Genomic DNA, 47,961 nt, shown 5'->3' with positions numbered 1-47,961 from the left:
CCGCAACGATCTCCGGTGCTGGGCGGCACCGATGGCAGAGTTGTAGTGACACGGATTGTTCCCAGATCAAGGCAAAGCTTGGAGCATAACGGAGTCAAGGGTTCAGGCGTTTTTCAGGGATCTCGTTAGGGCGACAGAACCCATTGCGCCGCGATCTTGAAGGAGGCGCTCCACGCCGGGTTGAAACGCGCGTTCCTGAAGGTGGAGCCGGTGGGCGCTGAATCCGAAGCAGTGGCGTTGAGTGTCGGGGCTCGGATCATTTGGCGGTGAGTTGCTCACGTTTGATGGCAGTGCCGACATGGCCGTGGAGGATCGCGGTGTGAGCAGGGCGGCTTGAGAGCCGCCCCGCCTGGAGAGCTTCTTTGGGATTTTGGGCCGGATTACTGGTCAACAAGGTCGTTGACGGCCCGCTGGGCGTTGTCGGGTTCCACCAGGTTGCCTTCGTGGGCGCAGACGTCGAGCAGGGACGCGGTGTAGAGGTTGTTGATGACCCGGGGGATTCCCCGGAAGTAGTTGTGGATGAGCCTGATGGCGCCATCGGTGAAGATGGTCCTGGTGGTGCCCGCCATCTTGAGCCCGTGCTCGATGTATGCCTTGGTTTCCAGTTCATCCAGGCCGCCCAGGTGGAAGCGGATGGTGACTCTCTGGCGCAGAGCCTCGATAGTCCATGAGCGAGGCGTAGGAGCCGTCTGCCCGCGCGATGGCCAGTTCGGAAAGCAGCCTGGGTACCCGGTAGTACCTGGCGGTGAAACCCTGGCGGCAGGCGGCGTTGGCGAGCGCGCAGGCCAGGAACGTCTTCCCCGGTCGGTCCCACGATTATAACCCCTTGGTGAGCCCGGATCCAGTTGCCCGTGGCCAGGCTCGGCATGACCGCGCGGTCAAGGCCGCGGGGCACCTGGTAGTCGATGGCCTCCATGCACGCGGGCAGCCTGAGCTTGGCCGCCTTCAGCAGCCTACCACCACCGGCGGCGGTGTGTACTACGGACTGCTGGCGGCCGAGATTGCTTTGGAGGTGTTGGCCCGCGCTCTGGCGGAGGACGACCTGACTGCGGAGTCGCTGGCGGAATACGATCGCCGGTGGAGGTCCCTGCTCGGGCGTGAGATCGAGGTGGGCGTGCGCTTCCGGCAGCTTGCCCGCCGGGTCGACGACGCCACCCTCGCCTTCCTCTCGACCTCGCCAACCGCCACGGCATCAAGCGTGCCATCCAGTCCCACCGCCTCTTCGACTGGCACGCCCCCTGCTCTCCGCCCTCCTCGACGGCCTCCTCTCCCTCCTCCGCCCCCTCCTCAAATAGCCCCGGTGCCCCCGCCACCTCTCGCGCCCCCGCCACCCCCGCGCCTGCCCCGCGATGCCCGCCCAAACCGCGGCGCCCACGCCGCAGTCGCCGGCAAACCGCGGCACGCACGCCGCGATCCGCGCCGAATCGCGGGGCCCACGCCGCAGTCGCCGGCTGAGCCGCGGCGCCTGTGCCGGGGTGACCAGCAGGACTCGGGAGTATGCGCCGCGATCAGCAGCCAAACCCCGGCACCTATGCCGGAATCGGCGCCCGAACCCCGGAGTGTGCGCCTGGGTGGCCGCCCGAACCGCGGCGCCTGTGCTCCACTCAACGCCGGACGTCGGCGCCTGTGCCGGGATGGCGGGGCGGGCTCCGGCCGCTGCGCCCAGGCAGTCCTGCCGGGGGCTCCCAGTGTCGATCAGCGGCGGCAGAATGTGGAAGAATGTGACGCGGCGTGTCTGGTTGCGGTACCGCGTTGTCTTTGCCGCCCGAACTGCTGCGATTCTGGCAGAGGGTCCCTGCCACGGGGGGCGTTTCGACAACCCCCGCAGGGTGGTCACCTTCCCGAAGGGGCACGAGGGTGGAGAACGAGCGGTTTGCCCAGTTCCGTGCCCGCTGCGGCTTTGCCCCCAGCCTTTGCACCCCGGGCCGGGCGCATGAAAAGGGGCTCCGTAGAGGTCTTCGCCCGGCTTCGCGGAGAGAGGCATTTCCTCACGCCGGTGCCGCGGGTGAAAGACCCGGACGATCTGAACCAGTACCTGCACCCAAAGTGGGGGAGGCGCATCTCTAGACTTCTTCTTGCAGCCTGTCACATGGGTTGTGGGGCGGCGGTGCAGTTCTCGCGATTCGTCTTCTGGTGGGTTAGAATAGGTGAGGGGCGTGGTCTGTGGTATACCCGGTGATAATCGAGGAAGACGGGTGCGGCGGGTATGTCGTGGTGTGTCCTGCGTTTGAGGGATGTTACAGCCAGGGGGATACTGTGGAGGAAGCCCTGGCGAATATTCGCGATGCTATAGAGCTTTGCCTGGAGGAGCTGCGGGCCGAGGGCAAGGAAGCGCCGCCTCCGCGCCGGGTGCTGGTTGGGAGTGTGGCTGTTTGAGCCCCGCATGGCCTGTGGGAGATCGAGACCGCTGCCATGGGGAGGTCGGTCGGGTGGACGCCATCGACCAGCTTCCGGAGATCGTTGAACGGCTAGTCCGGCAGTTCCGGCCGCTACGGATAGTCCTTTTTGGGTCACAGGCGCGGCAGGATGCCGGGCCCGGCAGCGACATCGACCTTTTGGTGGTGCTTCCTGAGGTACAGGATAAACGCCGGACTCTGGTAGCCATGCTGCGTGCTCTGGGTGACCTGCCGGTGCCGGTGGACGTGATCCCCACGGATCCCGGGGAGATTAGCCGTCGTGGGCACCTGGTTGGCTCTGTGCTCCGCTCTGCTCTGCGTGAAGGAAGGGTGCTGTATGAGCGAACGGGATCCTGAGCACCTCGCCGAGGTACGCCGGTGGCTGAGATACGCGCAAGAGGATCTTACCGCCGCGCGTCGCCTGGCGCTTGATGAAGATGTGGCGCCACGCCAGGCATGCTGGCTTGCCCAGCAGGCGGCCGAGAAAGCCTTGAAGGCCGCCTTGTGCTTTGCGCAGGTTGACTTTCCGAGGACGCATAACCTGGATGCACTGCGAAATCTCCTCCCTGCGGGGTGGTCAGTCAAGGAACAGCATGGCGATCTAGCGCAGCTTACCAGTTGGGCGGTGGAGGCACGCTACCCGGGCGATTGGCCCGAAGCTACCGTAGAGGACAGTCGGCAGGCATTGGAGCTGGCAGAGGGAGTCCTCGAGTCAGTGCGGGGGGACCTGTCCCAGCGGGGACTGCAGTTGTGAGTGTTGGCAAGAGCCCACGGGGGCCCGATAGCACGGGAGGCACGTGCAACTCTGCCTGGGCAGGAAGCCTGCGGCACGCCGGCCGCAGTCCCACCCTTTTCCCGGTGTGGCCTGCGTCCTACCCCCACGCTTCCTCCTCTCCGCCTTCCTGGACGGCCCCCTCTCCCTCCTCCGCGTCCTGCTCAAATAGCCCCCGCGCCCCCCGGCACCTGCCCCGCGGTGCCCGCCCCAACTCGGCGCCCACGCCGCAATCGCCGGCTGAACCCCGGCCCCCGCGCCGCAATCCCGCCCGAATCGCGGCGCCCACGCCGCAATCGCCACCCAACCGCGGCGTCCGCCCCCCAACCGCCGGCCGAACCCCAGCACCCACGCCGCGATCCGCGCCGAATCGCGGCGCCCACGCCGCAGTCGCCGGCTGAGCCGCGGCGCCTGCGCCGGGATGGCTAGGAGGACTCGGGAGTATGCGCCGCGATCGCCAGCCAAACCCCGGCGCCTACGCCGCAATCGGCGCCCGACCCCCGGCGCGCACGCCGCAATCAACGCCGAACGCCGGCGCCTGCGCCGGGATGGCGGGGCGGGCTCCGGCCGCTGGGCCGTGTGCGGCCCCGCCGGGGCCTCCAAGCATCTACCATCTGAGGCAGAATGTGGTAGAATATGACGCGGGGGTGTCTGGTTGAGGTACCGCGTTGCTTTCCCGCCCGAACTGCTGCGACTGGAGCACATCGGTCCGACGGCAAAGTTCCTCTACCTGGTGGCGGAGGCGATCCAGCCGAAATCGGTCGTTGAGCTCGCCAGGATTGCGGGTGTGGACCCGCGGCACACCGCGAGGCTGTGCGCGGAGATGGCGCGCAGTGGTTGGATGAAGCTCATCCGTTCCGGGCGCGAAACGATGCCGGTTCCGGTGATTCCCGACGCGGTGCAGGAACAGTTGGCCAAGCACCTTGCCGAGCTGGTAGCCATGTCGCAGCACAAGGGCGAGTACCTCATGAAATGCTGGCTCGACCTCCTTGTGGCCAGCGACAACTACGTGGATAACGCCAGGCCAGGGTTTCTGAGCAACCCTCTCTCGGGGGAATCCCTTGAGTTCGACAGATATTACCTCGACGGTGTGGCGTTCGAATTCAACGGACCCCAGCACTATGGACCCACTGCATCGTACCCGGACGAGCAGGCGTTCAGGGAGCTGCGAGTCAGGGATCTCTTGAAGAAGGGGCTCAGTGGTGAGAAAGGCATCGAACTGGTTGTGATTACGGCGGACGACCTGTCCCTGGACGGCATGGTGGCCAGGCTCCCGGCCCTCCTCCCCAGGAGCGCCGTTGACAGGGACGGGCCGTACGTGAAGGCGCTTGAACGCCTCTGTCAGGAATACCGGGCGAAGATGACTGTACCGGGCCGGGGCAGGTTCACTCCTAACGTGTCCACGCCTGGCGTGCCCACCTCAGATTGACGGTTGGGGGAGGCAACCGGAGCGTTCAGCCGATCAACCAAGTCCTGAGGCACGGCCACGGTCTGCTGGGCCTCTCGCCCTTGGGTGCGCGGGCCTCTTGGGGGGTTTGACATTGAAGCGGTGATGGTATTCATCGACGGCAGCAACCTGTACCACGCCCTTAAGGACTTCGTGGGCCGCACGGACCTGGACCTGCAGCAGGACCGTAGTGGGGAATTAGTGGAAAAGGGAGTGGATGTATCCCTGGCCGTCGACATGCTGTCTCGGGATTATAGGATCACTACGACATAGCCGTGTTGGTCAGTGGTGACGGCGATTTTGCCAGGGTCGTCCAGGCAGTCAAGGACCTGGGCAAGAAGGTTGATCGAGTTGGGCGTGCGCTTCCGGTACTTTGCCCGTCGGATGGGTCTTATTGCTTACGGTAAGAATCCATGATAGATTATCTGCAGAACGCGGGAGCCCGGGAGTGTCGTCCATGGAACTTGTCTCTCCGACCCCTCGTGGCCAGGTGACCATCCCTAAGCGCATCAGGGACGCTCTGCGTCTCACGCCCAAGACCAAACTACGGGTGTACACGGACGGCGGCAGGGTGGTTTTTGAGCCGGTTTCTCCCCTGGACACCCTGCTGGACGTGCTGGAGACCGAAGCCCGCGAGAAGGGCTACACCAGGGAGGATATCGAGCGGGAAGTTGCTGCTGTACGGGAGCAGTTGATCAAGAGGCTTTACGGAGAATAGCCCATGCGGGTGATGCTGGATACCAACGTGCTGATCTCCGGCATGGTTTTCCGTGGGCCCGAGCGCCGGTTGTTGGAAGTTATTCGAACGAGCCATACTCTGGTGGTTAACGATTACCTGCTGGTGGAAGCGACGGAAGTACTGGCCCGCAAGTTCCCGGGCAGAGAAGGGCTTCTTGATGCCCTGTTCGAGACAGCCCCAGTTGCGTGGCAACTGCCTCTTGGATAAGCACCGGAACTCAGGGTGTTTCCCTCGCGTGTACCGAAGGAAAACCTGGGAGGGATGAAGCATAACACAACAGCCGATCAGCCAGGCCCTGCCCGGGCGGTACTACATCTGGCGGTATGTCCTCGCGGTGGGTCTCCTGGAGTTTTTCGCCTTCAAGATCCTCGATCCATACTACCTCCAGTTCATGACCACAGACCGGGGGCTCGACCTCGCCCCCACACAATTCGGCTTCTTTGTAGCCCTGGCCTCAGCAGTCACCTTCGCCGTCGACTACCTGTCTGGAGCCTTTGCAGACCGGCTGGGCCGGCGGCTTTCCTGGGCCCTGGCAATGTTCTCTTACGGGCTGGGCATGCTCTGGCTCAGCTCGGTCTCTGCCCTGGGCCCTGCGCTGCTCACTGCTGTGCTCATGGGGACTTCTTACGCCTTCGCCAGCGGGGCGCGCGAGGCCTGGCTGTACGATAACGTCGGCCAGGAGGGCATGCGGCAGGCTTTCGCTGGGCTCTACCTTTGCTCCGTCCCGCTCACCATGCTGGGTATGGCAGCGGCTTACGCTCTGGCCAGCCTGAGCAGCCTGCGCCTCCCCATCGCCTTGACCGGCCTTATCGTCCTGGCCAACGGTCTGTTTATCCTGAGCTTCCCAGAGAACTACGGCAGCCAGCGCCGCAGGGGATGGCTGGAGATCCTCAAGGTCGGGTTCCGCCAGTTTCTGGAGAGCCGCGTTCTCTGGATCACGGCAGCCCAGAGCTTCTTCATCACCCTTCCCATCTGGATTACCACCGCCTGGTGGATCACCTACCTCGTGCGGAAGTTCGGCGTAGACCTGAGGAACACGGCCCTGGCCTTCGGCGTTGCCTCACTGGCCGCGGCGATAGCCGGACTCTGCATCTCCAGGATGAAGGCCACCGACTATCGCAAGTTCATCCTCTATCCCACGCTCTTGTCCGCGCTGGCTTTCTTGCTGATGCCCTTGGCCCCCGGGGCCGGGGCCTTCGTGGCCCTGGTGATCGTGGCGGTGGCCTGCGGCTACTTCAGGGGCAGCGGCATCACCCTCCTGGAGAACGAGCAGATCAACGAGGAACGGGCCACCGCTCTCTCGTTCTTGAACACCCTCCGCAGCGCCTTCTGGGCGGTGGGTCCCCTGCTGTGGGGTGCCGTGATCTCCGCTGTGGGCCTTGAAGTCGCGTTCGTGCTGGCAGGGGCAGCCTCCCTGATCTCCCTGCTCCTCTTGATGCTGGCGCTGAGGCTGAGAGGTGGCTGACCATGAAAGGGGTTGCTGTACTACCGCACGCTGTCCAGCCCGTTCTCCGCCGGTACCCCCCTCCCGGACAGCCTGTCAGGAAGAACGGCGGACGCCGAGGTAAGCCTCCCGCACCCGGGGGTCATCCAGCAGCGCGCGGGCCGGTCCCGAAATAGTGGTGACCCCCGTGTCGAGCACGTAGCCCCGGTCCGCTATCTCCAGCGCACGCAGGGCATTTTGCTCCGCCAGCAGGACCGTGGTGCCCTGCTCCCGCACCCGGGCAATGGCGTCAAACAGGGTGTCCATCATGATGGGGGCCAGCCCGAGTGAGGGCTCGTCCAGCAAGAGCAGTTGGGGTCTGCTCATCAGCCCGCGCGCGATGGCGAGCATCTGCTGCTCTCCCCCGGAGAGGGTGCCGGCGTACTGGCGCCGCCGCTCCCTGAGGACGGGAAACAATTCGAACATCGCCTCCATGTCGCGGGATATGCCCGCCCGGTCGCGCCGCAGGAAAGCACCCATGAGCAGGTTCTCGCTCACCGTCAGGTTGGCGTACAGGCGCCGCCGCTCCGGTACCAGGCACACGCCGCGGCCGAGGACCTCGTGGGGGCACCCGGGCAGGGGCCGGCCCAGGAAGAGGACGCGGCCGGCCCTGGGCCTGAGCACTCCGGCGAGAGTCCACATCAGGGTGGACTTCCCCGCCCCGTTGGCCCCCAGCAGGCACACGATTTCTCCCCGCTCAACCCGCAGGGAAACTCCACGCAGGGCGCGGATCTCTCCATAGGAAACATGCAGGTCCTCAACCACCAGCACGTGCCCCTGCCTCCCCCAGATACGCCTTGAGTACGAGCGGATTCTGCTGGATGGCGTCCGGCGTCCCTTCCGCCAGCACCGCACCGAAGTTGAGCACCACTATACGGTCGCACAGGTCCGTGACCACGTCCATGTGGTGCTCGATCAGGATGGTGCTGAGGCCGAAGGACCTGTGGATGGACCGGACCGTGGCGACCAGCGTCCGGCTCTCTTCCGGGTTCATGCCGGCGGCCGGTTCGTCGAGGAGGAGTACGCGCGGCCGCAACGCCAGCGCCCGCGCAATCTCGAGCCGTCGCTGCAGGCCATAGGGCAGGCTGTCGGAACGCTGCTGCGCGTAACCTTCAAGTCCCACCCGGGCGAGCAGGGCCAGAGCATGCCGCCGCAACTCCGCCTCGCGTCTTAAGCAGCGCGGCGTCCGCAGGAGTGCGTCCAGCAGGGTGTAGCCCGGGGGGTGGCCGATGGGCATGAGCACGTTGTCCAGCACCGTGAGGTTGCGGAAGAGGCGGATGTTTTGGAATGTGCGTGCTATGCCGGCGCGGGCGATGCGGTCGGGCCGCAATCCCCCGATGCTCCGGCCTTCGAAAGCGATCTCCCCCTCCGACACCGGGTAGACCCCCGTGATCAGGTTGAACACCGTGGTCTTGCCCGCCCCATTGGGCCCGATCAATCCCAGGATCTCCCCCCGGCCCAATTCCATGTTGAGGCGGTCGCAGGCCACCACCCCGCCGAAGTGCTTGCTCACCCCCGTCAGCTTGAGAACGGGATCGGCGGACGCAGGCTGGTCTGGTCCCCCACCATATGCGGGCAGGACAGAGTCGGAAACGGGCTCCCGGCCGCCGGGTGGACCGCCCACGCGCAGGGGGATGCCGACGGTCTTCCAGGTGAGCTCACGGTATCCCAGCAGGCCCTGGGGGCGAAACACCATAATGGCGACCAGTAGGGCCCCGTATGCCACCAGCCTCCACATGCTGGCCACCCGCAGCAGCTCGGGGATGCCCACGAAGATGGCAGTGGCCAGCGCAGGACCGGTCAGGCTACCCATGCCTCCGCAGACCACGGCAGCCGTCAGCTGCGTGGAGAGCACCGAGGTGAACATGGCGGGCTGGATGAAATTGAAGTAGTGTGCGAAAAGCCCGCCCGAGAAACCGGCGGCGGCGGCACTGAACAGGAGCGACCTCATGCGGGCCCGCATGACGTCAACGCCCATGATCTCCGCGGCCACGTGATCCTCCCGCACCGCCACCGCTTCCCGCCCAAAGTGGGACGACAGCAGATTGCGCGCCATGAGGAGGACGAAGGCGGCGCTGGCGGCGGCCACCGGCAGGCTGGTGTAGTGGGCGATGCCGGGCAACCCGCGGGCCCCCTGGGTGATATCCAGGTTCTCCAGCAGCACCCGCACCGCCTCCCCGAACCCGAGGGTAGCGATGGCGAAGTAGTCGCTGCGCAGCTTGGCACGCAGGGTGGGGTAACCGATGAGCAGCCCCGCAGCAGCGGCGTTCAGGGCACCGGCCAGCAGGGCGAGCGGATAGGGACCGTGGTAGAAGTAGGTCAGGATGCCGGCCGTGTACGCGCCGATGGCGACGAAGGCGGCGTGTCCCAGGCTGAACAGACCGGTGAACCCGGTGAATACCGCCAGGCCGGTGGTGGCTACGACGTTGATACAGATGACGGTCAGCACCCCGGTCAAGTACTCGCTCATGGGCCCCCTACACCTTCTCCTCCAGCGACTTGCCCAGCAACCCGGTGGGCAGCACTAACAGCAGCACCACCAGCAGCGAAAAGCTGAACACGTCACGGATGATGGAAGACACATACACCGACACGAGCGTCTCGGTCAATCCCAGGACGAGCCCACCGATAACGGCACCGGGCAGGCTGCCCAGGCCTCCGATCACAGCAGCGATGTAAGCCTTGTTGGTGATCCATCCCATGGTGGGGTACACGATGTACTTAAACCCCATGAAGATGCCGGATAGCCCCGCCAGGGATCCCGCCAGCACAAACACCAGCTTCACCAGCCGGTTGATGTTCACTCCATTGATGCTGGCCACAGTCATGTCGTAGCTGGCAGCCCGGATAGCCGTGCCCAGCTTGCTGCGAGTGAGGAAGTAATGGAGCACGGTGATGGCCGCCGCCGAAAACCCCAACGCAAAGAGATCAAGCACGCCCAGGGAGCTGCCCAGGACGCTGATGGTCTGGTGGCGGAAGACCTCGGGATAGGCGTAAAAGTGCGACCCGATGGTCACATACACCATGTTCTCCAGGAAGATGGATGTCCCCATGGCGCTGATCATGAAATACAGGCTGGGGGCCCGCCGCGCCCGCAGCGGGGAGTAAGCCAGGCTCTCATTCAACACCGCCAGCCCTGCCGCCCCCACCACTGCCCCCAGGATAGCGACTGCCATGGGCTGATGGAAGGAGGTGAGGAGGTAGTAGCCGACGTAGGAGGCGAGCATGATCACCGTCCCGTGGGCGAAGTTGCTGAAGTTGAGTACGCTGAACACCAGGGAATAGCCCACTGCCATGAGCGCGTATATCCCGCCTATGGCCAGGCCTGTTACCAGGGTTTGCAGGAGCAACTCGAGCTCTCTCCCAGAGCCGCCGGGGGACCCCAAAGGGTCCCCCGGGGCACGAATTCCACACTACTTGGTGACGTACTTCTTCACGAAGACGAACTTGCCCTCCTTGACCCCCTGGATCACGGCGGGCTTGTTGACAGGATCGTGGGTGTTGGGGTCTATAGTGAGCAGGCCGCTGAGCACCTTCAGGTCCTTGGTCTGGGCCAGGGCCTCCGCGATCTTCACGGGGTCCGTACTCTGGGTGCGCTTGATCGCATCGACGATGGCGTACAGGGCGTCTACAGCCATGATCGGGTTGGGCATGACCGGGTCCGCCTTATAGCGCTGGCGGTACTCGGCGATGAAGTCCTGGATCTCGGGGTCCTCCAGGCTGGCGATGTTCACGAAGTAGGAGCCTTCCACGGCGCTCCCGCCCAGGGTAATCAGGTCCGGGCTGGCCCAGCCGTCGCCTCCCAGGAACGTGGCCTTGATTTTGAGATCGCGGGCCTGCTTCATGGCCAGGGCGGCTTCCTTTTGCATGGTCGGGATGAACAGCACGTCCGGATTCTTGGGTTTTATCTTACCCAGCATGGCCCGGAAGTCCAGTTCGCCTGACCGGAAGGCCTCGTTGGCCACGATCTCTCCACCCATCTTGGTAAATGCCTCGGCGAAGTACTTGCCCAGCCACGAGGAGTAGTCCGACCCCACGTCGTACAGAATGGCCGCCTTGCGGGCCCCCAGGTCGGTGTAAGCGAATTGGGCCGCCACCGTGCCCTGGAAGGGATCGATGAAACACGCCCGGAAGGCGTACTTCTTGAGAACGTTGTTGTCTACAGTTACCTTCGGGTTGGTGGCGGTGGTGGCCACGAAGGGAACCTGGGCAGGTTCCGTCACCGACGAAACGGCGATGGCCACTCCGCTCTGGGCCGGCCCTATAATGGCCACCACCTTGTCCTGGTGGATGAGGCGCCTGGCGACGTTGACACCCTCGGTGGCGTCGGCCCGGTTGTCATACGCGATCAGCTTGATCTGCTTCCCGAGTACACCACCCTCTTTATTGATCTTCTCGACTACCATCTCCAGGGCGTTCTTTTCCGACTGGCCCCACATGGAGGAGTCGCCGGTCAGGGCTACCTCGTGACCGATCTTGATGACCTGCTCTTCTGCCGGCTTGGCCTCCGGTTTGGTTTCGGGCTTGCCCCCCGCGCACCCCGCCAGAGTGCTCAGAACAAGCAGCCCGATTGTGGCGAGCATCGTCAGCTTGCGCACCATGGTTTTTCACCTCCATTCTATTCCGGACCGTGCGGCAACCAGGCCGGGCGAAACAGATGCCCGTACGCGATCGTCGCCACCGGCCCGCTCAGCCACACGCTCCGCTCGTCTTGCACCTCCCGGCTGACGACCAGGGTGCCCCCTCTGGTGCTGATCGTCACCGGGGAGGTGACCCATCCCAGGCTTTCCGCTACCAGCGCTGCCGCCACCGCTCCGCTGCCACACGCATAGGTCTCCCGCTCGACCCCCCTTTCGTAGGTCCTCACCCGCACCCGGTCTCCTCCCCTGGCCATGAAATCTACATTGGCACCCTGGGGGAAGCGATCCCAGGACCTGATCCTGCGACCCAGCCCCTCGACGTCCAGCCGGTCAAGGAGGTGACTGTCGGGCAGGGGTATTACCAGGTGGGGTACCCCCACCGGGACAAAGAAGCCCACGTCCGGCCAATCTCGCTCCTGCCCGCGGCCTGGCTGTTGCACCTCGCGCACGGCCTCGCCCAGGGGAACCAATTCCGCAGGCCCCACGGGCACGCGGATGGCCACGCTATCGGATCCCACCACCGCCTCCACCACGCCGGCACGGGTTTCGAAGGTCATGCGGCGCGGCGCCATGCCCTGGCGCCAGGCGACCAGAGCGGTGCAGCGGGCCCCGTTGCCGCACATCTCGCCCTCGGAGGCATCCGGGTTGAACAGGCGCATGCGCAGGTGACAGGCGCGCGACCTTTCGATGAACATAACTCCATCGGCCCCGAGGGAAAGGTGAGGCATGCACACGTTGCGGGCAAATACCCCCTTGGCTCCCTCCGGTATGAGGTCCTCCCGGTTGTCGATGATCACAAAGTCATTGCCACAGCCGCTCATCTTCCAAAAGGTTACCGGTTCGGTGATCGCCATCAATTCGTTCGCTGACACCGTGCCTCCCTGGCCTCCCGCCGATCCGCCCTTGCTCACCAGACGCGGTCGCTACTGCCAGGGAGTTTACGCAAGGGGCGTGCCAGCGTCTACTGCACGGGTCGTGCCCGTGTTATGTGCCGATCCGCCCTGCGCCGCAAAAGGTTCCTGCAAATCGGTCCTGGAACCCGGACTGCCACGGCCAAACTTGTCCACGATTTCGGACAGACCGCAACTCCTGACCTTTTCGTAGAAACTGCTGCGGCTCATGCCCAGCATGGTCATCGCCCGCCTGCGGTCCCCCCGCGCAGAATGCAGGGCCATGGCGATCACCTGCCGCTCCGCCTGCGCCACTACTTCGCGCAGCGGTGCTACCCGCGTCACCCTGACCGGTACCGACTCGGGGCCGCAGCCCCTGCGCACGTGGGCGGGTAGGTGCTCCGGATATATGACGCCGCCGTCGGCCAGGAGGGCGGCCGCCTCCAGGACGTTGCGCAACTCCCGCACGTTCCCCGGCCAGGAATAGTCCATGAGCACTTCTCCTGCCGCCTCGCTGACGCTGAGAGAAGGACGACCCACCCGCCGTGCAATATCCGGTAGCATCTGGTCTACCAGCACCGGGATGTCGCACCGGCGCTCGCGCAGGGGCGGGAGCCTGATGCACACCACGTTGAGCCGCCAGTAAAGATCAGGTCGGAAGGCACCGCATGCCACCAGCGTTTCCGGGTCGCGATTGGTAGCCGCTATGAGACGCACGTCCAGCCGCACGGGGGAGGATCCGCCCAGCCGGAATATTTCCCCTTCCTCTATGGCATGGAGGACTTTGGCCTGCAACGAGGCGTCCAGATCGGCAATCTCGTCCAGAAAGAGAGTTCCCCCCTGGGCCTGCTCGAACTTCCCCTTCATGCCTCCCCGACGCGCCCCGGTGAAGCTGCCCTCCTCGTAGCCGAACAACTCCGATTCCAGCAGGGTGGACGGGATGGCGGCGCAGTTGACCTGCACAAAAGGCCTCCCGCGCCTGCGGCTGGCTTCGTGGATAACCCGAGCCAGCAGGCCCTTTCCGGTGCCTGTCTCCCCAACCAGGAGCACGGTGAGGTCCGTCTCCGCTGCCCGCTCTGCCATCGCCCGCACCTCTTCGATCTCCTTGCTGATGCCGGCGAGGCGGGCCATCCCGCCCGGGACACCTGCCGGGGTCCCTGTCCCGGTCACGAGGGAGCGCAGCGATTCCAGTGCCCGTTCGTCGTCCCGGCGCGTCGTTTCCAGTTCCTCCAGGTCCTCAACGGTGAGCACCGCCCCCATCACCACTCCCCGGCGCGTAACGGGCGTCACGCGCATCCTTACGGGGATGCCGTTCAGAGTCCTGACCATGTCGCGCTGGCCTGCGCGCTCCCCCCGGGCTACGTGCAGCAGGTCGGCAATCTCGGCGGAGTCCGGGTGGATTTGGCTGATGGGCATCCCTTGCAGGCAGGGGACGGGGGCATCCTGTCCCTTGGCCGTGTATTCCTTGCCTTCGAGGATCTCGCGGGCGCTTTCTCCTCGTGCGGTGTAACCACGGGCCTGGTAGAATTTCACCCGGTAGTCCCGCCCGTCGAGGAGCACCAGGTGCCCGGCACAGCGGTCGTACGAGAAGGAATAGGTGGCCGCGCCCACCCGGATCTGCAGCACACGGTTGCGCGCATGCACGGAAACCCGCACCCACACCGTGCCTGCGAAACCGGCCACGGTGAGATCGGAGTTGGCGGGTGCGCTGCGGAAGCAGGCCGAACCCGGCGGGGATGGATACCTGCCGACGGCAACCAGGGTCCCCCCCGGCACCACCTGGCCGGGATCCACGCCAATCACCGCCAGGTGGTGGGGAGCAAGCCCTCCGTCGTCACCCCCCAGGAGGTTGTCCGCCAGCAGTACGACGTCACCCGCCTGCAGTCTGCCCGGGGGGTGTCCGGGCCCCGCCCGCGGGTCGATGCCGAACAGGGCCATGGCCTTGCGGTTGTACACCCGGATGGTGCCCCGCGCATCGATGGCGATGACCCCCCGCCCTACCAGGTCCAGCGCTTCCCGCATCCATTCCCAGGACCGCAACGAACTTTCGCCCCCCGCTGGTCTCTTTCTCGGGTTTTGACCCGTTCTCCTTTCGACGTAAATGCTGGCAAGTGCCTGCCTCTGGGAGGAGGGCCCGGCACTGTTGGAGAACTAATCCGGTCAGCCTGGCGGGCCTGGTGGGGGCCACGCGGCGGGGAGGGGAGCCGGTGGATAAGAAGAAGATCGAGGAAGCGGTGCGCATAATCATCGAAGCTATCGGTGAAGACCCATCGCGGGAGGGGTTGCGGGAGACCCCCCGCCGGGTGGCGGATATGTATGGCGAGATTTTGTCCGGTCTGGGCCGCGACCCGGGGGAGGAGCTGATCGTCCAATTCGACGAGAAGCACGAAGAATTGGTCCTGGTGAAGGACATCCCGTTTTACTCCCTGTGTGAGCATCACCTGCTGCCGTTTTTCGGCCGTGCCCACATTGCCTACATCCCCAAGGGCAAAATCACCGGTCTGAGCAAGCTGGCCCGGGTGGTGGAGGTAGCTTCGAGAAGGCTTCAGGTGCAAGAACGCCTCACCACGTGCATAGCGGACATGATCATGGACAAACTGGAGCCCCAAGGAGTGGTGGTTGTCCTGGAGGCTGAACACCTGTGCATGAGCATGAGGGGGGTTAACAAGCCCGGGACGCTTACCGTGACTTCAGCCGTAAGGGGTATTTTCCGGCGCAACCCAGCCTCGCGGGCGGAAGCTTTCGCCATCATACGCGGGCGGTGAGAGCCGATGCCGGGCGGTGAAAGCACCATGCGCAGCTACAACCCCAGGGTCATCGTTGTCGACAACCTGCGGCGAGCCGTGGCCGAGATGGATCTGGTGGGTGTGGACGAGGTGGGGAAAAAGTTGATGGCCCCCAAGGCCGTCCACCGGGTAGTCAAGGTGGAAGGACTCACCCCCAAGGCCGCCAACGTGTTGAAGCAGGAGATGCTGGCCCGGGGCGGTGAAGCGGCAGTGGCGCACGGTGCGGCGGACTGGTCGGTCCAGACCACTGACGTGCTGCTGATGGGCACCCTGCGCCAGTACCGCCTGCTGGCGAGCAAGTTGAGGATGCAACCCTTCGGCCTGGCCGAGCTGGGAAGGCAGCTGGAGGCGGTCCTGGCGTGCTGGGAAAGTGAGGGACGCTGGCAACTGGAGTGCGGACCCCACACCCTGGAGGTGGGGGCCAGAACGCTTGTCATGGGTATCCTGAACGTCACCCCGGATTCCTTTTCCGACGGCGGGCTTTATCTGGATGTGGAGGCCGCAGTTGCCAGGGCAAGGGAGATGGTCTCCGACGGGGCGGACATAGTGGACGTGGGAGGGGAGTCGACACGTCCCGGGTCTGCTCCCGTGTCGGAGGAAGAGGAGATGGACCGGGTACTGCCGGTTATCGAGCGCCTGGTGAGGGAGTTGCCCGTCCCCATATCGGTCGACACTTACAAGGCCAGGGTGGCCAGGGAAGCCCTGCGCCTGGGGGCCCAGATAGTCAACGACGTGGGGGGACTGCGGGCGGACCCCGAGATGGCCCGGGTGGTGGCCGAGTTCGGGGTACCCGTCGTAATCATGCACGGCCTCGCCGAGCACCGCCGAGAAGAATGGCCGGAGTACAGGTCGGTGATGGATGCCCTGGCCGGCTTCTTCCGGGAAAGCCTGGACCTGGCGGAACGGGCGGGCATATCCCGGGAACTCGTGATCATCGATCCCGGGATCGGCTTTGGGAAAAGGCTGGAGTACAACCTGGAGATAATAGCCCGCCTGCGCGAACTGAGGAGCTTCGGCCGGCCCATTCTGCTGGGCCCGTCGCGGAAAAGCCTCGTGGGCAAGGTGCTTGGCCTGCCGGTCGAGGAGCGGCTGGAGGGGACGGCAGCCACGGTGGCGCTGGGCATAGCCAACGGAGCCGATATTGTCCGGGTGCACGATGTGAAAGAGATGGTACGGGTAGCCCGGATGGCCGACGCCATCGCACGCCGCCCGGTCGGGGGGGAATAAGGTGGCTGACCGGATCATCCTCAAGGGTATGACCTTTTATGGCTACCACGGTGTCTTGCCCGGCGAGAAAGAGGCCGGGCGACCGTTTGTGGTTGACCTGGTCCTGTACCTTGATCTCGACCCGGCGGGACGGCGTGACGATCTCGACTGCACGGTCGATTACTCACGGGTGTTTGACGCGGTCAAACGGGTCGTAGAAGGTGAGCGCTTCAACCTGGTCGAGACCCTGGCCAGCACCATAGCCGAGCGAGTCCTGGCTGGCTTCCCGGTGGAGGGAGTGCGGGTTCGGGTCAAGAAGCCGGTGCCCCCTGTGGGGGGGATCATGGAGTACGCAGCAGCGGACGTGCGGAGGTGGAGGAAGAGTTGACCGTGGCTTACCTGGGGCTGGGGGGCAACATGGGAGAGCGAGAGGTGATGCTGGCCCGGGCGGCGGCCAGGCTGGACGCCCACCCTGGCATCCGGGTGCTGGGTCGGTCCTCTCTTTACGAGACGGAACCGGTGGGGCCGGCGGGGCAGCCGTGGTATCTGAATGCGGTTCTGGAAACCGAAACATCCCTGTCTCCTCTGGAGTTGCTCGGTGCCTGCAAGCAGATAGAGGCCGACCTGGGAAGAAGGCGGGGTCTGCGCTGGGGCCCGCGCCCCATCGACATAGATATACTGTTGTTCGGCAATTTTGAGATCTCTACCCCGGACCTGGTCATCCCCCATCCCGAGCTACGCAGGCGCGCGTTTGTGCTCGTGCCTCTGGCCGAGATCGCACCGGACCTCGTGCTCCCCGGGGGAGGTACCGTCACGTCGGTACTGGCCGGGTTGGATGACCCGCATGGGGTTCGCCTCCACCGGGAAGTGTGGCCGGCAGTATTCGGGCGGCAGGAGCGAGAATCCCCGCCGGGTCGAGCCGGCCCTTGAGCCTGGTCACCACCTTAGCCGTGCCGGCCGGGTAAGCCCTGCCCGGCAGCCAGGGCAGCATGGCTCGTTCCAGGTCGGCGCCCCATCCGTAAAGCCCGAGCTCACCGCCGGGGGCGGCTCCGGTCAGGTGGTGGAGGAGCTCGGCGATCCCCGCAGGCGCCTCGCCTGCAGGGGAAGACAAGGTGAAATCTATGACTCCCAGGGTGCAGAAGGCGTTCACCCCGCACTCCCATCCCCGATCGCGGGCGGTGCGGAACAGGAACGCCGCGGCTGCGGGGAGGGATGTGGGCTTCACCCGCATGTATCCCGCCACCCAGCAGGGGCGGGGACGGAGGCGGTGGCAGGCGGCCGGGCCCGACCGGCGGCGAGCCTCTTCCCACCATCTGGCCGCCTCATCGGGGGCAAGGGGGCGGGGTTCCAGCCCGTGGTGGCTGGAGCAGCGGTAGAGCTGGTTGATCCACCATTGCACGTCTTCACCAGGGCCGGCCAGGGCCAGGAGCAGTAGCCAGTTGTCTTTCCCCGGGCATGGGGACAGGAGCTGCAGGGCGGCGACGTCGACCGCGGGGAAGAGGTCTGTCAGGAACGGGCCCAGGCCGGCAGGGTCGCGTACGGGCACGGCGACGGTCTCTTCCTCTTCCGGACGGGGCCACAGGCGTACCGTCGCCTCCACCGCGATACCGAGGATTCCCCACGCGCCGCAGAGCAGCCGGGTGGCGTCGTAGCCGCTGACGTTCTTGATCGTCTGGCCCCCGACCCGGCACACCTGGCCGCTGGCGTCGAGGAAGGTGAGGCCAAGCAGGTTGTCCCGCGTGGAACCGTAGCGGGGTCGGCGCGGCCCAAAGCCGTTGATCCCCACCTCTCCCCCCAGGGTGGACTTCGGGAGGCGCCAGCAGTCGACGGCGTAGAGGCAGGATGCGGCTGCTGCCGACGCGTTGAGGTCGTCCGGATGACATCCCACCTGCACGGTGGCGGTCAGGTTCTCGGGGATCAGGTCGACCACCCGGTCGAGGCCAGCGGTCGAGACGGCAACCCCTCCCTCGAAGGGAGAAAAGGCGACGCTTACCAGCGTTCCTCCCCCGATCGGCCATATCTTCACGCCGCGGGCGGCCAGGATCCTCACCGTTTCTGTCAGCTCCTCCGCGCTCTCGGGGACGGCCACTGCCCAGGGGCTGCGGGCGGCGTCGAAGCCGAACCGCCGCAGGTCCTCGCCGGACGTGAGGAGACGACGGCCCAGCAGGGCCTCCAGTTCGCCAAGTACTCTTTCTGGCGTGACTCCCGCCCCGGAGGCCGGTGCATCTGTGGCGGGTGCTGCTGATCCGGGGGTGGGGGGCGGAAGTAGCTTGCCGGGATTGAGAGTCCAGCGGGGGTCGAAGGCGCGTTTTATCTCGGCGAAGTAACGGAGGGTGGCGGGGGAGAAGGCGAGGGGCATGAACTCCAGCTTCTCAACCCCGATGCCGTGCTCGCCGGAAAGGGTGCCACCCAGCCGGAGCGCCTCTTCCACCACGACGTGGCAGACTTCCAGGGCCTGCTCCATCTCCCTGGGACAGCGGTCGTCGAGCAGCACCGCCGGGTGCAGGTTGCCGTCCCCCAGGTGCCCCATGATGGAGATGGGCAGCTTGCTTTCCCGGGCGAGCTCGGCCACCTTGCGGAACATCTCGGGTACCCGGTGGCGGGGCACCGTCACGTCCTGGCTGAGGTACGTGGGCTTGAGCAGACCGTACATCCCGGACGCCGCCCGGCGGGCCAGCCACAGGTCTTCCCTTTCCCGGGGGTCCGTGGCCGAGCGTGTTCCCACGGCCCCACTTTCCCGCATGATCTGCTCGGCGCAGCGCACCTGCTTGGCCAGTGCGGGGCCCGGGCCGTCAAACTCCAGGAGGAGCATGGCCTCGGCGTCGACGGGTATCCCCAGGTGCAGGGACTTCTCAACGAGGGTGATGTCCAGCCGGCCCATGATTTCCAGGGCTGCGGGGAGCATCCCCGCCGCGACGATGCGGGAAACGGCGGTGGCTGCTTCTTCCACAGCCGGGAAGAAGGCCAGGAGGGTGGCATGGTTCCGCGGAGACGGTACGAGCAGGAGGGCCAGCCTGGTGACAAAGGCCAGCGTTCCTTCTGATCCCACCATCAGGCTGCCCAGCTCCAGCAGGGGCCGGGGGATGTCCGGACAGGGGACGGGGCCCAGCTGGCCGGTGCTGGCCAGGGTGCCGTCGGGCAAGACGAACTCCAGGCCGAGGACGTGCTGGCGGGTCACCCCGTACCTGGCCGCCCTGGGGCCCCCGGCGTTTTCCGCGGCGTTGCCCCCCAGGGTGGCGACTTTGCCGCTGGCAGGGTCGGGCCCGAACATGAGTCCCCACCGGCTGGCGGCCTGCTGCAGCTCCATGTTGGTGACTCCGGGCTCGACCAGCGCCACCCGGTTCTCCGGATCGACCGTCAGGATGCGGTTCATCCGGGTGAGGGCGATCACCACTCCCCCCGAGGTGGCTACCGGCCCCCCGCTCAGGGAGGTGCCGGCGCCCCGCGGTACCACGGGGACTCCCTGCCGGTTGCATATGGATACCACCGCTGCCAGTTCCTCGCGATTGGCGGGTAGAACCACGAGGTCCGGAAGGCCGCAGATGGGGCTGGCGTCGTAAGCGTAGGTGTGGCGTGCCAGCTGGCTGTCGAGCACCCAGGGGGTCCCTACGACGCGAGCGAGCTGCCTGGCAAGTTCCCCCGGCACGTCTCCCCTCCAAAGCTGCTTTCCGCGGTTCGGGGCTATCCACTTCGGCGCGGGCGGAGGCTGTTCCTCCCGGTGGCCTTCCACCTGTTCCCCAGATCCCCATAATACGGGTTTTCCTTCCATAAGAGTGTTCGCTAAAATGTTGAGGGTGAGACGGCGGGGCTTTCCCATCGAGGGGCTACGCCCGGGAGCAGCAGCGGGTATTCCTGACGGGAGGCTGCGTCAACGGAGAGCAGGGGGTGCTGGTGACGTGAGGGCAGTCGAGCGCACCATCCGGATTCTGGAGGTACTGGCGGCAGCCGAGGACGGGGTGAGGCTGGCGGACCTGTGCCGGCTGACCGGTCTGGACGGTAGCACTGCTCTGCGTTTTTTGAGTGCCATGGAGAAGCTCGGATACGTGATCCGGGCTCCGGGAGACAGGAGGTACTCCCTTGGTCCGCGAGCCGCCCAGCTTGGTGGGGGAGCCGGACTGACGGTGTTGCAGAGGGTAGCCCGTCCCCACATGGAGGCGCTGCAGCGGGCGTGCGGCGAGGATGTCAACCTGGGCACGATGGACGCCGGGGCTGCCCTGTGCCTGGAAACGCACAAGTCCTCTCACGTGCTGGGAGTGAACCTCTCCAGCGGTCTGCGCATGCCTGCCCATGCCTCCTCCCTGGGAAAGGCCATGCTGGCTTTCGTCCCCGAGGACCGGCGCCGCTCTCTGCTCTCGGCCAGGCCCCTGGAAAGGCTCACGCCCAACACCATTACCGATCTTGAGGGCCTGGAGAGAGAGCTTGAACTGGTGAGGCGCCGCGGATATGCCACCGACCGTGAGGAGTTTTGCCCCGGAGTGGTTTGTATCGGGGCCCCCCTGTTCAATGCCCGGGGCCAGGTGGTGGCGGCCCTGAGCATTACCGCCCCCACCCAGCGCATTTCCCTGGAGGATCTGGAAGGGCGGTATGCTTCCCTGCTGCTGAGCACCTGCCGGGCCATCTCCAGGGATCTGGGTTGCAGCGTCCCCCCGGGGGCCGGAGCTGGATCCCGGGACGCGGATCGCGATCGTTAGGAGGAATACGAGACATCCCCGGCGAATTCAATCACTGGGCGCAAGAACTTGTTTCGCCTGGCGCAATAGGGGGCGGGACGGTTCTTGGACCGACCATAGATCCGGAAAGGGGGATGTCCTGTGGAAGCGACGGCGGTCAAAGAGGTCACCCGCAGGGCGCGCGGGCCATCGGTGGCATGGGTCACCCTGTTCGGCGCGCTGATCGGGGTGACGGCCCTGGTCCCCATCTTCCCCTACGTGGGAGGGGGCGGTTATGTTCCCCTGGCCGTGCCTTTTGCGGCCATTGCTCCCTTCCTGTTGGGGCCGTGGGGTGGTGTGGTGGCGTCCATTATCGGAGGACTCATAGGTATGTTCATCGCGCCGGGCGGCTTTCCCCTGGGGCTGCTGGATGTATTGCTGACCACCGTGCTACCCGCTTTCTTCGTAGCGTTGTTTACCAACGGGGAGAGGTACTGGGCTCTGAACACGCTATGCATAGGTGCCGTGGCCGTGATGACGCTGGTCTTCCCGTACTACGTGCCCGGGGCAGCGGCCGGGTTCGAAACGCCCCCGCAGCCTCTTTACTGGGCACTCAGCGCCTACTACTGGTTGCCTCCGCTGTTGGTGGCGGTGACCCCCCTGGGTAGCCGCCTGGTGCCGGGTTGGCTGCGCGGTCAGGATCGGGGGCGCAAGTACCTGGGGATCTTCGTTACGGTACTTGCCTCCCTGCTGGTGTGGTGGCTACCGTGGACCAGGCCGTACTGGTACCTGTTCAAGTACCCGGCCGCCCTGGCCATTGCCACTTTCATCGGCTACACGTGGTGGGTACCCGTTCTTTCCCTGATCACGGCCGTGATCACCATGCCGCTGGTGGAAGCCCTGGCGCGCACCGGGTTGCCGAAAGTGGAGCGGGCGCTCTGGTGAGAGCGCCCCTGAGCACCTCCGGGGGCCGGGAAACGGAGGCGAGGAAGTGTCTGGCGGGCGCACTCCCGTGGTGCTTCTGGAGAACCTGAGCTTTTCTTATGACGGCGAGAGGGACGTCCTCAAGGGGCTCAGCCTGTCCCTGGTGCCGGGTGACTTCCTCGTGGTGCTGGGGGCAAATGGGGCCGGGAAGTCCACCCTGTGCTACCTGCTGGCTGGGGTTATACCCCATATCTACGGGGGGCGCCGGCGGGGCACCGTCCTGGTGGACGGGCTGGACCCCTGGGACCATCCCATGTACGAGATGGCGCGGCACTGCGGAATCGTCCTCCAGGATCCCGAAACGCAGCTCTTCATGCCCACCCTGGAGATGGAGCTGGGGTTTGGCCCGTCCAACCTGGGCGTCCCGCGGGACGAGATCGGGCGCCGCACGAAGCACTTCCTCAACCTGGTCGGCCTGGAGGGGTTCGAGAGAAGGCCCCCCAAGGCCCTCTCCGGGGGCCAGAAACAGAGGGCGGCTTTGGCCAGCGTCCTGACCATGCTGCCCCGCCTGCTCATCCTTGACGAACCCACTTCCCAGCTCGACCCCGTGGGCTCGTTTGAAGTCGCCGATGCCCTGCGCACCCTGGCGCGCAGTCAGGACATGGCGGTGGTCATGACCACCCACAAGGTGGAGGAGGTCCTGGGGATCGCCACCCACTGCCTGCTCCTGCGCGAGGGCGTGCCGGTCCGGCAGGGCCGGTTTGCCGAAGTGGTGGCGGACGTGGAAGCCCTGGAGGCTGCGGGGGTGCAGGCACCGGTCGGCCACCGGGTACTGCACGCTCTTGGCGCCCCGGCCGATGTCCTGCGGCGGGTTGAGCCGGCACTGGTGCCGGAGACTATCCGGCAGTTCCTGGGTTGCGCGGAGGACAGCCCGCCGGTGCCGGGGGACAAGGGGGGAGACCTTCCACCGGCTGGCACAGCGCAGCCGGGCTGCGCAGCCGGCTCTCCCGCTGCGCCGGAGGATCCCGCACCATCCGGGGTGGTGGCCCCTGAGAAGCCCGTCCTGCAGGTGGAGGACCTGGTGGTGACGTATCCGGGATCGCCTCCGGTGACGGCCCTGCAGGGGGTAAGCTTCGCCCTCCGGCAGGGTGAGTTCCTGGGTATTGTGGGGCAGAACGGGTCCGGTAAGACCACTCTCGTGAAGGCCCTTGTCGGGCTGGTGCGTCCCTCCCGGGGCCGTATCATCTACCGGGGAGAGGATCTGGTCGGGCGCAGGACGGGCGACATCACCCGCCGCATGGGGCTGGTGCTGCAGAACCCCGACTACCAGCTCTTCAACGTTTCCGTCGAGGAAGAGGTCGCCTTTGGCCTGAAGAACCTGGGCCTCGACCAGGTCACCATTTCCCGCCGCGTGCGGGAGGTTCTGGAGGCCGTCGGGCTATACGAGGCGAAGGATTTGTTTCCCTTCAAGCTATCGTTCGGAGATCGGCGGAAGCTGTCGGTGGCGTGCGTGCTGGCCATGGGTCCGGAGGTGTTGATCCTGGACGAACCCACCACCGCCCAGGACTACCGGGGGAGGTATCTCCTGGCCGAGCTGGCGGACGGGCTCCGGCGCGAGGGACGGACGGTGATCATGATCACCCACGACATGGACCTGGTGGCGCGGTATGCTACCCGCCTGCTCGTGATGCACGGGGGTCAGGTCCTGCTGGACGGGCCGACCTCCCAGGTATTCCGGCAGGAAGAGGTGCTGGCCCGAGCCTGGTTGCGTCCCCCGGCTGCCCATGTGCTGGCGCGGAAGCTCGGGCTGTGCGGCGAGATCATGACTCCCGAGGCGCTCCTCGCTCACCTGGCGACCGTGGCAGCCCGACAGGCGACGGGGCAGTGGCCATCGCCAGCTGGCGCAGCCGGGTGGCCTGCGGTGGGGAGGGATTGAATGTGCAGACGCCCTTCGCTTACTCCGACAGCGAGTCGTTCGTGCACCGCCTGCACCCCCTGGTGAAGCTGGGGTTTGTCATTGCCACCCTGGTGATCATCCTGCTGCCGTACTTCCCTACCGCCCGGGATTTCGCCGTGTTGCTGTCGTGGCTGGGACTGGCGGGGATCTTCTGGGCCCTGGCGGGCATTCACCCCCGCCGGTTCTATGTCCTGCTCAAGATCCTCCTGGCCACATTCGTTTTCCTGATCCTGGTGCAGGGATTCATGTACCGGGGAGGCAGACCCCTCCTGGTACTGGGTCACCTGCCCATCCCCGGCGGCGCCGACCTGGGCGTGCTCACCGACGCCGGGCTCCTGTTCGGCATCCTGCTCTGCCTGCGCGTGCTGGTAGCGGTGGGCAGCGTGCCCGTATTCGTGTCCACCACCTCGCCTGGCAAGGTGATGGCCATGTTCCGGCGCCTGGGGATTCCCAGCCGGTTTGCCTTCATGTTTGTAAGTGCCCTGACCTTCACCGACCTGATCTTCGAGATGTGGCAGAGCATCCTGGATGCCCAGAAGTTGCGCGGGTTCGACCTGGCCTCCCTGGGCATGGTCGAGCGGCTGAGAAGGGGCTTAATACCCGTGGTTGTCCCCCTCGTCCTGCTCCTGTTCCGCCGTGGCGACGAGCTGGAGATCGCGCTCCAGGGCAAGGGGTTCGGTGCTCCGGGCAAGCCCACGGAGCTGGAACCCCTCGCGTTCACATGGCGCGACGTGGTGGCAGGGGGAATGATCCTGGCAGCGGTGGCCGGGGTGATCCTGATCAAGTTCGTCCGGTAGCGGGGAGGTCAGAAGCGGTGCAAGAGAAATCCTTCGCAGACCTGGTAGCCTGCCTGGGGAACCTCCTGGCCCCCAGCCTGGCGGTGGACTGGCCCAACCTGCCCGTGTCCCACGCCAGCGGAACCTGCGTCTGGGGGACGGACGGCCGGCGCTACCTGGATTTCGTGTCCGGAATGGCGACAGCCAACCTGGGGCACAACCACCCCCGGGTGGTGGCAGCGGCTAAGGAACAGATGGAGAAGCTCATCCACGGTCCTGTGGGGGTGCTGCTCTACGAACCCATCCTCCGGCTTGCCGACGAACTGCGCGCGGTGATGCCCGGCGACCTGGACATGTTCTTCTTCGGAAACAGCGGGGCCGAAGCCGTGGAAGGAGCCGTCAAGCTGGCCCGTTACGTGACGGGCAGGCCGGCCCTCATCGCCTTTGAAGGCGGCTTTCACGGGCGTACCATGGGGGCGGCGTCCGTGACGTCCTCCAAGAGCAAGTACCGCCTGCACTACGAACCGATGCTGCCGGGGGTGTACTTTGCCCCTTACCCCTACTGCTACCGGTGCCCGGCCGGTCGCCAGCAGGGGGCGTGCTCCCTGGAATGCCTGGAGCGGCTCGAGGGGATGTTTCAGCACCTGGTTGACCCCTCGCAGGTGGCTGCTATCCTGATCGAGCCGGTCCTGGGGGAGGGCGGGTACGTGGTGCCACCTCCGGGGTACCTGAGGGGATTGCGGGAGCTCTGCGACCGGCACGGTATCCTCCTCATCTTCGACGAGGTACAGACCGGCTTTGGCCGCACGGGCGCCATGTTCGCGGCCCAGGCGGTGGGGGTTAACCCCGACATAATGGCGGTGGCCAAGGGGATCGCATCCGGGTTCCCCTTGGGGGCCACGGTGGCCCCGTCCCGCCTCATGAAAAAGTGGTCCCCCGGAGCTCACGGGACCACCTTCGGCGGTAACCCGGTGGCCTGCGCCGCTGCCCTGGCCACCCTCGCCGTCATGCGGGAGGAGGACTTGCCGGGCCGGGCCCGCCGGTTGGGCGACCGCGCCCTGGCCAGGCTGCGGGATCTCGCTGCGCGCCATCCCCAGATAGGGGACGTGCGGGGGATGGGCCTGATGATCGGGGTCGAGTTCGTTCAACCCGGCACGGGCCGCCCGGACGGGGAGCTGGTGACCCGCGTTCTGAAAGAGTGCCTGGAGCGCGGTCTGATCCTGTACCCCTGCGGGACCTTCAACCACGTGATCCGCTTCATCCCGCCTCTTACCGTGTCCGAGGAGGACCTGGACACCGGGCTGGATACCCTGGCGGCAGCGGTGGCCGCCGCCACCGCCAGGGCCTGATCGCCTGCTCCCAGGCCAGGTGGGCGGACGCTGCCCTTCAAGGCTGTCCGCATGGTCTGGCCTCTGTGCCGCCGGCTATGGGGGGAAAGACCCCTACTTCGTCTCCCTCGCGGAGAACCTGGTCGGGTTCTGCGCGTCTGCCGTTTACGAAGCTCTGCTTGACCTCGCGCTCAGGTATGCCCAGCCGCCGGTAGAGGTCTTCCAGCTTAGACCCCTCCGGCAGCTCCACCGAGAAGGTGCCCTCGTGACACCCCGGGGGTGCGTATTTCCGCACTGTGGCATACAGGCGCACGCGGACGGTAGGCATCTGTGGATCCTCCGCCACACGGGGGGTTGCCAGCCGGCAACCCCCCGCGCTCGTTACCGGGACTCGGTGAGAACAGCGGCCACCCGGTCGATTTCCTCGTCGGGGACGTCGTACACCTGGTTGTGCGGCGGGAGGGTTTCGTAACGCATGAACTCCGGAGGCCGGTCGTGGGCCCGGGTGAATCCTGCGGCCTCGTTGAAGGAGCGCTCCGTACGGAGGATCTGCGTGCCGATGGCGGTGGCGTCCTCGCCAGACCATGCGGTCCCCAGGACGCCGTTGCAGGTTTCCACCATCCCCTCGAAGCCCGCGGGGATGTCCAGGATGGCGAAGGCGATGAAGAGGCAGTAGCCGGTGCTGTCAAGGAACGCAGTGGCGACCTGCAGGTTCGTGGAGATGTCCGCCTTGCCGTGCGGCAGCAGCGGGTCGGCCTTACCTCCCACCGACAGGATCTCGGGCGCCACCGTGTATCCTGCCGTGTGGTCAGCGCCCATGGGGGAGGTCAGGTATGTGACCCCGATGCCCTTGACTGCCCGTGGTTCGTACGCCGGCATGCCCTGCCCCTTGACGGTGGGGACCCGCGTGAGCCCGAAAGCCCTGCCCGTGAACGCTGCCCCGTTTCCAAGGATACGTCCCAGGGGGGTGCCCAGGGCACACTCTCTCAGCAGCCTGATGGCTGCTTGCCCGTCCCCGAAAGCGGCCAGCCCCGCTTCCATGGCCACCGCCAGCGTGACGCCCGCTTCAATGGTATCCAGGCCGCTGTCGTTGCAGATCCAGATCAGCTCGGCGATGGTGTCGAGGTCGTCGATGCCGCAGTTAGCGCCCAGCGCCCAGACCGACTCGTACTCCAGGCAGGACACGTGCTCGGAGCCGTCCTGCCTTGCCCAGATGTTGCTGCACCGGATTATGCAGCCCGGGTGGCAGGAGTGCCCCGTCTTGCCGCCCCGCTGCCTGGCTGTCTCGGCGATGGTCTCTCCCGCTATCCTGCTTGCTCCCTCGAACCTGCCCGAGCTGAAGTTGCGGGTGGGGAGCCCACCTGCCTCGTTGAGGACGTTGATCAGGGCAGCGGTACCCAAGGTGTTGAGGGTGCCGCCGGGCCTGGTAATCGGGTGCTCGCGCAGGGCGTCTGACAGCTTCCTCAGACCGACCCTGAAGAGATCCTCGTTGGCGATGCAAACCCCCGGGGCACCCGTATCGTCCACCAGAATGGCCTTGAGCCCCTTGGCCCCCATCACCGCTCCCAGGCCGCCGCGGCCCGCGTAGCGGGACGGGCGGAATTCCGTATCGTTGCAGCAGACGCCCGCCATGGCCATGCGCTTTTCGCCGGCGGGCCCCGTGGCTATGAATCCCGTATTCCCAAACCGTTCCTGCACACGGGCGGCAAACTCGTAGAGCCCCAGGCCGGCCAGGTCTTCGGCCCGCTCAAGCTCGCCCCCGTCTTTGTTGAGCTTCAGGACGAAGAACTCGTCGTTCTCTTCGGGCTGGCCTTCGATGACAATCGCAGCTATACCCATCCTGGCCAGGCTCTGCGCCACCGGTGTTCCCGCATTTGCCTCCTTGATGCCCCCGGTGAGGGGTGACTTCGCGCCGACGGAGATGCGGCCGGAACTGGGCGCCGCCGTCCCGGTGACGATACCGGGGGCGAACACAAGGCGGTTGTTGGGGCCCAGGGGATGGGCGGTGGCGGGAACCTCGTCCGCCACCAGAGTGGAGGTGAGCCACCTGCCGCCCATGAACCGGTATTTCTCCGGCAACTCTTCCACCCGCACGGTCGTGTCGGTCATGTTGACCCGCACCAGTTTACGCACTTTCAGCACCTCCCGATCCCGCCTGTTTGGGATCTCAAGCTGAGCTGCAGGTTGACCGCCCGCACGGTAGCATGTGACCGTTCTTGCAGCTACCACCCCCCGGAAACCACACGACAGGGCCACGTCCGGTGTGCGGGGCTGCCCGGCAGATGCTGCTGGTTGAATGGCAGGCTTACTTCTCCGTTGTAATCACCGACGGTTTCCGCTGCCGTAACTCATTCGATGCTTCGGTCAGGTATTCCTTCCCAAAAGATAGGCGTGCTCACCATGCTCGCAGGGAAGCCTGCCAGGGCCGAGCCGCATGCGAACACGTCCACCAGCACGCGGCAGGGGTCGGGCAGCGACCACAGCCGCCACCCGTAGGCGCGACCGGGGCGGAGGGCCAGGCTGAACGAGAAGGCCTGGTCGTCTTCTGTTACTTCCCAGCGTAGCATGGCGACCCGCCAGTCGTCGAGCTCAACCTCCCCGCCGGGCTTGAGCTCTTTGACGGCGGTGGCCCGCATGGCGTTTATCGTAACCTGGATTACTCCGGATGCTGACCAGGTTCCGATGGTGGCAGGGACCAGGGGGGCGGGGGTGCCGTCCGGGTTGTCGATCTCAAACACCACCCGGAACACCGCCGGGTGACTCGCCCAGCGCAGGGACCGGAGGCGCAGCCCGTCGGTGATTTCCCCCACCTCCTGGCGGGTAGGGATGCTCAGGATCCGCGGGTTGCCGGTCAGGTATTCGGGAAGCCCGATGTGCCCCCAGAAGTCCTCCACCAGCCTGCCGTCAACCGGGCCCCGGTTCTTGCCTTCCACCAGCAGGCGCACCTTCTCGACCCCGCGGAACTGGGCGAGGGTGAAATACAGGGCGTTGAGGGCCAGGGCTTCCGTGGTAGAGCTGACTCCCACCTCCGAAGCCCTGGTGATCACCTCGCGGCTCAGGTTTGCGGTGGCCACTCCTCTTTCGATCTCGACCCCCAGGACCCGGGTACTGGCGGGGAGAACGGGTCCAAGTCCCGCGTCTCTCTCCCTCGCAGTGGGGCCGGCCACGAGAGCTTCGACGGCCGCGGTCGGGTACCGATCCTCCGGTCCGGACACGGTGCGCAAGGCGGCCTCCAGTTTCCCCTCCCTGGAGAGGAATACCACCACCGGTGACGATCCCGAACCCGGGGCGGGGGCGTCGGAGTGGGTGGGAGGCTGAGGCTGGGGCTGGCCTGCGGGAGGAGGGCCGGGTGGCTGGTTCCTCGCGCACCCTGGTCCCACGAGGAGGAGAATCGCCAGGGCTGCTCCCAGCAACCGAGTACCGGTGCTGCGCAGGCGCCGGGTGCGAGCCGCCCGCACCCCGGCCCGGGCCAGGTAGGACATGAGCGTAGCGTCTTGCCTCATGGTTACGTTCTCCTTCCTTTTTCGCACGGTACCCGCTCTTGTGGTGCTGTTACCTTAAATATCACACCGCTGCCCTTCTTGCCACAGGGGGGAGCAGGATCGTTTGGTACTTGTTTTCAAAGGAGCAGGATTTTAAGCGTCAGTGCAGAAGGCCTACCAGCACAGGTTCTGGTTAAGCCGGGGGCAACGCGTTTGCCCCCTGATTCTGGCTGTTTGCACGGGAGGTCGGGAGAACGTTGACAGCAGAGCTGACTTCGCGGCTGATGTCGGTGATCGGCTGCACCTCCGCGACAGTGGGACTTGCCGCCCGGAATCTGGTCACGGGCGAGGAGGTGCACGTCAATTCCGCCCTGGTGTTCCCCACCGCGAGCACCTTCAAGGTGCCGCTTCTTTTGGAACTTCTTCGCCAGGCGGAAGCAGGCCAGGTTGAACTTGGGCAGAGGGTGGAAATGCCCGAAGGTGGCAGGGTCTTCGGCTCCGGCGTACTGAAGGAGCTGGACGCCGGCCTGCAACCAACGCTACGTGATTTGGCAACTCTGATGATTATAGTCAGTGACAACTGGGCGACCGACGTGCTGGCGGACCTGGTGGGGCTTGATAACGTGAACCGCACACTGCGGGCACATGGCCTGGAAGAGATCAACGTAGTGCTTAACTGTGGGCAGATCCTGGCAAGGGCCGGGGGCATCACTTCCGTACGGCCGACTGCAGAGGAGATGGAGCTAGCCCGCCAGCGGCTGGAGAGCGGGGGCATGGCACCGGACAATCCGGCGCTCAGTGAGGGGCAGGACAACAACGTGGCAACGCCGCGAGGCTTCATGCGTCTCCTGAGCATGGTGGCAGAGGGGCGCTACGTGAGCCCCTGGGTCTCTGAGCAGGCGCTGGAGATCATGAAGAAACAGCAGCTCAGGCAACGCATCCCTCTCTTGCTTCCCACGTCTGTAAAGGTCGCGAACAAGACCGGCACCCTGGGGCCGGTGCGCAACGATATTGCAGTCATTTTCGGGCCGCGAGCCGCGGTGGCAATGGCGGTGCTCACAAAGGGCGCGGCGGACCCCGTTGCAACTGACCGCGTCATTGCCGAATGTGCGCGCCTGGTCTTCGAAGCTTGGGCGGCCTAACTGTTCCCGCCAAAGCATGCGTGTAGGTGAACGGTAAGCCTATCGCCCCGGAGTAAAAGAGTTCTGGGTGCCAGCCCCATCCTGCAGCAGGTCGTACTGTTCCCTGACGAACGGCAACAACCCCACACGCTCCAGCCGTTCCAGTGGAGCGAGGAAGGTGACCTGCACCACACCAGGCAACCGCCCGATTTCGATGGCCCCCGTGATAGTGGCCCGGTTCTTGACCTCGGGCACGCTCATACCGAGCAAGCTGGCCGCCCGCTCGAGCCCGTTCTGGGTGGCCGCGTTCAGATCGGGCCCGGTGCCGACAAAACTTATGGGAGCAGACTCTTCAATCCGCCCGACTCCCCACCTGTGGGCCAGAGCCAGAGCCCGGGCGCGCTCCCCAGCCTCAAGAGGCCTGGCCAGGTAGGGCAGGTCTTCGGCGACGGGCAGGATTATGGGTCCATCTATCCTGAGGTTCTTGACCACTCGCACCTGGAGCGTGACGGTCCCCGAGACGTCGGTGGTGTGCCCGGCCACCTCGCCATCGCCCTGGCAGGCGTGCATGTCACCCACGTACACCCCGCCTCCCGGTACCTTGACGGGGCAGATCACCACGGCACCGGCCCTTACCGCGTCGATGTCCATATGCCCGTCGGTGCGATGGGCCAGTTGTTCCGCCGTGATGGCGTACTCGTGCGGTGCCCCCACCAGGAAGGAACCGAAGTCGCCCGCGTTGTGAGAGTCGGGCATGGTGACCGCCGGAGTCGTTCCCAGTTGCCCCAGAAAAGGCCGCAGCCGGGTGACCAGCCCGACCAGGTCATGGGGTGCAAACACGAGGATGGGGTTCTGGACGGAATTTGCGGGAAGGGCTGCGAAGCGATGGGCGTCCCGCGCTACGGCTTCCGCGGCCTCCCGGTCCAGGGTGACCCCGACCCCGTACCTCTCGTCGAACGCGACGGTGTAGCCGCTGGTGAACGTGAACGGGGTGGCGTCAGCCCCGCAAATCGCGCACCGCACCGCAGCCTGCCCGGTGCCTTCGATGCGGGTGGGCGGGTACATGGTCCCGCACTGGGCACAGCGCGCCGCCACGTAGGGGTCCCCCAGGTATCGCCCTTCCACCCACCTGTCGTTTCCGGAAGAGCTGGCCAGCGAGGTGACCGTGATGTTTTTGATGCGGATGGCAATTGCGTCGCCCACCTCGGCGCCCTCTACCGCGACCGGCTGGGTGACCTCGTGTCCCCCGCGGATCGCCGGAGTAATCATAGGCCCCCAGCATCCCGGAGCCGTGTTGGCCACGATGTGGCCTCCATCCCGCACCGGTCCCAGCATGGGACGATCCGGGCCGAGGATACCATCGGTGAACGCGTCCACAAATACCGTCTCCCTGCCCACGGTTCTCCCTCCCGTCGATTTCCGGGTGGATCTGGTAAGCTATGGATAATCTTCGGCGACAGTCGCCTGATTCCTGCCGTCTTGCAAGTAGAGGAGCCAACTGCACACAAGGTTTTCCAGCAGGACTCTTTTATCCTCTCACGAAACCAATCGTCGGCTGACGGGGTGCGCAGGGACCCCTGGCCTGGGCAGGAAGGCCCATTGACACCCCGCGCGGCGGGGGACTCCCGCTACGTCAGGAGGCATACAGCCAGTGGTGCAGGTGATTTTGAGCCTGATATACAGCACGTCTGTAATCGGCATGGTGGCGTATCTCTTCTGTCGGTCCCGGTACTTTCAGGAAAGGTTGGCGCAGCCGGGACCGTGGTCCCGACTGCCGTTGGCACTTTTTTTTGGCGGGTTGTCCATCATGGGCACCTTTATGGGGGTTCCCGTGCACGGGGCGCTGGGCAACATGCGCTCGGTGGGGGCCACCGTGGGGGGGCTGTTCGGGGGACCCCTGGTAGGTATCGGTGCCGGTGTAATCGGCGGGGGCCACCGGCTACTGCGGGGAGGGTTCACGTGCGTCCCCTGCGGCCTGGGCACGCTCGTGGCCGGTTGCGTGGGGAGCGTGTTCTACCGGCGCAACCGGGGCCGCCCGCCCACCGTTTCCCAGGCGGCCCTGGCCTCGTTCCTGGCGGAGTCCGTGCAGCGCGTGCTCGTCTTGTTGCTGGCCCGTCCCTTCGACCTGGCCGTCCAGCTGGAACTCACAGTCGGCCCGCCCATGCTGATCCTCAACCCAGTCGCTGCCGCCCTCTTTGTCCTGATAGTCGAGGACATGCGCCGCCGTCTGGATGCGGACGTATCCAAACGCGTGCAGGGTGCCCTCAGCCTGGCCAGGAGCGCTGTGGTTCCCCTGGTGCGCGAGGGGTTGTCGGAGGAGAACTGCCTGCCCATGGTGCGAGAACTGAGGCGAGCCACTGGTGCGATGGGGGCGGCCCTGGTTACGAAGCAGGGTGCCTTGCTGGCCGCGGCATGGGCGGAGAGAATGTCCGCGGGTTTCGTGCTGTGGCTCACGGGCGCCGTGGAAGGGATGCTTGCCCGGGCTGACGGTATCGGGCCGGTTCGACAGAGGCTGAGTGTGCCGGCGGCGCACCGGGTCCGCGGGGTGCCGGCCGAAGTCGATGTGGTCGCTTCGCCCATTCTCATGGCCGGGGATTGCTCCGTGGCCGGGTGGGTGGTGCTGGTTCCCTCCGGTCAGGTCTCCCGGATCCTGGCCGACCAGGTGTCCGCGGGGCTGGCGGAACTGCTGGCGCAACAACTCCATGTGGCCGCTTTGGAGAGGCAGGCTGCCCTCGCCGCGGAAGCTCGCCTGCAAGCGCTGCAAGCCCAGGTGAATCCCCACTTCCTGTTCAACTCCCTCAGTGCCATAATCGGCCTTTGCCGTACGGATGCCGCGCGCGCCCGGGACCTCTTGCTCCACCTGAGCGACTTCCTGCATGCCACCCTGCGGCGGAAATCCTGTTTCGCCACGGTCGACGAAGAAATCGAGACGGTCATGAACTACGTCACCATAGAGAAGGCGCGCATGGGCGAGAGGTTGCGTGTGGACGTGAACGTCGACGACGAAGCGAGGACCGTGCTGTTGCCGGCCTTCACCATTCAGCCTCTGGTGGAGAACGCCATCAAGCACGGCCTGTTTCCCAAGCCTGCGGGCGGCTCTGTTCGGTTGACCGTACGCGTTCGGGGAGATTGTGTCGAGGTCACGGTGACGGATGACGGCGTGGGCATGAGCGGTGAGAGGTTGCAGGCGGTGCTGGGGTGCCTCCAGAGCGGGGACGGCGAGGGGACGGGTATCCACCGCGTCCACGCCCGTCTTCACGGTTTGTACGGTGACCGGTACTCCCTCAGCATGCAGAGCGAGGAAGGCCGCGGTACCTGCGTGCGGATACGCATCCCCGGGAACGGGGTTGCGGACGGTCGCGGGTGGAACACGGGGAGGTAGGCGGGGGTTGAGTTGGGACACGGCGGATCTGGGGTTGAGAGTGGTAGTGGTAGAGGATGAGGAGGTGGTACGGGCGGAACTCGTACACCTTCTCCGGAGCATCCCGGGGGTGGAGGTGGTGGGAGAAGCCGGCACGGCATCCCAGGCGGTGGACTGCATCCGCCTCCTTGCCCCGGACGCCGTATTTGTGGACGTGAGATTGCCCGGTCTGGACGGGATGGAGCTGGCGCACACCATCGCCGAGATGAAGAATGCACCCCTGGTGGTGTTCTCCACCGCGTATCCGGACTATGCGGTGGACGCCTTTGGCCTGGGTGCGGTGGATTACCTGCTCAAGCCGTACACGCCGGACCGCGTGCGTAAGACCGTACGTCGCCTGCGGGGCTTGTTGAGCGAGCAACGTGCCTGCGCCGAGCGGAACGATCGGGTGCGCCGCACGGTGGCGGTGCCCAGGTCGCGCGGCTGGGTAATGATTGACAGGAATCAAATCTGCTGGTTACAGGTGCGGCTGGGGGGCGTGTACCTGCACACGACGGGCGGTTCCTGTTACCTCATGCCCGGCACGCTTTCCGAATACGAGCAGCAGCTGGGCGATGCGTTCTTCCGAGCTCACCGGCACGTCCTGGTGAATCTGGTGCATGTGGCGGAAGTCCTGCGGCAGGAAAATGGGAATCTGTGCCTGGTGATGGACGATGCCCGCAAGACCAAGCTCCCGGTTTCAAGGCACCGGTCGCAGGAACTCCGTTTGAAATTGGCCCTGGAAGCTTGACAATTTGCCGGCTGCCATTCAACCCCTCCTGCGTGCAATTCAGGGACTAGTGCATGCAGATCGCCCATATTGTTCGTCACTGCTGCGCAACTCGTCTTACAATATGCAGACGGCGAGGTAGGAAGACCGCATCTGGTTAAGGAGGGGTAGCATGAAGCTTGAGCGGTGGCGGCTGGCAGTCCTGGTCCTCATGGCATGTCTGGCTTTGGCCTTCCTCGTCGGTGGTCCTCGCGGCGAGGGCCTTACGCCGGGCGGCCGGTACATCTTGAGCGTGTTCATCCTCGCCGTCGGTATGTGGGTCACCATGCCGGGTGAGTACCTCACCCCGGCCTCCCTGGTGGTGCTGGTTCTGGTGGTGCTTGCACTGGCTTGTGACCCCGCGACCGCGGCCAAGGCACTCTCCACGGGCATGAGCGGGTATGGGGACGCAGGCTTGTGGTTGCTTATCCTCGGATTCATCTACGCGGCTGCGTTCGAAAAGTCAGGGTTGGCCAGGCGCATTGCTCTCTGGCTGATGAACCTGGCGCGGGGGTCGACCCTGGGTATCCTGTTCTCCGTCGGCATCATCAACCTGGTCATCGCTCCCACCACGCCTTCCACCATCGCCAAGGGTGGGCTCCTCTTGCCGATTATCACCGGTCTGGTCGCCGCCGCCGGAGTGAAAAAGGGCGAGAGCAACTTCGGCAAGGCCGTGGGCATTTATGCGGGGGCAGCTGACAACATCGTCAGCGCCGGCATCCTGACTGCCACCATATCTAACCCGCTGGCGGTGAGTATTCTGGCCAAGTCGGCCAACCTGGACATTTCGTGGACCCAGTGGTTCGTCTACACGTTCCCCATGGCTTTGCTCTCAACGCTTCTGGCGTTCGGGCTGATCTGGCTGCTCTTCCGGCCGGAAGTCACGGAGATCCCTGGCGGGCAGGAGTACCTGCGGAGCGAAATGCAGGCTCTGGGGCCGGTGAGCGCCCATGAGTGGAAGACGCTGGCTTCTTTTGGCTTAGCCCTGATCCTCTGGGTACTCGACAAGCAAATCCTGGGGGATGCCATTTACAAGTCCTTGCCGGCCCTGGCTCAGGCCGTAGTGGGGTTGCACCCGTTCATCAAGGGCGTGATAGCGGCATTGCCGCTGTTTCTGCCGGGCTGGGGCGTGGTGAGCTGGAAGGAAGCCGAGCGGGCCGTCCCGTGGGGGACCTACGTCATGTTCGGTGCGGCCCTGGGGCTCTCCGCCGGTCTCACCCTTACTAAAGGCATGGACTGGGCCGTCACCACCGTACTGCAGAGGATGGGCGTGAGCGGCCTTCCGTTCCTGGGTGTATTCGTGGTGCTGGTCCTGCTGTTCTATTACGGGCACATGCTGTTCTTCACCTACACCGCCATGGCGGCGGCCATGCTTCCGGTAGTGGTTTCCCTGGCCAAGGCGCTGAGCTTCCCGGTCCTCTCGCTGTATGTCCCGGCCATGACGCTGGTCCCATACTCGCTCATATTCCCCTTCAACACGGTTCCCCTGCTCATGTTCAGCGGGGCGGGGCTCTTTGAAACCAAAGACTCCGCCCGTTTCGGCCTGATCTTCGGACTGGTGGTGCTGGCCCAGTGGGTGGTGGTGGGGCTTCCCTTCTGGAAGGCCCTCGGGATTATCCCCTGATTTCAGGAGGCGGTTCGGTGGGCAGGAAAGCAGCGGCGGAAATCAGGGTCACCCCATCGTGGTGCAAACGGTGCGGGATCTGCATCGCCTTCTGCCCGGGGAGGGTCCTGGAAGCAGGCCCGGGAGGCCTTCCCCGGGCGGCTAACCTGGACGCCTGTACGATGTGCCTGCTCTGTGAGCTGAGGTGCCCGGACTTTGCCGTGGAAGTGGTCGAAAAGGAGGTGACGGCCGACCATGCCCGAGCCGCGTCTCATGCAGGGTAACGAGGCATGTGTCCAGGGGGCCCTGCAGGCAGGTCTGCGCTTTTTCGCCGGGTACCCCATCACCCCTTCCACGGAGATCGCCGAGATGCTGGCGGAACGGTTGCCCCGGGTGGGGGGCAGGTTCATCCAGATGGAAGATGAGATAGCCAGTATGGCTGCCGTGGTCGGGGCCTCTCTGGCCGGCATGCGCGCGATGACTGCCACTTCGGGGCCGGGGTTTTCCCTCAAACAGGAGAACCTGGGGTATGCCGCCGTCACGGAGACGCCCTGCGTGGTGGTCAACGTGCAGCGGGTGGGTCCCTCGACGGGGATGCCCACCTCCCCCGCCCAGGGGGACGTGATGCAGGCGCGGTGGGGAACCCACGGTGACCACCCGGTAGTGGTGTTCTGCCCCTGCTCGGTCCTGGAGACATACACCCTCACGGTGAGAGCCTTTGCCGTGGCGGATGAACTGCGGGTGCCGGTGGTGCTCCTGTCCGACGAGGTGGTGGGGCACATGCGCGAGCGGGTGGTCCTGCCCGACCCCGGCATCCTGGATCCGGGCCAGCAGCCGTGCGGCGGGGAGGTGCCCCCCCTGGTGCGGTTCGGAGAGGGCAGGCGGGTAATGGTGACGGGACTGTACCACGATGACGCCGGGTTCTGGACGGAGAATCCGGAGGTAGCGGATAAGTTCATCAGAAGGCTGTGTGCCAAGGTGGAAAAGCGGCGTCGCGAACTGACCCTTGTGGAACGGTGGTACCTGGAGGACGCCGACGTGGTTCTGGTGGCGTACGGGTCCGTGGCGCGCTCGGCCCTGAGGGCGGTGCGCATGGCCCGGGAGATGGGGAAACGGGCCGGCCTGTTGCGCTTGGCCACCCTGTGGCCTTTCCCGCGCGAGGAAGTGGAGTCCGTCGCCGCCGGGGCCTCGGTGATGATCGTGCCCGAGATGAACCTTGGCCAGCTGGTGGGCGAGGTGGAGCGGGCGGCGGGCGGGCGCTGCCGCGTGGTGGGATACAGCAGGGTGGATTCGCAGCTCATCCGTCCGGACGAGTTGCTCGACGTGCTGGAGGGCGTGTAGATGCAGGGGTTGTGCTACGTGCGGCGCGAACGGTTACCGCACCTGTGGTGCGCGGGATGTGGCCACGGCATAGTGCTGGGGGCGGTGATCCGGGCCATGGACAGGATCGGCCTTGACCAGGATCGGGCGGTGGCGGTGTCCGGGATCGGGTGTTCGTCCCGGGCGGTGGGTTACCTGGACATGGATGCCCTGCACACCACCCACGGCCGGGCGCTGGCTTTCGCCACCGGCATCAAACTGGCTCGCCCCGACCTGACGGTGATAGTTCTGGCCGGCGACGGCGACCTGGCGGCTATCGGAGGGAATCACCTCATCCACGCCGCCCGTCGGAATATAGGCATCACCTGCGTTTGCTTCAACAACGGGATTTACGGTATGACGAGCGGCCAGTATTCCCCGCTCACGCCCACCGGCGCGAGGGCATCCACGGCGCCGTACGGACACCTCGAGCGGGAGTTCGACCTGTGTCGCGTGGTACAGGCGGCGGGGGCGAGTTACGTGGCGCGCAGCACCACCTACCACATCCACCAGACGATCGAGTACGTGGCACGGGCGCTCCGGCACCATGGGTTTGCCTTCGTGGAGGTTCTCAGCCAGTGCCCGACTTATTTCGGGCGTGGCAACCGGATGGGCGATCCCGTGAAGATGCTGCAATGGTACCGGGAGCGGGCGGTCACGCTGGCGCAGGCCCAGCGCATGGACCCCGAGGAACTCAGGGGGCGGGTGGTAATCGGTGAGTTCCACCGGGACGAGGGTGTGCCCGAGTACACCCGCTCTTATCTGGACCTGGTCGCCCGCCTGGCGGCGGGAGGTGAGTCGCGGTGACGAGGTGGGAAGTGCGCCTGGCCGGGTCGGGGGGACAGGGCCTGATTACCGCCGGGATAATCCTGGCGGATGCGGCGGTGCGGGCCGGCTGGAACGTGGTCCAGACACAGTCATACGGGCCCGAGTCTCGCGGAGGTGCTGCCCGGGCCGAGGTGATCATCTCCGATGAAGACATCGACTACCCCAAGGTGACGCGTCCCGACCTGCTGCTGGTGATGACCCAGGTGGCGTGCGGGCGATACGCTGGCAGCCTGAAGGAGGGCGGCCTGTTGCTGGCCGACGGCGACCTGGTCGGGGACGTACCCCCGGGGCCGTATCGGGTGCTGCGGGTCCCGATGACCCGCATTGCCCGCGAGGAAGTGGGGCGCGATATAGCGGCCAACATAGTGGCGCTGGGGGTGCTGGCCGCCGTGACGGAAATTGTTCCACCGGGACCGCTCGAACAGGCCGTTCTCGCGCGGGTTCCCAGGCAGACCGAGGATCTCAACCGCAGGGCCCTGAGGGCGGGAATGGCGATAGGGGTCCGGGTAGCGGGAACGGCGGGACGGGGGATGAGCCGTGAAGTTCTTCGAGTACATGGCTAAAGAGGTTTTCCGCCGGGCCGGGATCCCGGTGCCCGAAGGTCGGGTGTGCTGCTCGCCGGAGGAGGCTGAAAAGGCGTGCCGGGAATTGGGCCCCGTGGCCATAAAGTCACAGATCCTGGCGGGGGCGCGGGGCAAGGCGGGCGGCATCGCCTTCGCCCACACCCCCGGGGAGGCCCGGGAAGCAGCAGCCCGCCTGCTGGGCACCGAACTGCGCGGGTACCGGGTGGAGAGGCTCCTGGCGGAGCAGAAGCTGACCATCGAAAAGGAACTGTACCTCGGAATAGCGGTGGAGGGAAGCGCCCGCCGTCCCCTGCTCATAGCTTCCGCCCACGGGGGAATGGACATCGAGGAGGTTCCCGAGCGGGCCATCGTTAGGAAGCCCCTGGACATCACCTGGGGGATGCAGCCTTATGTGGGGAGGCTTGTGGCCCGTCGCCTGGGCCTGGATGGTCCCCTGGCCCGCCAGTTCGAGGATGTTGCCCTGCGCCTCTGGGGTGTGTTCCGCCACTGCGATGCGGAACTGGTGGAGATCAACCCCCTGGCGGTCGTGGAAGCGCCGGGTGGGGTGGGCCCCGGCGGCGGGCGGCGCCTGGTGGCGGCGGATGCCCGCCTGAGCGTGGACGACGAGGCCCTGTACCGTCAGCCCGACCTGCCCCGGGTGGAAGAGGGCACCGAGCTGGAACGGCGGGTGAAGAGCCTGGGGCTTTCCTTCGTGCAGCTGGACGGAGACATCGCGGTGATGGCCAACGGGGCGGGTATAACCATGGCCACGCTGGACGTGCTGGCCCGTTACGGGGGCCGGCCGGCCAACTTTCTGGACGCGGGTGGGGGAGCGGCGGCAGACCTGATGTCCTGCGCCATGGAAGCGTTGCTGCAGACCAGGCCCCGTGTGATGCTGATCAACATCTTCGGAGGCATCACCCGCTGCGATGAGGTGGCCCGGGCGATCGTGCGGGTCAAGAGGGATATGGGCTTCAGCGTGCCCCTTGTCGTGCGCCTGGTGGGTACCAACGAGGAGCAGGCGACCAGGGTGCTGCAGGAAGAGGGCATAGCCGTGCTTCGCCACATGGAGGAGGCTGCCGCTCGGGCGGTCGAGCTGGCCCGGGCTGGGCAGCGGGGGTAGGTGGAGCAGACAGTGGGAATTCTGGTTGACGGCGCTACCAGGGTACTGGTGCAGGGGATCACGGGAAACCAGGGGGCATTTCATACCCGCCAGATGCTCGATTACGGTACCCGTGTGGTGGCGGGCACATCTCCGGGAAGGGGAGGCCGCGAGGTGCACGGGGTTCCCGTTTATGACACCGTGGAAGAAGCTGTGGCCGGCCATGGCGCCAACGCCTCGGTGATCTTTGTCCCGGCCCCGTTCGCCAGGGACGCGGCCTTCGAAGCCCTGGAGGCCGGTATCAAGCTGCTGGTGATGATCACGGAGCATATCCCGGTGCACGACGCCATGCAAGTCATGGCCTTTGCCTCCTTCCGGGGTGCCACGGTGGTGGGGCCCAACACCTTTGGAATCATATCTCCCGGCCGGACCAAGCTCGGGATCATGCCCGGTGGCATTTACACGCCGGGCCCGGTGGGGATTGCGGCCCGCAGTGGCACCCTATCTTACGAGGTGGCGGCTGCTCTTTCCGCGGCGGGATTGGGCCAGTCCACGGTGGTGGGCATGGGCGGCGACCGCGTGGTGGGGCTGTCGTTCGTGGACCTGCTCGAGTTATTCTCGCGGGACGACGAGACCAGGGTTGTGGTGCTGGTAGGGGAAATCGGCGGCACTGCCGAGGAGGAGGCCGCCGAGTACATCCGGACCATGTCCAAGCCGGTGGTGGCCTACCTGGCCGGAAAGTCAGCCCCGCCCGGCAAGCGCATGGGCCACGCCGGTGCCATCATCGAGCGGGGCCGGGGCACATTCGAGGGCAAGGTGGCTGCCCTGCAACAGGCAGGGGCCCGGGTGGCCTCCCTCCCCTGGGAAGTCCCCCAACTGGTCAGGGAGGCCCTCGCCCGCTCCTGACTCACCGGGTCGGTCCCACCACCACGGCAGAACGCGGGCGGCAGGATTCGCCGGGGGGTGCGGAGTAAAGATGGCGCGGTGGTGGGGAGTAACCGGTGAGGGCGTTGCGTCGCTGTGTTCCCATAGTCTTACTCCTGGCCGTGATCTGCCTGTGGGGCGGTGCGGCCCGGGCCGCTCCCTACGGGTGGCCCGTCGGCTGGTCTGAGGTGGCGGTTCTGGGGAAGGCATCCCGTTTTTCCCAGGACCTGGCCGTGTGTATCGATGGTGAGGGCCGGTCAATTCACCTGGCCTGGCTGGAAGACCATGAGCAGGGCGTCGGGATCCGCTACGGTTGCCTGGGCCCGGGCGAAGCCCACTTGCAGGCGGAGTGGGTGTGGAGGGAGCCCGGAGAGGCGAGGGAAGTAGCCCTGGCTGCAGTGCCCGGGGTGGTGCACATCGTGTTTACAGCGCGTGTGGGTTCGATGACCCGCCTGTACTACGCTGCAGCCGAGGCGGGATCGGGATTCCGCGTCCGTCCCGTGGCCGAAACCCCACTTACGATGATCAGCCCACGGGTTGCTGTTTTCCGGAATCTGGTTCGGCTTGTGTGGTGTGACAGTAGTGGCGGCAAACTGGCCTTGAGAGGTAGCACCATCGACGGCGGTCGCATTGGTGAGCCGACCTGGTTGCATGTCCCGTCTGAGCCATGTGTACTTTCGCAACTGGCTGTGGGTCGGGAGCCGTGGGTGTTCTGGGCCGAGAGGAAAGTTGCGAACTACCACTCGCTGCATGGCCGACCGCTGGCCGGGGGCGAACCGAGGAAGCTGCTGGACTATTATGCCCCGGACGGAGGCGAGTCCTTTTCCGTCGCGGCGACGCCATCGGGCGGGTTCTGGGTCGTGCTGGTGGGATCTCCCGCGGAAGAGCCGTCTCGCAGGGAAGGCTTGTGGTTTATCGAGGTCGATGAGTCTGGCTGCTGCCTGCGAGATCCGTGGCTGGTCCAGGGAGGAAAGTGCCTCAACCCCCAGATTATGGCTCTACCGGGCGAGGGAGCAACCCTGGCCTGGGGCCGGGCCGAGGGTAGACCTGCGAGGGCCATGTGTTACTTTCTCCCGGATGTCCGGTCGAAGCAGCCCGTGGCGCTGACGCGGCACTTACCGGGATGTTTCTATCCGGCGGTTGCCCGGGACCGGGACGGCCATCATCATTTTTTGGCTCTGTCGGTGGACCGGCAGGGTGCTTACGATGTGGTATACATGCATACGAAAGCGGGCGCCCGGATAACCAGGTGGAATCTGGTGGGACTCACCGAGGGTCACGTCCTTGTTGGCATCCCCCTCAGGTTGGCCAGCGTTTTAGCGCTGGGTCTGATGCAGACGCTGGTAAACGTGGGGTTGCTCATTGGAAGCCTGGTGCTCGTGTTTGCCCTATCCAGGCTAAGGGTTGTGAGTGCAGAGCCCCGCTGGATCACCCTGAGCGTCCTTATGGGTGTATGGGTGGCAGTGCTACGGCTGTGGGCGCCTTCCGTCTTTGTGGAGCTGCTTTCGCGGCCGGCAGGTCTGCGTGATGACCTTGTCGCCGTGGTATTGGCCAGTTGCCTGAGCACGGGCTTCTGGGCCTGGCGGCGGCCGCGAGGGCGTGCCCATGATGTGCTGGAGTTAACCATTGCTCTAGCCGCATGGCTTTTCTGGTACTTCTCGCTGGGGCTGGCCAGGACGAATCCTTGGTGAGGAGGGCGGTGACCTTGAGGCGCCGCGGAATGTGCTCGGGCGATCTAATGGCATGGGTGGTCGTAACGATCGCCGGCCTCGTGCTAATGGGTATCTATGTCATGGTTACTCCGCCGGTAATCCATTGAGTGAGTTGCCCTGCCTCGCCGTCCAGGGCGGGCCGTGGGGGTCTACGGGGGCGAGAGGGCGGTTTGTGATATGACAAAAAAGAAGGAGCTGTTGCCCCCCGCATCGAAATAGCTTGAGGCATCGGGCCGGGTGAAGGGAGGGCGAGAGCTCGGGCGGGTGGGAGAAGCAGCAGATAATATGCAGACAAGAGGTCCTGTCATTTGCTGTAAAGGGGGGAAGGTTTTTATGTTGAGAAGGGTGGCTGTGGCTTTACTCGCCGTTGTTATGCTGGTGAGCCTTTCGGGTTGCGCGGGCAAGAGAAGCGCTGGGCCGTCTGCCCCGGAGGCTCCTGCGGCTGAGGAGCCCAAGTATGGAGGCACCTTTGTCATTGCCCAGTATGCCGACGTTACCCAGCTGTGTCCATTCCTGGCGACTGACGGTGCTTCTAACACGGTCAGCGGGATCATCCACAGGCCCCTGGCCATGTACCGCGGCACCGGTCTCGTGCCGATGATGGCGGAGAGGTGGGAAGTGTCCAGCGACAACCTGGTCTGGACGTTCTACCTTCGCAAGGGTATTAAGTGGCACGACGGGACCGAGTTTACCGCCGAGGACGTGAAGTACACGTACGATCTGATCATGGATCCCAAGACCAAGTCGGTCCGGCGCTCCGATTTCGCCCTGGTCGACAAAGTCGAGGTGGTCGACCCTTATACCGTGCGGGTGATCACGAAGGAGCCGTTTGCCCCGTTCCTCGACAAGATTGCCACGCAGCCCATCGTTTGCAAGCACCATGTGGAAAAGATCGGGCTTGAGAAGTACAACGAGGCGCCACTGGGAACAGGACCGTTTAAGTTCAAGGAACGGGTTCCAGAGGAGAAGGTGGTTCTGGAGCGGTTCGACGACTACTTCGAGGGCAAGCCGTACCTCGACCAGCTGGTGTTCGTCAACATTCCGGAACCCTCAGTGCGGCTCATGGCGCTCGAGAAGGGTGAAGCCCATTACAACTGGTGGGCTACACCGGAAGAGGAGATTCCCAGGCTGGAGAAGGATCCCAAGTTCACCCTTTATTGGGCTTTGCGCACTGATTTCCACTTCTTCGGGCTCAACCACTGGCATCCTTTCTTCAAGGATGTTCGGGTGCGCCAGGCCATCGCCTACGCCATCGACAAGGAAGCCATCGTGAAAAACCTGGTGCCCTACACGGGCGTCGTGGCGCACGGGCCGTATTCGGAGGCGTATGGGCGTTATTACTCCCCGGATGTGCCCAAGTTCTCATACAACCCGGCCAAGGCGAAGGAGCTGCTGGCGGCTGCCGGCTGGGCTGACTCGAACAACGACGGGGTGCTGGAAAAGGACGGCAAGCCGTTCAAGATCGAGCTGATGATAAAGCAGGGGGATGAGCTGCGCCGAAACGTGGGCACGCTTATCCAGAAGTGGCTGAAGGACGTTGGTATCGAAATGACCATCCGCGAGAGAGAATGGAGCTTGATGCTTGACGCCCTGACCAAGACCCGCGACAACTGGGACGTGACGCTGATCCAGTTTGGAGCCAGCCCCGACCCCGACCACCACACCATCTTCCATTCCAAGGGCGGGTTCGACTTGGGCAACTACTCCAACCCCAGGGTCGACGAGCTGCTGGAAAAGGGCCGGACGACCATTGATCCGGATCAGCGCAAGGCCATTTACGATGAATACCAGAAGATCGTGGCAGAGGACGTGGCTGTGATATTCCTGTGGCACAGCCGGCATGTGAACGTGTGCAGCTCTCGCTTCAAGGGGATGACGCAGGAGCCGTTCGGGCAGCTGCAGTATATCCACCGCGTCTGGGACACGCAGGCGGGTAAGTGATTTAAGGGAGGGGTGAGCGCACGCGCGCGCTCACCCCTCCTTTCAGGGGCGATGTGACATTGAGTCTTGGTCAATACGCTGTCAAAAGACTGCTCATTGCCGTGTTCCTCATGCTGGGCGTATCCGTACTTGTGTTCTCGCTCATGCATATGACACCCGGCGATCCGGTCATGATGGTTGCCGGGCTTGATGCGCCGCCACAGGTGGTGGAGGCTATCCGGAAGGAATGGGGCTTTGACCAGCCGGTGTACGTCCAGTACTTCACCTGGCTCCGGCGGGCTGCCAGGCTTGATTTCGGCATTTCCTTCACGACCAGAGAGCGCGTGTCGGACATGATCCTGGCGCGGCTGCCCAACACCATCAAGCTGAATCTGGCTGCCTATGCGCTGGCGCTGGTGATTGCTATACCGGTGGGGATATATTCCGCCCTCAAGCAGTACACGTTCCTGGATCACGCGGGCACGGTCGTCGCCTTGCTGGGATTGTCCATGCCGAACTTCTGGGTGGGCCTGATGCTCATCATTACCTTCAGCCTCACCCTGGGCATTTTCCCCGTGTTCGGGATGGGGACCTGGAAACACTACGTCTTGCCCTCCATAACGTTGGGCACGGCTCAGGCGGCCGGGCTCGCCCGCATGACGCGCTCCGCGATGCTGGAGGCTTTGAACCAGGACTATGTCCGCACGGCGCGAGCCAAGGGCCTGGCGGAACGAGTGGTGGTTTACAAGCATGTCCTGAAGAATGCCGCTATCCCGGTGGTCACCCTGATGGGCTTCCGGCTGGCCTACATCATGAGCGGTTCCTTCATCGTAGAACACATCTTCGCCTGGCCGGGAATCGGGCGGTTGGCCATCAACTCATTGTACAGCCGGGATTACTTCGTGGTACAGGGAGTGGTACTCCTTTCGGCTGCCATGATAGTCATGGCGAACCTCATCGTTGACATCCTGTACTGCTTCCTGGATCCGCGCATTCGCTACGACTAGACTTTCTACGTGTGTGAGGGGTGCAGGCATGCCAAGTGATGGTATCCAGGCGGTGACGGTGGGGGCACGCGAACGCCCCAGCATGAGCTGGGGGCAGGTGGTGTGGCGCAAGTTCCGCCGGCATAGGCTGGCACTTGCTGGGGCAGTAATCATCATCTTGCTGTACATTGTCGCCATTTTCGCACCATTCCTGGCCCCCTATGACCCCTACGCGGTGGACCCGGCGCGGCGTTTGGAGCTGCCGAGCGCGGCGCATCCCATGGGTCTTGATGAGCTGGGCCGGGACGTGCTGAGCCGCGTCATGTACGGAACGCGCGTTTCCCTTACCGTGGGCTTTATCGCTGCCGGGATATCGCTGGTGGTCGGCGTGTTTCTGGGGGCGCTGGGGGGTTATTACGGCGGGGTCGTAGACAATGTGATCATGCGCATAGTCGATGTGTTGATGTCGGTGCCCGAGTTCTTGCTCATAATCGCTATCGTCGCGGCTGTGGGTCCTAGCTTGACGACGGTCATGCTTGTCATCGGCCTGACGCACTGGTCGGGGTATGCCCGGGTCACGCGGGGATCGGTTCTCTCCCTTCGATCGCGAGAATTCGTGGAGGCAGCCCGCGCGCTTGGGGGCAGCAACCTGCTCATAATCTTGAAGCACATCGTGCCGAACTGCCTGGCCCCTGTGATTGTCCTGGCTACCCTGAATGTGGCGGGGGCGATCCTGATCGAGAGCAGCCTGAGCTTCTTGGGCTTCGGGGCCCAGCCGCCGACCGCAAGTTGGGGCTCCATCCTCAACGCGGGCAGGCAATACATGAGGAGAGCGCCGCACATTGCCCTTTTTCCGGGGCTGGCGATTACGATCACCGTGCTGGCGTTCAACTTGCTGGGCGACGGTCTACGGGATGCTCTTGATCCCAAGATGAAAACGTGAACGTCCTGACGGTGGGAGCCTTTTCCGCCGAAAATGACTTTGCGGGGGTTGAACAGCCATGCCTCGTTCAAAGAGACGGCCGTGTCCGGAGGACATTTACAGGATCAGCGTCGTTTCCGACCCGCAACTGCGCCCGGGAGGGGGCGCGGTTGCTTTCACTGTGACCCAAATAGATGAGGCTGCGGACGGGTACAAGTCAGCGTTATGGGTGGCCGACACAGAAACCGGGCGCGTGCGCAGGTTGACGCGAGGCGAGAACAGGGACCGTTGCCCGCGGTGGCTTCCCGACGGGAGCGGCCTGGTCTTCCTGTCGGACAGGACCGGCAGTGACCAGATCTGGTACTTGCCGATGGGGGGAGGGGAAGCGTATCCCGTCACCACCGGCCTGAGGGGGGTTTGTTCGGCACCGTCGGTGGCACCGGACGGGAGGGCCGTGGCCATTGCTGCCCTGGGAGCTGGTGAGACGCGACCGGCGTCGTCCGCCAAAGGCCGGGGGCCCATCGTGTGCACGCGGCTACTTCACAAGCTGGATGGTGCGGGCGTGCTGGGGCCCGAGACGGCGCAAGTATTTGTGGTTCCCATCGCGGGTGGAGAGCCGCGGCAGGTGACGTCGGGAGTGCATGTGCAGGGAGTGCCTGCCTGGTCTCCTGATGGAAGACGCATAGCTGTTGCTGTGAGACCGGGGGCGAACCGTGACCATACGCCGTGCATGGACCTGTGGGTGTTCGATGTTGATACGGGCGAGGGGATTTGCGTAGCGGAGGGTTTTGCGGGTTTGATGCCGGCGGTGCCCTCCTGGTCGCCTGATGGGAACAGGATTGCATACGTGGGTGTGCGGGGCGAGACGTGGGTGGGGCGGACGCCGGGCGTGTGGGTCATTGATGTCGAGCGCCGGGGCGCGGAATGTGTCACCGCGGCACTGGACAGGCCGCCCATGCCCATGGGTGCAGGCGACGTGGGGGCGGCCGATGGTGTGCCCGCTGCGGTGTGGGATGCGGACGGGACGGGCATTTTCTTCCTGGCCTCGGACCGGGGCCGGTGTGGCCTGCTGCGGGTGGACGTTCGGAGCGGGGCAACGGAAGTCCGCGTACCGGGCGATAGGCGGGTGCTCACTGGCTTCTCGGCCGGGGCGGACGGATCTTTTGCCTACACCGTGACTACGCCGGAGCGGGCTGCGGAAGTGTACTACTCAAGTCCGTCTGGCGAAGAGAAGCAACTTACCGACGTCAACGGTGATATTTTCTCGGAGATGGAGC

46 protein-coding genes and 1 pseudogene (1 of these 47 cut by a window edge) are annotated in these 47,961 nt (G+C 65.2%); 33 read left to right on the top strand and 14 right to left on the bottom strand.

Annotated elements, in window-relative coordinates:
- Positions 1-380: 380 nt before the first annotated feature.
- On the bottom strand, positions 381-569 hold the full coding sequence (locus tag AB1446_12225) for a hypothetical protein (GenBank protein MEW6547659.1): 189 nt from the start codon (positions 567-569) through the stop codon (positions 381-383).
- A gap of 106 nt (positions 570-675) precedes the next feature.
- Positions 676-955, bottom strand: a pseudogene (locus AB1446_12220) (ATP-binding protein).
- A 1,208-nt stretch (positions 956-2,163) separates the two neighbouring features.
- Between AB1446_12220 and AB1446_12215 the strand changes: the two are divergent.
- Genes AB1446_12215 through AB1446_12205 form a run of 3 tightly spaced genes read left to right on the top strand, consistent with a single transcriptional unit; the run spans position 2,164 to position 3,150 of the window.
- Complete coding sequence (locus AB1446_12215) at positions 2,164-2,376, top strand: type II toxin-antitoxin system HicB family antitoxin (GenBank protein ID MEW6547658.1); 213 nt, start codon at positions 2,164-2,166, stop codon at positions 2,374-2,376.
- 53 nt (positions 2,377-2,429) lie between these two features.
- Complete coding sequence (locus AB1446_12210) at positions 2,430-2,753, top strand: nucleotidyltransferase domain-containing protein (protein ID MEW6547657.1); 324 nt, start codon at positions 2,430-2,432, stop codon at positions 2,751-2,753.
- Entirely contained in the window at positions 2,734-3,150 is a 417-nt protein-coding gene (locus AB1446_12205; protein MEW6547656.1) for a HEPN domain-containing protein, read from the top strand. The genes AB1446_12210 and AB1446_12205 overlap by 20 nt, the downstream gene beginning before the upstream one ends.
- Positions 3,151-3,268: 118 nt before the next feature.
- Here the strand turns inward: AB1446_12205 and AB1446_12200 are convergent, their stop codons facing one another.
- On the bottom strand, positions 3,269-3,457 hold the full coding sequence (locus tag AB1446_12200) for a hypothetical protein (GenBank protein ID MEW6547655.1): 189 nt from the start codon (positions 3,455-3,457) through the stop codon (positions 3,269-3,271).
- Between the two features lie 366 nt (positions 3,458-3,823).
- Between AB1446_12200 and AB1446_12195 the strand changes: the two genes are divergently transcribed.
- The 6 genes from AB1446_12195 (at position 3,824) to AB1446_12170 (ending at position 6,819) form a co-directional block, all read left to right on the top strand.
- Positions 3,824-4,597, top strand: coding sequence for a hypothetical protein (locus tag AB1446_12195; GenBank protein MEW6547654.1), 774 nt, complete (start codon positions 3,824-3,826; stop codon positions 4,595-4,597).
- Positions 4,598-4,717: 120 nt separating this feature from the next.
- On the top strand, positions 4,718-4,888 hold the full coding sequence (locus AB1446_12190; GenBank protein MEW6547653.1) for a hypothetical protein: 171 nt from the start codon (positions 4,718-4,720) through the stop codon (positions 4,886-4,888).
- Positions 4,889-4,890: 2 nt separating this feature from the next.
- Positions 4,891-5,022, top strand: coding sequence for an NYN domain-containing protein (locus tag AB1446_12185; protein MEW6547652.1), 132 nt, complete (start codon positions 4,891-4,893; stop codon positions 5,020-5,022).
- Positions 5,023-5,072: 50 nt separating this feature from the next.
- Positions 5,073-5,333 (top strand): AbrB/MazE/SpoVT family DNA-binding domain-containing protein, encoded by a 261-nt coding sequence (locus AB1446_12180; protein ID MEW6547651.1) that lies wholly within the window; start codon positions 5,073-5,075, stop codon positions 5,331-5,333.
- A 3-nt stretch (positions 5,334-5,336) separates the two neighbouring features.
- The gene (locus tag AB1446_12175) at positions 5,337-5,561 is read left to right on the top strand and encodes a PIN domain-containing protein (GenBank protein ID MEW6547650.1); all 225 of its coding nucleotides are present in this window, start codon (positions 5,337-5,339) and stop codon (positions 5,559-5,561) included.
- Between the two features lie 127 nt (positions 5,562-5,688).
- The gene (locus tag AB1446_12170; GenBank protein MEW6547649.1) at positions 5,689-6,819 is read left to right on the top strand and encodes an MFS transporter; all 1,131 of its coding nucleotides are present in this window, start codon (positions 5,689-5,691) and stop codon (positions 6,817-6,819) included.
- Between the two features lie 75 nt (positions 6,820-6,894).
- Here the strand turns inward: AB1446_12170 and AB1446_12165 are convergent, their stop codons facing one another.
- The 6 genes from AB1446_12165 to AB1446_12140 form a co-directional block, all read right to left on the bottom strand.
- A complete protein-coding gene (locus tag AB1446_12165; GenBank protein MEW6547648.1) occupies positions 6,895-7,608 on the bottom strand; it encodes an ABC transporter ATP-binding protein in 714 nt (237 codons plus the stop codon).
- Positions 7,595-9,307, bottom strand: coding sequence for a branched-chain amino acid ABC transporter ATP-binding protein/permease (locus AB1446_12160; GenBank protein MEW6547647.1), 1,713 nt, complete (start codon positions 9,305-9,307; stop codon positions 7,595-7,597). Before AB1446_12160 ends, AB1446_12165 begins: the two co-directional genes overlap by 14 nt.
- Before the next feature lie 7 nt (positions 9,308-9,314).
- Positions 9,315-10,187 carry a branched-chain amino acid ABC transporter permease gene (locus tag AB1446_12155; GenBank protein ID MEW6547646.1) on the bottom strand — a complete coding sequence of 291 codons (873 nt, stop codon included), beginning with the start codon at positions 10,185-10,187 and terminating at the stop codon, positions 9,315-9,317.
- A gap of 63 nt (positions 10,188-10,250) precedes the next feature.
- A complete protein-coding gene (locus AB1446_12150) occupies positions 10,251-11,438 on the bottom strand; it encodes an ABC transporter substrate-binding protein (GenBank protein MEW6547645.1) in 1,188 nt (395 codons plus the stop codon).
- A 17-nt stretch (positions 11,439-11,455) separates the two neighbouring features.
- Positions 11,456-12,349, bottom strand: a complete 894-nt coding sequence (dapF, locus tag AB1446_12145; protein MEW6547644.1) for a diaminopimelate epimerase — start codon at positions 12,347-12,349, stop codon at positions 11,456-11,458.
- A 66-nt stretch (positions 12,350-12,415) separates the two neighbouring features.
- Positions 12,416-14,407: a sigma 54-interacting transcriptional regulator gene (locus tag AB1446_12140; protein ID MEW6547643.1), complete on the bottom strand. Its 1,992-nt coding sequence runs from the start codon at positions 14,405-14,407 to the stop codon at positions 12,416-12,418.
- A 167-nt stretch (positions 14,408-14,574) separates the two neighbouring features.
- On the opposite strand from AB1446_12140, the gene folE reads away from it, so the two are divergent.
- From folE to folK, 4 genes are read left to right on the top strand one after another with little or no spacing between them, the layout of a single operon-like run.
- Entirely contained in the window at positions 14,575-15,132 is a 558-nt protein-coding gene (gene folE / locus AB1446_12135; GenBank protein MEW6547642.1) for a GTP cyclohydrolase I FolE, read from the top strand.
- A gap of 6 nt (positions 15,133-15,138) precedes the next feature.
- Positions 15,139-16,380 (top strand): dihydropteroate synthase, encoded by a 1,242-nt coding sequence (gene folP, locus AB1446_12130; GenBank protein MEW6547641.1) that lies wholly within the window; start codon positions 15,139-15,141, stop codon positions 16,378-16,380.
- A 1-nt stretch (position 16,381) separates the two neighbouring features.
- Positions 16,382-16,747 carry a dihydroneopterin aldolase gene (gene folB / locus AB1446_12125; protein MEW6547640.1) on the top strand — a complete coding sequence of 122 codons (366 nt, stop codon included), beginning with the start codon at positions 16,382-16,384 and terminating at the stop codon, positions 16,745-16,747.
- Entirely contained in the window at positions 16,732-17,289 is a 558-nt protein-coding gene (folK, locus tag AB1446_12120) for a 2-amino-4-hydroxy-6-hydroxymethyldihydropteridine diphosphokinase (protein MEW6547639.1), read from the top strand. Before folB ends, folK begins: the two co-directional genes overlap by 16 nt.
- Here the strand turns inward: folK and AB1446_12115 are convergent.
- Positions 17,171-20,005: an FAD-binding protein gene (locus AB1446_12115; protein ID MEW6547638.1), complete on the bottom strand. Its 2,835-nt coding sequence runs from the start codon at positions 20,003-20,005 to the stop codon at positions 17,171-17,173. The two genes, folK and AB1446_12115, sit on opposite strands and share 119 nt — an antisense overlap.
- Positions 20,006-20,255: 250 nt before the next feature.
- Between AB1446_12115 and AB1446_12110 the strand changes: the two genes are divergently transcribed.
- From AB1446_12110 to AB1446_12090, 5 genes are all read left to right on the top strand, one after another.
- Positions 20,256-21,050, top strand: coding sequence for an IclR family transcriptional regulator (locus AB1446_12110; protein ID MEW6547637.1), 795 nt, complete (start codon positions 20,256-20,258; stop codon positions 21,048-21,050).
- A 120-nt stretch (positions 21,051-21,170) separates the two neighbouring features.
- Positions 21,171-21,953 carry a hypothetical protein gene (locus AB1446_12105; GenBank protein ID MEW6547636.1) on the top strand — a complete coding sequence of 261 codons (783 nt, stop codon included), beginning with the start codon at positions 21,171-21,173 and terminating at the stop codon, positions 21,951-21,953.
- Positions 21,954-21,999: 46 nt separating this feature from the next.
- Positions 22,000-23,868, top strand: coding sequence for an energy-coupling factor transporter ATPase (locus AB1446_12100; protein MEW6547635.1), 1,869 nt, complete (start codon positions 22,000-22,002; stop codon positions 23,866-23,868).
- 2 nt (positions 23,869-23,870) lie between these two features.
- Positions 23,871-24,686: an energy-coupling factor transporter transmembrane component T gene (locus AB1446_12095; GenBank protein ID MEW6547634.1), complete on the top strand. Its 816-nt coding sequence runs from the start codon at positions 23,871-23,873 to the stop codon at positions 24,684-24,686.
- Between the two features lie 17 nt (positions 24,687-24,703).
- A complete protein-coding gene (locus tag AB1446_12090; GenBank protein MEW6547633.1) occupies positions 24,704-26,014 on the top strand; it encodes an aspartate aminotransferase family protein in 1,311 nt (436 codons plus the stop codon).
- Positions 26,015-26,051: 37 nt separating this feature from the next.
- Here the strand turns inward: AB1446_12090 and AB1446_12085 are convergent, their stop codons facing one another.
- The 3 genes from AB1446_12085 to AB1446_12075 form a co-directional block, all read right to left on the bottom strand.
- Entirely contained in the window at positions 26,052-26,321 is a 270-nt protein-coding gene (locus tag AB1446_12085) for a MoaD/ThiS family protein (GenBank protein ID MEW6547632.1), read from the bottom strand.
- Positions 26,322-26,374: 53 nt separating this feature from the next.
- Positions 26,375-28,126 (bottom strand): aldehyde ferredoxin oxidoreductase C-terminal domain-containing protein, encoded by a 1,752-nt coding sequence (locus tag AB1446_12080; protein MEW6547631.1) that lies wholly within the window; start codon positions 28,124-28,126, stop codon positions 26,375-26,377.
- Between the two features lie 215 nt (positions 28,127-28,341).
- Entirely contained in the window at positions 28,342-29,496 is a 1,155-nt protein-coding gene (locus tag AB1446_12075; protein MEW6547630.1) for a GerMN domain-containing protein, read from the bottom strand.
- A gap of 236 nt (positions 29,497-29,732) precedes the next feature.
- On the opposite strand from AB1446_12075, the gene AB1446_12070 reads away from it, so the two are divergent.
- On the top strand, positions 29,733-30,617 hold the full coding sequence (locus AB1446_12070) for a serine hydrolase (GenBank protein ID MEW6547629.1): 885 nt from the start codon (positions 29,733-29,735) through the stop codon (positions 30,615-30,617).
- A 39-nt stretch (positions 30,618-30,656) separates the two neighbouring features.
- Here AB1446_12070 and AB1446_12065 read toward each other — a convergent pair whose 3' ends face one another.
- A complete protein-coding gene (locus AB1446_12065) occupies positions 30,657-31,994 on the bottom strand; it encodes an acetamidase/formamidase family protein (protein ID MEW6547628.1) in 1,338 nt (445 codons plus the stop codon).
- 256 nt (positions 31,995-32,250) lie between these two features.
- Between AB1446_12065 and AB1446_12060 the strand changes: the two genes are divergently transcribed.
- The 14 genes from AB1446_12060 to AB1446_11995 all read left to right on the top strand — a co-directional run.
- Positions 32,251-33,978: a LytS/YhcK type 5TM receptor domain-containing protein gene (locus AB1446_12060; GenBank protein MEW6547627.1), complete on the top strand. Its 1,728-nt coding sequence runs from the start codon at positions 32,251-32,253 to the stop codon at positions 33,976-33,978.
- Between the two features lie 7 nt (positions 33,979-33,985).
- Positions 33,986-34,747: a LytTR family DNA-binding domain-containing protein gene (locus AB1446_12055; GenBank protein ID MEW6547626.1), complete on the top strand. Its 762-nt coding sequence runs from the start codon at positions 33,986-33,988 to the stop codon at positions 34,745-34,747.
- 151 nt (positions 34,748-34,898) lie between these two features.
- Entirely contained in the window at positions 34,899-36,389 is a 1,491-nt protein-coding gene (locus AB1446_12050; protein ID MEW6547625.1) for a DASS family sodium-coupled anion symporter, read from the top strand.
- A 17-nt stretch (positions 36,390-36,406) separates the two neighbouring features.
- On the top strand, positions 36,407-36,652 hold the full coding sequence (locus AB1446_12045; GenBank protein ID MEW6547624.1) for a 4Fe-4S dicluster domain-containing protein: 246 nt from the start codon (positions 36,407-36,409) through the stop codon (positions 36,650-36,652).
- Positions 36,624-37,709 (top strand): 2-oxoacid:acceptor oxidoreductase subunit alpha, encoded by a 1,086-nt coding sequence (locus AB1446_12040; protein ID MEW6547623.1) that lies wholly within the window; start codon positions 36,624-36,626, stop codon positions 37,707-37,709. The genes AB1446_12045 and AB1446_12040 overlap by 29 nt, the downstream gene beginning before the upstream one ends.
- Positions 37,710-38,534 carry a 2-oxoacid:ferredoxin oxidoreductase subunit beta gene (locus tag AB1446_12035; protein ID MEW6547622.1) on the top strand — a complete coding sequence of 275 codons (825 nt, stop codon included), beginning with the start codon at positions 37,710-37,712 and terminating at the stop codon, positions 38,532-38,534. It begins immediately after the preceding gene.
- Positions 38,531-39,118, top strand: coding sequence for a 2-oxoacid:acceptor oxidoreductase family protein (locus tag AB1446_12030; GenBank protein ID MEW6547621.1), 588 nt, complete (start codon positions 38,531-38,533; stop codon positions 39,116-39,118). The genes AB1446_12035 and AB1446_12030 overlap by 4 nt, the downstream gene beginning before the upstream one ends.
- Positions 39,093-40,241 carry an ADP-forming succinate--CoA ligase subunit beta gene (gene sucC / locus AB1446_12025; protein ID MEW6547620.1) on the top strand — a complete coding sequence of 383 codons (1,149 nt, stop codon included), beginning with the start codon at positions 39,093-39,095 and terminating at the stop codon, positions 40,239-40,241. The genes AB1446_12030 and sucC overlap by 26 nt, the downstream gene beginning before the upstream one ends.
- A gap of 12 nt (positions 40,242-40,253) precedes the next feature.
- Positions 40,254-41,126 carry a succinate--CoA ligase subunit alpha gene (gene sucD / locus AB1446_12020; protein MEW6547619.1) on the top strand — a complete coding sequence of 291 codons (873 nt, stop codon included), beginning with the start codon at positions 40,254-40,256 and terminating at the stop codon, positions 41,124-41,126.
- A gap of 95 nt (positions 41,127-41,221) precedes the next feature.
- Positions 41,222-42,835 carry a hypothetical protein gene (locus AB1446_12015; protein ID MEW6547618.1) on the top strand — a complete coding sequence of 538 codons (1,614 nt, stop codon included), beginning with the start codon at positions 41,222-41,224 and terminating at the stop codon, positions 42,833-42,835.
- 366 nt (positions 42,836-43,201) lie between these two features.
- The gene (locus AB1446_12010) at positions 43,202-44,797 is read left to right on the top strand and encodes an ABC transporter substrate-binding protein (GenBank protein MEW6547617.1); all 1,596 of its coding nucleotides are present in this window, start codon (positions 43,202-43,204) and stop codon (positions 44,795-44,797) included.
- A gap of 59 nt (positions 44,798-44,856) precedes the next feature.
- Complete coding sequence (gene nikB, locus AB1446_12005) at positions 44,857-45,783, top strand: nickel ABC transporter permease (GenBank protein MEW6547616.1); 927 nt, start codon at positions 44,857-44,859, stop codon at positions 45,781-45,783.
- A 28-nt stretch (positions 45,784-45,811) separates the two neighbouring features.
- A complete protein-coding gene (locus tag AB1446_12000) occupies positions 45,812-46,705 on the top strand; it encodes an ABC transporter permease (protein ID MEW6547615.1) in 894 nt (297 codons plus the stop codon).
- 58 nt (positions 46,706-46,763) lie between these two features.
- Positions 46,764-47,961: the 5' portion of a S9 family peptidase gene (locus AB1446_11995; GenBank protein ID MEW6547614.1), read on the top strand. Its footprint extends 788 nt past the window's final position; 1,198 of the gene's 1,986 nt are visible here — the first part of the coding sequence; the start codon lies at positions 46,764-46,766; the stop codon falls past the right edge of the window.

Source organism: Bacillota bacterium, assembly GCA_040757085.1.
In the GTDB taxonomy this organism is placed as follows: domain Bacteria; phylum Bacillota; class Sulfobacillia; order JACIYH01; family JACIYH01; genus JACIYH01.
The sequence above is the reverse complement of the archived record's forward strand: the minus strand, read 5'-3'. Positions and strand labels throughout refer to the sequence as shown.

Excerpts from the sequence above, each read along its gene's own strand:
- AB1446_12225 (MEW6547659.1), bottom strand. The coding sequence starts at position 569 with ATGGCGGGCACCACCAGGACCATCTTCACCGATGGCGCCATCAGGCTC.
- AB1446_12205 (MEW6547656.1), top strand. The coding sequence starts at position 2,734 with ATGAGCGAACGGGATCCTGAGCACCTCGCCGAGGTACGCCGGTGGCTG.
- AB1446_12180 (MEW6547651.1), top strand. The coding sequence starts at position 5,073 with ATGGAACTTGTCTCTCCGACCCCTCGTGGCCAGGTGACCATCCCTAAG.
- AB1446_12175 (MEW6547650.1), top strand. The coding sequence starts at position 5,337 with ATGCGGGTGATGCTGGATACCAACGTGCTGATCTCCGGCATGGTTTTC.
- AB1446_12160 (MEW6547647.1), bottom strand. The coding sequence starts at position 9,307 with ATGAGCGAGTACTTGACCGGGGTGCTGACCGTCATCTGTATCAACGTC.
- AB1446_12150 (MEW6547645.1), bottom strand. The coding sequence starts at position 11,438 with ATGGTGCGCAAGCTGACGATGCTCGCCACAATCGGGCTGCTTGTTCTG.
- folP (MEW6547641.1), top strand. The coding sequence starts at position 15,139 with ATGCCGGGCGGTGAAAGCACCATGCGCAGCTACAACCCCAGGGTCATC.
- AB1446_12085 (MEW6547632.1), bottom strand. The coding sequence starts at position 26,321 with ATGCCTACCGTCCGCGTGCGCCTGTATGCCACAGTGCGGAAATACGCA.
- AB1446_12075 (MEW6547630.1), bottom strand. The coding sequence starts at position 29,496 with ATGAGGCAAGACGCTACGCTCATGTCCTACCTGGCCCGGGCCGGGGTG.
- AB1446_12050 (MEW6547625.1), top strand. The coding sequence starts at position 34,899 with ATGAAGCTTGAGCGGTGGCGGCTGGCAGTCCTGGTCCTCATGGCATGT.
- AB1446_12040 (MEW6547623.1), top strand. The coding sequence starts at position 36,624 with ATGCCCGAGCCGCGTCTCATGCAGGGTAACGAGGCATGTGTCCAGGGG.
- AB1446_12035 (MEW6547622.1), top strand. The coding sequence starts at position 37,710 with ATGCAGGGGTTGTGCTACGTGCGGCGCGAACGGTTACCGCACCTGTGG.
- AB1446_12000 (MEW6547615.1), top strand. The coding sequence starts at position 45,812 with ATGCCAAGTGATGGTATCCAGGCGGTGACGGTGGGGGCACGCGAACGC.